The following is a 47,070-nucleotide window of genomic DNA, read 5'->3' on the forward strand; positions in this document are numbered from 1 at the left end:
CCCCAGCGGCCTCCTCGTCACCGGCGGCCTGATCGGCACCGCGGTCGTCGCCGTCGCCCTCAACGCCGTCGTCGCCGCGACGGCCCACGCCGCGGGCGCCTCGCACGATTTCCAGCCCCTGCAGCTGTCCGCCTTCGCGCCCCTCACCGTGTTCGGTGTGCTGATCGGCGCTGCCGCGTGGGCGGTCGTTCGCGCCCGTTCGGCGCGCCCCGCACGCCTGCTGCGCACCCTCGTGCCCGTCGTCGTGCTTCTCAGTCTGATCCCGGACATCATGGTCGGTGTCTCCGACAGCCAGGCCGGCACCAGTTGGGGCGCCGTCGTCGCCTTGATGGTCATGCACGTCGTGGTCGCCGCCGTCGCCGTCCCGGCGTTCCACCGACTTCTTCCGCTTCCTGCCACGCAGGAATGACGACCTGCGCCCGGAAAGGGCGCAGCTCTCACCTGGTCGTACGGCAGCCGGCAGACACCGTACGACCGTGGCCCGTGCGCCGTGTCTCGACAACGGTGCGCGGGCCCATCCCCGACCGGCCTCTCACCTCTCACCCCGGTCCTGGCCGCCGGCCCCGGCCAGGGTCTCGGAGGGCGCTACGCCGAAGCGACTGCGGTAGGCGGCGGAGAAACGGCTGAGGTGGGTGAAGCCCCACCGCCCGGCCGCCTCGGTGACTCCGGTGGCGCCCGTGAGGAGGTCGGTGTGAACGCGGTCCAGACGGACGTTGCGCAGATACGTCATCGGCGTCACGCCGAGGTGCTCCCTGAACCCTTCCTGGAGTCGGCGCGCGCTCACGCCCGCAGCCTGGGCCAGCTCCCCGAGGGTGAAGGGTGATTCGGGGTGGGCGTCGACGAGGTCGACAGCCTTTCGTACGGTCCGTGGGTAGGCGGGAGGCTGGGGCCGCAGCAGCTCCTCCGTGTAGTTGTGGGTCTGAGCCAGCAACAGGCCGCTGACGACAAGGCGCTCCAAGTGGTGCTGGACCGCGGGCCGGCCGATGAGCCCGTCGGTGCTGTCGGACTCGGCCAGCAGCAGGTCCAACGTGTTGCGCCAGCTGCGGCCGGGCGCGGACGAGAGGTCGAAGCCGAACGCGAAGTCCAACGGAGCCTGGATGGGGCGGCCCAGCAAAGCCTGGAGTTCGGCCTCGACGAGTCTCCGGTCGATCTTGATCCCCAGATGGCGGGCACCGGCACCGCAGCTCATCAGCCTGTGCTGGCGTGTCGGCGGGAAGACCATGGCATCACCGGCGGTGGCTACCAACTCCTGGTGTCCCGTTGTCGCTTCGATGGCTCCTCGCAGCACGACGTTGACGTGGTAGTGCGAGGGCGTCCGACCGGGATCGACGCGTGTGCGCTGGCCGAAGGTCATCAGGCCCATGGTGATGTGCTCGGTGCGCGCGCCACGCAACTCGCCGCCGGGGCCGTCGGCGCCCGACAGCGGGGTGACGTCCGCCGGGTAGAACAGCTCGTTGAGGCGTTCGCGGAAGTCGTCGAAGCCCGAATCACGGCACAGCACGTGGCTCGCCAAAGGTGCGCGGCCCATGCCGCCATTGTCCTCCCCGCCCAGCCCCCGCAACAAGGGGTGATCCACTGTGCCCATCGTGGGCCGTGCCCCCGGCCGGCCCGAACACGTCGCGCGATTCGGCTGTCGGTCGCGCTGCGCGGATATCGCCCTGGCCGACGCCTCCCTAGCGTTTCTCTCTGAACGCCCGCGCCAGCACTGGAGGTAGGTCATGTCCGGCACCGACGAGGCGGCGAAGGCCATCACGGCCGCCGCCGTGGACAGTTTCCGCGACACCCCGGACCCCCGGCTGCGTGAACTCCTCCAAGGGCTCGTCCGCCATCTGCACGGCTACGTCCGCGAGTTGCGCCCGACGATCCCGGAGTGGGAGTACGCCGTGGACTACCTCACCGCCGTCGGGCAGAAATGTGACCCCACCCGCCAGGAGTTCATCCTGCTCTCCGACGTGCTGGGGGTCTCCATGCTGGTGGAGACCCTGAACGAGCAGGGCGGCGGCACCGAGAGCACGGTCCTGGGGCCCTTCCACATGGTGGAGTCCCCCCAGCGCGGAAGCGGGGACAACATCGATCTGCTGGGCGGCGAAAGGCCCTGCGTCGTGTCGCTGCGGGTCACATCGGCGGACGGTACCCCTCTGACTGGCGCGAACGTCGACGTGTGGCAATGCACCGAGGACGGTTTCTACGACGTGCAGCAGCCCGACGTACAGCCGCCGGGCAACGGACGCGGTCTCTTCCGTACCGACGACGATGGGCGGGTGTGGTTCCGTACCGTGGTGCCGAGCCACTACCCCATTCCCACCGACGGTCCGGTGGGAGTGCTGCTCGACGCGACCGGGCGGCACCCGTACCGGCCGGCCCACATCCACTTCATCGTCGAGGCCGACGGACACCGGCCGCTGACGACGCACATCTTCGTCGCCGACGGCCCCTATCTGGACTCGGACGCCGTCTTCGCCGTCAAGGAGAGCCTCGTCGTCGACTTCGCGCAGGTCGACGACGCGCAGAAGGCCCGTCAGTACCGGGTCACCGCTCCGTTCCGGCTGGCCGAGGTCGACATCACCCTCGAGCCCGAGACGCCGCAGGACGCTCGGTGACCACCCCGACCGCCTTCACCTACCAGGCCCTCCCGATGCGCGTGGTGATGGGCATCGACGCCCTTGACCGGCTCGCGGACGAGATCGACCAGGCCGGACTCGAACGGGTCATGGTGCTGTGCTCGCTCGGCCGGCGGGAACTCGCCGAAGCCGTCGCCGCCCGTCTCGGCAGCCGAGCGGTGGCCCTGCACCCCCACGCCCGGATGCACGTGCCCGCCGAGTCGGCGGCCGAGGCCCAACGGCGCGCGAAGGAGGTGAACGCGGACGGCTGCGTCGCCGTCGGCGGCGGCTCGGCGATCGGCCTCGGGAAAGTCGTCGCCCTGAAGTACGGCCTGCCGGTCATCGCCGTACCGACGACCTACTCCGGGTCCGAGATGACCCCGGTATGGGGCCTGACCGAGGACGGCGTCAAACGTACCGGCAGGGATCCGCGCGCCCTGCCCGTGTCGGTGCTGTACGACCCCGCGCTCACCCTCGCCCTGCCGACGGCCGTCTCGGTGACCAGCGGCATGAACGCGATCGCGCACGCGGTGGAGGCCCTGTACGCCCCGGACGCCTCCCCCGTCATCGACCTGATGGCCGAGGAAGGCGTACGTGCGCTGGCCGCCGCGCTCCCCGACGTGGTCGCCGACGGCACCGACCTCGACGCCCGCGCCCGTGCCCAGTACGGCGCCTGGCTGTGCGGCGCCTGCCTCGGGTCCACCACCATGTCCCTGCACCACAAGCTCTGCCACTCCCTCGGCGGCACCCTCGACCTGCCGCACGCGCCCACCCACACCGTCGTACTCCCCCATGCGCTGGCCTACAACCAGGAAGCGGCGCCCAAGGCGGTGACCGCGCTCGGGCGCGCCCTCGGCACCTCGGCCGACCCCGCCACGCACCTGTGGGACCTCGCCGGCCGGCTGGGCGCACCGCGATCCCTGCGTGAACTCGGCATGGCCGAGAGCGACATCGACCGCATCGTCAAGGTCACGCTGGCCAACCCCTACGCCAACCCCCGCGAGGTCACCGCGGAAGGGCTCGGCCGGCTCCTCCACGCCGCCTGGTCCGGCCGGCCCCCCGCTTCCTGAGGGCACGTCCAGCCGGCGACGGACGCCCCCGCCACGCTCCCGCACACAGAGCGGTGACCCTGGCCGAAGTGAACCTGCCGGTCATGAACGAGCCGCACCACCTACGGTGGAGTTCTCCGCGGACACCCGGGCCGCGCAGATCGAGCAGGCGGTGACCTCCCTGAGATGGCGGCACCCGGCCCCCGACTGGATCACGGAGGCAACGGATGCCGCCCTGCCCCGCATCAGCAGCGTCGGTGTCGGGCCTGTGCGGCGACTTCGACCGCCTGGGTCACGTCAGCCTCGAGCGGTCGTCGAGCCGGTGCCAGGAGCGGGAGTGGTAGACGAGCGGGGCCGCCCCGGGTTCGGCGGCCTCCTCCGGCACGGACGCCGACACCGCGTGGACGACGAAGATGGAGGCCTCACCGGCCTCGATACGCGAGACCACCTTTCCTCGCACCCACGCGGGGGCTGCCGTGAAGACCGGTTCGCCGGTGGCCAGCCGCGTCCACGCACTCGTATCGGCGAAGCGGTCGACCCCGCTGGTGGCCCCGAGTCGCGCGAGCCAGAGCTGGTCGCTGCCCACCATGTGGATAACGGTGCTGTCGGCTTGCTGCAGGACCGAGCTGCTGGAGGCCCTCGAGGAGACGGAGAAGACGATCAGCGGTGGTTCGGCGCTGACGGAGGCCAGTGAGCTGACCGTGATCGCGACCGGCCGGCCGCCCGGGTCGGCGGTCACCACGGCGACGCCGGAGGGGTGCATACGGAACGCCGACCTGAAGGTCTCGGCCGGCAGGGACTCCGCCCGTTCCGCCGCGGTCAGGTGGATCGGGGGGTGAGCGGGCGGAGGCATGACGACTGCCGTCATGGTGGAGTTTCCTTTCGACGTGTCGAGTCGCGCCGTGGTGGCCCTCAGGGCCACGCGTGACGGATTCAGAGCGAACCGACCTCCGCCGTGTCACGGCCCACGAGGCTCTGGCCGTAGATCTCCCGGTTCAGCAGGGGGTTGTTCAGGCCGTGGCCGCTGGCGACGGTCAGATCCCGCCAGACGCGCTGGATCGGGTTGGACTGGGCGAAGCTGCTCGTGCCGACGATGTCGAGCAGGAGCGTGACTGCCTGACGGAAGTTGCGCGTGGCGATCTCTGAGTCGCCGCGGATGCGCGCCCGGGCAGCCGTGTCGAGGACCCGGCCCTCGCGGGCGGCGTCGTCCATCTCGTCGGCGGAGCGGAGCAGATGCATCCTGCCGGCATCGATCGCGACCCGCGCGTCGGCAAGGGCGAGGCGGTAGCTGGGGGCGTCCCGGCGGTCGGTGTAGGCCCAGTAGCTGATGGGCCGGCCCTTTTCGAGGTTCTCCGTCGTGAAGTCCCAGGCGGCCTCGGCCATGCCCAGCAGCGGACCGCACAGACCGAGACAGGCGAGAGAGTTCAGCGACGCCCGGTAGCTGGTCTCGTCCTCGTGCCAGACCGGGAAGACAGCCGTGCCCATGAACGTCTCCAGGTCCAGGGTGCACCGGTCCTCGACGAAGAGGTCCTCTGCCACGAGGGTGTTGCTGCCGGTCCCCGCCATCCCGACGACGTACCACGTGTCCTCGATCCGCATGTCGGCCAGCGGCATCAGCGCCCACCGCACCTCCGAGGGCCGGCCCTCCGCGTCGAGGACCAGGAACGCGTTCAGCGTCCACTGGGCCTGGTAGCAGCCCGAGGCAAAGCCCCACTTGCCGTTGATGCGGTAGCCACCGTCGACCTTCTCGGCGGAACCGCCGGGGGCGAACTGGCTGATCGCGACGTTGCGGGGGTCCGGCCCGTACACCAGTTCGCGTACATCGTCGGGGAAGAGCCCCATCCCGAACGCGGTGGTGTTGGCGATGAAGGCGACCCAGCCCGCGGAGGAGTCTCCCCGCGAGAGTTCGGCCGAGAGTTCGATGAGGGTGCGGACGTCTCCCCCGGCCCCGCCCGACTGGCGCGGTGTCAGGGCCTGGAACAGTCCGGACTCGCGCAGGGCCCGCTCCGTCTCCCCGGCGAGACGGCGGTTGCGCTCGCTTTCATCGGCATGCTCGCGCAGGAGCGGTCGCAGGTCGCGAGCGGTCCCCAGAAGGCGTTCGCGTACTTCGCTCTGCGTCTGCTGTCCGAACGTCGTGACGCCATCGAGAGTCGTCATGAGGCCTCCTTGCCTAGCCGGCTCACCTGGCGAAGCGGTGGCCGGTCGTGTCGTCCTGCCACCGATTGAAGTCCGCGTGCGACGCCCCTCCCTATGTCTGGGCGGCCAACCTTTCGACACCGGTTGCGCCCCAGGTCCAAAACGGCGGCCCGTATGCACCACCCGCGGGTCACCCGGCGCGAGAGAGGCCGATCAGTCCGGATCCCGGTGAACGACGAGGCCTGACGGCCGTGGCGCGCGCAGGATTTGTGACCAGTGCCCGTCAGTGGCCGGTCTCCCGCGGATCTGGCAGCAGCTCTGCCAGGCGCAGTGCCGCGTGCAGTTCGAGTTGGGAGTCCCTGACGGAGCGGCCGAGGAGCTCCTCGGCCCGCTTGACCCGGTAGATGACCGTGTTCTTCGCGACCTGCAGCTTCTTGGCAGCCTCCTGCGGACTGCCCTGGCAGTCGAGGTAGGTGAGCACGGTCTGGCGGAGGACGGAACCCGCATGCCCTCCCAGGGCTCCGAGCTCGTCCCGAACGAAGCGAGCGGCCTTGTCAGGGTCCGCGATCAGCAGCGACAGCAAGCGGACCTCGTCGTACCGGACGACACCCGCATACCCCATCGACTGCACGCCGAAAGCCCCCACTCGCGTCGCGTCGAGGGCTTCGTCGTGGGTGGTCCGGAAGCCGTCAACCCCTCGGTGCGGGGACGCCACACCCACGATCACGTCGGATCCGTCAGGCAGTTGCAGTTCTTCACGCGGTGGCCGCGCCCGGAATGCTCCCCACGCCCACGCCTCGGTCCTATCCACCGGCACCAGCAGCTGAGCGTTCGCACCGATGCCGCGCAGCAGGGACCGGGCCACGTGCTCCAGGTCGTCCACGGTATGTCTCGGCAAGGTCGCGGAATGCAGCACCAGCCCGATGTGATACGCGTTCGTCAGGGGGTAGGCCAGCTGTCGAGAAGCCGAGTCGACGGAGCCCTCTCCTGCGAGCAGCGCCAGAACCGTCTCGTACCTCGCGGCGGCAGTGCTTTTCATGAACCGCTCGTTCTCAGCGGCGTACGACTCGGCGGTGATGGTGGCGAACGCGTCCGCGAACTCGAAGAGCACGCGAGAGACGTGCTCCAGTGACGCTGCGAGTTCGGGAAGGGGTACCAGGGAGCGACAGCCGCCCATGAAGTGGTCGGCCAGCTGTGAGTGGATCCGGCGCTGATGGGTGAGGAGCAGGTCGAGAGGGACCCGGCGGCGAACCAGGTCCACGAGCTGTGCGTCCGCCTCAGGCGGGATGTGGGCCGGTGGATGGCCGTCGGTCTCGATGGCGAGGAGCGTCGTGATGATGATCGACTCGATGCTTGAACGCAAGACCTGCGGGCCTTGTGGGCCGGCACCGACCAGATCCGGAAAAGCGCTGCCGTGGACGATGTCGGCCGCCGCGGCGACAGCCCACGCGACCGGCTCCTCACCGACCTGGTCGATCGCACGGCGGGTCGTTTCCGGAGTGCTCGCGGGCTCCCCCGGGTCTACGGCCGGGCGCAACCGCCTCACCCACGCGCCGAGGTGCTCGCCCAACCCCGCCTCCCGTCTCGGCCCCTGCGACGATCCTGCGCCAGTCCGCGCGAGTCGGCTCGCCGGTGCTCGAATGAACATGAACATTGGACCACCTCGAGGGCCCGCGTGCAGCAGCCGATCCACCGCAATGGCCGCGGTCATCGAGCAGTTGGGCATCGAGCAGCCAGGCACCCGCGAAGCCTCGTGAGTGCCACGCCATCGGCGGCCCCTGCTCGGTACGACCGGCCGACCGGCCGCAGCCACGACATCGCTGTCGACAGGCGATCCGTGAGCGCGGTTTGGTCAGCCAGTCGGCGCCGCCCTCGACACCGTCCACGGTTCGGCGAGCCGGAGCGGCTGATTCCAGCCCTTCAGTGTCGGCAGGCAAATCCGGCGTCCTTGGCCGTGACGCCGGTCCGGTCGTGGCCGGTTGCCGGACGTCGCCGGTCGTCCTCGCGGGTGAGCGGGGGCGACCGGCGACGTCTTCGACTCAGGCAGAGATATCGGATTCCGTTCGCTTCCTCGTGCTGGTGGCGACGGGGGCGGTGATGTGGGCGGGGCGGCGCAGGGTGAGGGCGATCGCGACGCCGAGGAGGGTGAGGGCGGCGGCGGTGAATCCCGCCGCGCGCAGGCCGGGGACGAGATCCGGGCCGGTGGTGGTGTGGACGCCCGCGTTGGCGATGGCGACCAGGATCGCCAGGCCCACGGCGGAGCCGATCTGCTGGGTGGTCGAGGCCATGGCGGAGGCGATGCCCTGGTGGTGGGCGTCGACGCCGCTGGTGGCCGCGACGAACATCGCGGTCCAGGCGATGCCCTGGCCCAGGCTGAGCAGGATCACGCCTGGCAGCAGGATCGGGTAACCGCCGGTCGGGGACATTGCCGTGGCGAGGACCGCCATGCCGGCGCCACCGACCAGCAGGCCGGTGATGATCGTGGTACGGGGGCCGAGCTTGCCGAGCAGCCTTTCGCTCAGCTTGGTGCCGACCATGCCGACCAGTGCGGCGGGGATGAAGGCCAGACCGGTGGCCAGGGCGCCGTAGCCTCGGACGTTTTGCAGGTAGACGGTGAAGAAGTAGTACTGGGCGCCGAAGGTGCCCATGAAGACGAAGGTGATGCCCATCGCGGCGACCAGGCTGCGGTTGCGGAACAGGCGCAACGGCATCAACGGGTGGGCGGTGCGGGCCTCGACGAGCAGGAACACTCCGATGAACAGCGCGCCGCCGAACAGGGCGATGAGGGTCTCGGCGGAGGTCCAGCCTGCCTCGGGGCCCTGTACGACGCCGAAGACGAGCGCGGTGAAGCCGATGGTCGCGGTCAGCGCACCGGTCAGGTCGAAGCCGCGGCCGCGTTCGCGGGCAGCGTCGGCGGGGATGATGGCGAAGGCGGCCGCGGCGGCGCCCAGGGCGAGGGGGACGTTGACGTAGAAGACGGCTTCCCACCCGAGGTAGTTGGTCAGGAGTCCGCCCAGCAGGGAGCCGAGCGCCAGACCGACGGCGCCGGCGCCGCCCCAGATGGCGAGAGCCCGGTTGCGCTGGACGCCCTCGGTGAAGGTGGTGGCGATCAGGGAGAGCGTGGCGGGCAGTAGGAGCGCGCCACCCAGGCCCTGCACGGCACGTGCGGCCACCAGCAGTCCTGGGTCACCGGCGAGTCCGCCGGCCAGGGAGGCCAGGCCGTACAGGGAGAGGGCGGTGGTGAACATGCGGCGGTGGCCGAGGAGGTCGGCAGCCCGGCCGCCCAGCAGCAGGAAGCCTCCGAACGCTACGGCGTAGCCGCTGACGACCCACTGGAGGTTCTGGACGTCGAAGCCGACCTCGCGGCCGATCTCCGGAAGGGCGACGTAGACGATGTTGTAGTCGATGGCGCTGATGAACTGGGCGAACGCCAGCAGGGCCAATAGCAGCCCGGTACCGCGCCGCGGGGAGGGGGACGACATGAGGAGACTCAACCTCTCTTTTGTAAGCGGTTGACCGCTTACATAATGGGTGAAAGAAACGGGCCGCTCGGAAGCGGCCCAGTTGACGCGGTTCAGGCGCGCAGTGTGCGCGCCCAGGGAGCGTCGACGGAGGCGGCGTCGATCGCCACCATGACGTTGCTGAGCAGGCCGTCGGCGAAGTAGCGGCGGATCTGCTCGTCGGAGGCGCCGGAGACGGCGCGGACGTACTCGACCTGCTTGGCGTAGCAGGTGCGGACCGCCTCGCCGATGACCGGCTCACTCGCGCTGCACTCCGCGTGCTTGAGGATCATCAGCACGTCCCGGTCGGCGATGACCTCGCCGTACGATGCCGTCAGCGCCCGGAGGACCTCGTCCGGGTCGGTGCTCTGCACCGATGCGGCCGCTGCTGCGGCGCCCTCACGAAGGCGGTCGGAGCAGTAGTCGACCAGGGCGGCGAACAGCGTCTCCTTGTCCTTGAAGAGCCGGTACAGGTAGCCCTGCGAGATGCCGGCGGCCTTGGCCACGTCCATCGTCGAGGTCCCGTAGTATCCGCGCTCGGCGAATGTCTTGATCGCCGTGCGCATGACCGTGGCCCGGCGCTCCTCGGCGGTGGACCGCTGACGCATCCTGGTTTCCATGTAAGTAATTAACCACTCGCATAAGAGAGGTGTCAACCTCGCCGCTTCTCTGTGGTGCCCGCCGGGCGTCCCCGCGGGGTGCCCAGGATCCGGAGCCGAGGAATCCCTGTTCACTCAGCGTGCTGGAGCGGGGTGTGCCCGCGGACCGTGTCGCGGAAGGTGATCGGAGTCTGTCCGGTGCGTTGGTGAAAGTACTTGCTGAAGTGGGTCGCGCTGGAGAAGCCGAGGCGGTCGGCGATCCGGGCGGCCGTCTGATCGCTGTGCGCCAGGAGGCGCTTGGCTTCGAGGACGACGCGGCGGTCGATGAACTCCTTGGCGCCGAGTCCGGCGGAGGCGAGGGTGGCGCGCGAGAGGGTGCGGGCCGAGTAGCCCAGCGCGTCGGCGTAGTCCTCGACCCGGCGGGTACGGGCGAAGTCCCTTTCCACCGCGTCGCGGAAACGCAGGTAGGTGGCGTCGGGCTCGGGGGCTGGGCTGCCGATGGGTGCGGTGAGGTGGGCCAGGCGCAGGACGAGGACGGCCAGCAGGTGGCGCAGGGCGGCGGTGTGGAGTTCCAGGGGCAGGTCTCCGAGTGCGTGGAACTCGGCGGCCAGGTGGTCGACGGCCAGTCGCAGGGCCCGGGAGTCGTCGGAAAGGGGTCGGCGCAGGATCGGTGCGTGCGGGTCTTCCACGCGGGCTGCGGCGCTGGTGGCCGGATCGAGGAAGTCCTGGCGGAACAGAATCACCGTGCCCTCCGCATCGGTGAGGTCGCCCCACTGCTGAACCTGGCCGGGGCGAACCCACAGCCATGAGCCGGTTTCGAGGAAGTAGGGGGTGAAGTCGACCGTGTGCCGCAGGGTTCCTCCGGCGAGCGTGATCAGGTGATGGAAGTCCGGGCGCTGAGGGACCGTGAGCCGCTCGCCCGGTACGCGGTGGCAGAGGTCGGCGAGGGACAGCACCTCGACACCGGCGGGGGTGCCGACGGGCGGGGCGAAGAAGACTGTCGGGATTCCCCCGACGGCATCATGTCGGATTTTGACCATCATCAGTCGTCAGCGTATCCACTTCCGCGTGCTGCACAGCAATAGGTTTTCGGTGTCGGCACGTCCCACGTCCCACCCCGTGTCAGAAAACGGTAAGCGCGTAAGCGAGGAGCCGACTCCGTGGCGACGCATCCGTGCACAACCCGTCCCTGTGAGGAGATCCATCATGAGCAACAACAAGAACACCGTCCTCGCCGCAGCCGGAGAGCTGTTCGGCCACAAGGACCCGGGCGCGGTGGACCGCTGGGTCGCTGCCGGTTACGCACAGCACAGCGCGCTGGCCGCCGACGGCCCCGAGGCCCTGCGTCAGCTTGTCTCCGGCCTGCCGGACGGCTTCCGGTACGAGGGTGCCCGGGTCATCGCCGACGGCGAGCTGGTCGCCCTGCACGGGACGTATCACGGCTTCGGCCCCGAGCCGCTGGTCGCGTTCGACATCTTCCGCGTCGATGCCGACGGAAAGCTCGCCGAGCACTGGGACGCCCTGACCCCTCTGGTTCCGCAGACGGCGTCGGGCCGCTCGCAGACCGACGGCCCCTCCCAGGTCACCGCACCCGAGGAGACCGAGGCCAGCCGCGCCCTGGTCGCCGAGTTCGCGCAGAAGGTCCTGGTCGGCGCCGACTACTCGGTGCTCACCGACTACATCTCCACCGAGACCTACCACCAGCACAACCCGGAGGCCGCTGACGGGCTCGACGGCTTCGGCGCCGCAGCCGCGAAGTGGGCGGAACAGGGGAAGAACCTCGTCTACAAGACCGTCCACAAGGTCATCGCCGAGGGCGAGTTCGTGCTGCTCCAGTCCGAGGGCGAGTTCGGCGTCCCGGTGGCGTACTACGACCTCTTCCGCGTCCAGGGCGGCAAGATCGTCGAGCACTGGGACGTCATCACCCCGATCCCGGCCCAACTGCCCCACGACAACGGTCTGTTCTGAGGCCGACCGCACCGGCGACGCAAGACGCGCCGAGTGGCCTGACACACGCCGACGTGGCGCACGACCCGTTCACGCCCGGCTGAGCCGAAGCCCGGCATGAGTCCATCGCCCATCACACGAAGCTCGACACGCCGCCGTGCTCCTGCCCGCCCCCGGGCGAGGCCACGGCGACGTGCGCCCGCCCGGAGGTTCACCGTGTACGCCACCCCGCTGCCGCTCGCCGCCTACAGGGCCGCCATTGCTCTCGACGAGCCATTCCGGTCCGACGTCGGTCACGCCCCAGGGGATCGGCACGCCGATCTGGTCCGCGAGGCACTCGCCCTGCTGGGCCACGACCCGGTTGCCGTGCGGGCCGGGTGGCGCCCCGGTGCAGCCGACCGGCTCGACGACGCGGCCGCCCGCCAACTCCTGCGCGCCGTGCTGACAGTGCGGGAACCGGGCCCGCTGCCCACCCGGACCGCCCGGGTACTCGACGCGCTGCTCGCCGGCGAACGTCTGGCGCGCGACACCGTGGACGCGACCTCCCTGCCCACACTCCGCGACACACTTCCCCACACCACATACCGGGCCGCCGACCGGACGGCACTGTGGCGGGGAGACATCACCACCCTCGGCGCGGACGCCATCGTGAACGCCGCCAACAGCGCCCTGCTCGGCTGCTTCACCCCGATGCACCCGTGCGTCGACAACGCCATCCACGCCGCCGCCGGCCCCCGCCTGCGTGCCGACTGCCACACCGTCATGTCCCTGCAAGCCCACCCGGAGCCGACCGGCACGGCCAAGATCACCCGGGGCTACCACCTGCCCGCCCGCTACGTCCTGCACACCGTCGGCCCGATCGTCGACGGTCCCGTACTCCCGCTCCACGAGCGGGCACTGGCGTCCGCGTACCGCGCGTGCCTCGACCTCGCCGCCGAGGTGGACGCCATACGCTGCGTCGCGTTCTGCGGCATCAGCACAGGTGTCTTCGGCTACCCCGGGACACCGGCCGCCCGCATCGCCCTGAACTCCGTGGCCGACTGGCTCGACGCGCACCCGGAACGGTTCGACCGCGTGATCTTCAACGTGTACACGGATCACGACCTCGCCGCCTACCACCAAGCCCTGACCGAAGGACCGAGTCCCCGATGAACGACCCCGCCTTCGAGTTGGCAACCACCGCCGACACGATACGCACCTGGCTCACCGAGGCCGACCGTGTCCTGATCACCGCCGGGGCCGGGCTCAGCGCCGCCGCCGGATACGACTACGGAGACGAGGACCGCTTCAAGGAGCTCTTCCCTGCCCTGCACCGCCTGGGCCTGCGCTCCCGCTACCTCGTCGGCGTCCCGCTGCCGCCCGCCCTGCTGTGGGGATACTGGGCCGTCCACATCGACGACATCCGCTTCTCCTCGGGCCCCAACCCGCTCTACCGGCGTCTGCGCTCCCTCGTCGGCGACAAGGAACACTGGGTGATGACGTCCAACGTGGATGCCCTCTTCGCCCGGGGCGGCTTCGCCCCCGACCGGATCTTCACACCGCAGGGCGACTACGGCCGATACCAGTGCGCCACTCCCTGCACCTCCACCACCTGGGACAGCCGCCCCCTCGTCGCGCGGCTCCTCGCCGCATACGACCCGGCCACCGGTGCCATAGCGGACCCGAGCGCCCTTCCCCGCTGTCCGAACTGCGGCCGGGATGTCGAGATCAACGTCCGTGTCGGGCCCGAGTTCGTCGACGCCCCCTACCTCGCGGCGGGCCGTGCCCTCCGGCACTGGCTGGGAGCAGCGTCCGCCGACACCCGCCTGGTCGTCCTGGAACTCGGCGCCGGGTTCAACACGCCTGGCGTGATCCGATGGCCCGGCGAACAACTGACCCGCCACTTCCCCAACGCACACCTCATACGCGTCAATCCCACCCGTCCCGAAACCCCTGCCGACCTCGTCGGCCGGACTCTGTCCGTCCCTGTCGGGGCCGAACGTCTGCTTGACGCACTCGCCTTGCCGCACCCGACAGCCGAGCCCACCCAGGCACCTTGACCCGGGTGAGCCGAGCCGTCAGCAGGTCAGGTCTGCCTTGGAGATGCGGCCGTGGACGCCTTTGACGATGTCGACCACCTGGGAGACGTGGAAGTCCGCGGCCGCGCTGAGGTAGGCCAGGCCGACGGGCCCGGGGATGCCGAACCGCTCCGTGAGCAGCGTGAGGGCGTCACGTACGGCGTTGCGCAGGGCCTCGTCGAGGTCGCGGTCGAGGCCGAGGACGATGTGCTCGGTCGCGGTCTCCGCGAAGGGGGCGCGCAGCCGGGCGGCCAGGGAGCGGGTGGCCTCGTCGCGGTGGACGGTGAGGCGGAGGGTGGCGCGCAACGGGGCTTCGAAGGCGGTGAGGGAGACTTCGCCGTCGCCTTGGGCGAAGTGGGGGTCGCCGGCGTAGAAGAGGGCGTCGGGGACCTGGACGGGCAGGAAGAGCCGGGCGCCGGTGCCGAGGTGGCGGACATCGATGTTCCCGCCGTGCGGGCCGGGTGGGACGGAGTGGACCGGGGACTCGGTGGCCGGGGCCACCCCCATGATCCCGAGGAACGGCCGCAGCGGGAAGGCGAGTTGGCGGCCGTCGCCGACCGGCAGCCGTCCCCTGCCGTCCTCGCCGACGGTCGCGACCAGGCTCGACGGCTCGCCCGGGGGTGTGAGCGGGTACTCGCCCGGGAGGGCTCCCTTGCCGTGCCGGTTGCTGATCACTCCGTAGGGCGCCCGACGGTGCAGGGTCAGCACCTCGACCTCCAGGACGTCGCCCGGCCGTGCGCCCTGGACCGCCACGGGTCCGGTGACGACATGCGGGCCGTGCAGTGACGGCTCGTGCTCGCGTGAGGAAGCTGCCAACTCCACGGCATCGTGTAGCAAACCGTCCTGGGGGATGCCGGCTTCGCCGAAGAATGCGGCCGGGTCGCGGCCCTGGTCCTCCAGGATGCCCTCGTGGCTGACGGTGTCGAAGGTGACGGTCTCGCCCGTCCGGACGGTCAGCGCCGGTTTTGCGGTGGCGTTGGGCAGCAGGCCCCAGTGCACCCGGGAGGGATCGGCGGGCAGGTAGTGGTCACCGTCGAGCGGGCCCAGCCCGGGCTGGAGGAGGTTCACTTCAGGGCCTCCTGGAGGGCGTGCGAGGTGAGGGTGAAGCCGAAGCACTGGCGGACGTTGTAGAGCGTGGCGTCCATGCAGTACGCGGGCGAGGTGGTGGCCACCGCGTCCTCCAGCAGGAGGATGTCGTAGCCGAGGTTCGCGGCGTCCATGAGGGTGGCCAGGACGCACTGGTCGGCGTTGACGCCGGCGAAGAGCAGGGTGTCGACCCGCAGATTGCGCAGCACGCTGTCCAGTTCGGTGTCCTGGAAGCCGCTCATCCGGTACTTGGCGACGTGGAGGTCGCCGTCCGCCGGCTCGAGCCCTTCGACGATCGCGGCCGAGGGGCTGCCCTGCTCCAGGACCCGGCCGCCCGGCAGCGGGGCCCCGATACCGCCACCGGTGCCGTCGGGGTCGTAGACGTGCAGGACGCCGGGCGGGAGGTTGGCCCGGTCGGGGCGGTTGCCCCAGTTGAGCCAGATCACGGGGACGTCGGCGGCGCGCAGGAGCGGCAGCAAGTCGGCGATGACGGGGATCGGGGCGCGGGCCGGGGTCACGTCGACGCCGATGGAGGCGAGCCAGCCGTCGGGCGAGCAGAAGTCGTTCTGCATGTCGACGACGATCAGCGCGGTGGCCGCGAGGTCGGTGGTCACGCTCTGCGGCAGCGCCTCGACGGTGACCGGGTGCGGGGCGCGGTGCGGGCGGGCCAGGGTGACCACTCCCCCGTCCACACGCCAGGCGTTGCGGGAGTTGGGCCCGATGAGACCGTGAACCTCAGACATGCGCGGGGCTCCTCCATTCGGTGATGAAGTCCAGCAGGGCACGGTCGCTGCCGCGGGCGCCCAGCGTGCACAGGCCCACGGGCAGGGAGCGCACCCGCAGCAGCGGGGCGACGACCGCCGGAAGGCCGGCCAGTGAGGCGAGGCAGGTCAGGCGCAGGGTGGCGGCGCGCACTGCCTCCAGGTCGGCGGGCGGTGCGTCGGTGAGCGGGGCGGGGCCGCTCGTGGCGGGCAGCAACAGGGCGGTGCCCGGCGGGATGACGGCGTCCAGCAGCTTCCGCGCGTCCGTCAACTCCTGTTCTGCCTGTGCGCGTTGGGCCGGGGTGACCCGGCGTCCGTTGTCGAAGCGCGCCGCCACGTCCGGGGCGAGCGCGTCCGGGTGCGCGGTGATCCAGGCACCGTGTCCCTCCCATGCCTCCGCCGCCTGCACGGTCCGGAAGGCGGCGAACCAGCCCTCCAATTGCTCGGAGATCCCGGTGGACGCACGGGTCACCGGCAGGGCCGACACACGGCGTGCCGCCTCGAAGGAGGACCGCACCTCGGGTTCGGCGAGGGCCACCATGTCGTTGTCGACCAGGAGTTGGGTCACTGGTGTGGAGGGCTCGTCGGTGGTCAGCAGCGCCTGGGCCGCGGTGCGCAGGAGGTGCGGATCGCGGGCCAGGAGGCCGGCGGTGTCGAAGGAGGGCGCAAGCGCCAGCAGGCCGCTGGTGGGTGTGGCCGCGTGCGTGGGCCGCCAGCCGTACAGGCCGCAGTAGGAGGCGGGGACGCGGATCGAGCCGGCGGTGTCGGTGGCCAGCCCCAGGTCGGCCCAGCCGCGGGCGACGGCGGCGGCCGGGCCGCTGCTGGAGCCGCCGGTGATCCGGCCGGGGGCGGCGGGGTTCACGGGGGTGCCGTAGTGCGCGTTGGTCCCGGCGAGGCTGAAGGCCAGTTCGTCGGTCTGGGCGATGCCGGTGAGTTCGGCGCCCGCGTCGAGTAGGCGTCGTACCGCGTCCGCGTGCGCCTCTTCGGTGCGGGCTTCGGCCAGCCAGGCCGGGTTTCCCGCACCGATGCGCTGTCCCGCCACGGCGAACAGGTCCTTCACGGCGGTGCGGACGTGTGCCAGCGGACCCTGGCCGCTCGACTCGACCAGCGGACCGGCCACGCGCCACACCGCCGGATCGGGGCGGTCGTCCGGCCGGGGTGCGGCTGCGGCGCTGACGTGCGCGGCGGCGATCCGCCACCCGGCGTCGGTGTGCTGCCACACCTGGGTCTGCAGCCCGCGCGTGCCGTCCTGCCGCCGGGTCTCGGCGGTGACGACCGCGACCCGCGGCGCCGGGCGCACGACGTGCACCCGCTCGACCACTCGTGCCGGGGCCCCGCCCCGCCCGCGCCGGAAGTCGGCGATCGCGGCGTGGCCCACCAAGACGGTGTCCCCTTCGGCGCGCAGGGTGTCCGGCGCGTCGAGGAACCAGCGGTCCAGGCCCGCCAGGTCGTTGGCCATCAGGGCCCGTTCGTACGCCCAGAAGGCGGCGAGAAGATCATCCATGTCACGATGTTCCCGCGCGCAGCACGGCGAGGTCCTGCTCATCCAGCGTGGCGGCGGGTCCGCTTTCGATGAGGTCGGCGAAGCCCTCGTCGGGGGACATGACCGTGACCGTGTAGAGGCGTTCGGTGGCGGACGTGTTGACGATGCGGTGCTTGGAGCCGGCGGGCAGGACCAGGACGTCGCCCGGAGCGAGGTCGCGCTCGTGCTCGTCGCTGGCGGCACGGCCGTGGCCGGCGAGGACCAGAAAGGTCTCGACCGACTCCGGGTGCCAGTTGAGGGGCTGGGCGCCACCGGGTTCCCACACCTCGAAGACGACCGTGGTGGGCGAGCCGTCCCGGGGGCCGGTGAGGACGGCGAGCTTGACGGTGTCGCCCGCGGTGATGTGGTGGGCGGTGATGTCGCGCAGGGGAGTGTGCAGCGGGGGGTTGGCCATGGCGGGTTTCCCTAGCGGGTGGTCGGGCGGTCGGGGCGGAAGCGGGCGCATTCGCGCAGGGCGGCGGCTGCCGCGGCGACGGAGGAGTCCACGAGTTTGCCGCCGAGTTCGGGCGTGGCCCCGGTGGGGTCGCCGATCACCCCGTCGGAGGTGGCGAAGTCGTCGCTGGTCCAGCCGAAGGAGACCGGCTTGCCGAAGCCGATGTGCTCGTACTCGGTGAGGTGTTCGGGGACGCTGCGGCGGGCTCGCGTCATGTCGACCAGGTCGGGGTGGAGGTGGAGCATGGCGGCGGTCTCCTTGATGCCGCCGTGCACGCCCATGCCCAGTTCGCCCGCCGGGGAGGTGCCGCCCTGATCGGCGGGGAGCGAGGCGTGCAGCAGGAAGGTGCGCAGGCCGTGCCGGGTGCGCAGTTCGCGCAGGGCGACGCCGAGCAGGGCGCTGTTGCCGCCGTGGGCGTTGAGGAAGGCGAGACGGCGGACGGGGCCCGCGGCCAGCGAGCGGCCGATGTCGTCGAGGACGGACAACAGGGTGCGGGCGGTGAGCCACAACGTGCCCGCGGACCAGGCGTGTTCGTCGGACTTGGTGTAGGCGAGTCCGGGCAGCAGCGTGATGTCGCAGCTCTCCCCCGCGAGCCGTGCGGCGCCTTCGGCGACGGCCTCGGCCATGTAGTAGTCGGTGGCCACGGGCAGATGGGGGCCGTGCTGTTCGATCGCGCCGACCGGCAGCACCGCGACGGTGTCCTCGCCGAAGCCCGCGATCTCCGGTCCGCTCAGGTCGATGAACCTGGTGAAGGTCATGCGCCCTCCTCCGAACCGGCGGGAATCTTGCCCGGGTTGAGCAGGCCGAGCGGATCGGCGGTACGCGCCGTGTCCCGGACGAGGTCGAGGCGGCGGTCGACGTACCAGTTGTGCGGGCTGTGCACGCCGACGCCCAGGTCATTCAGGGCGGCGATGCCGTCGTAGACGGTCGTCTCGTCCTGGTAGCGGGCCATGAGCATGCCGACCGTGCCGGAACGCATCCCCTCCAGGTGGAGCACGGTGTCGGGGAAGACCTGCTTGATCTCCGTGGTGTCACCGAGCAGGACGTCGCCGGCGATCTCCAGGTGGAACCAGCCGTCCTCGGCCTTCATCAGGTGGTAGGTGGGGTGGTTGAAGGACATGGAGCTGATCAGGGCGGGACCGTCCGGTGCGGGCCGGACCTCGCGGACCTCCCCGCCGTACGACGCGACGATCGCCCGTGCCGCGTGGACGGCGTCCTCCTCGATGATCGCGCGCAGGCTCAGGGCCGTGGGGTCGAGGGCGGGGTCGGGCTGGTAGACCCGCACGAGGCGGGCCTCGTCCAGCGACGCCAGGCGCGGTGCCGGTTCGAGGTGTACGAGTGCGGAGAGCGCGGCGGTGGCGGAGTGCCAGTCGGTGAGGGCGGCGAACAACCCCGTCCAGGTGCGGGCCGGTTGGAGGCGCACGGTGGCGGTGGTGATGATGCCGGTGGTGCCGTAGGCGTGGATGTAGGGCAGGGTGTCCGCGTCCCGGACGGTGAAGGGGGTGGCGTCGGCCGTGCAGGGCGCGACGGTCAACTCGGTGACGAAACCGTCGCTGTTGGTCTTGTGCACCAGGGAGCCGGTGCCGCCGCTGCCGCCGGAGAGGAAGCCGCCGAGCGTGGTGCCGAAGGTGGAGGGGAACATCCACAGCTCCTGGCCGAGCGTGCGGGCGTGGGCCTCCAGGTCGGACATCTTCGCCCCGGCCTCGGCGCGGATCCAGCCGTCGCCCGCGTCGAGGATGCGGCCGCAGCCGGTGAGGTCGAGCACGGCGCCGTCGGACAGCGGGATCGCCTGGCCGTAGTTGCCGGTGCCCTTGCCGCGGGGGGTGAGGGGGATGCGGTGGCGGTGGGCCAGGGCGAGGAGGCCGGGGATCTGTTCGTGCGCGGTGGGGCGCAGGACGACCTCGGCGTGGCCCGCGGGGAGTTTGGCCGAGAGGATGGGCGACATGTGGGCCCAGTCGCAGGAGGCCTTTTCCCGTGCGTCCGGGTCCCGGATCACCCCGTCGCCGCCGAGGAGTTCGGCGGCCTCGGCACAGAACTCCTCGATACCGGGGGTCGCCTGACGCTGCGTCGGATCGGGGGTGGCTGCCGCGCCTTCGTCGGCGACGAGTTCGGTGAGTGCGGTCAGGTTCGCGGTCGTCATCACTTCAGTCCGATCGAGGGGTCGATGAACTCGTCGGTCGCCAGATCGCGGGCCGTCAGCCCCGGCTTGACCTTGGCGCCGCTCTGCTCGACGAGGGGCGTGAAGGTCTTCAGGGCGGAGGCGACGCGCTTCATGTCGAAGCTGCCGAGGCTGCCGTCGGCCTCGTTGCCGAGGATGCCCAGCTTGACCATCTGCTTCGCGGCGAAGGTGCCGGTGCCCTCGGAGTAGACCCAGCCGGTGTTGTACTGCTGGACCAGGTCGCTGATGAGCTTGACGGTCGCCGAGGGCTTGGCCGCGAAATCGGCGGCCGACTGCTGCAGGACGGGGACGAGTTTCTTCAGGCAGGGGCTGAGCGAGGCCAGTTCGCCGCTGCGCACGGACAGGGACTCGGGGTAGACGTTGAAACCGACGTCGGAGAGCAGCTGGTACTTGATCGGCTTCTTCCAGGCCGCCACCTCGTGCTGGTAGATGTACGGCTCGGCGGTGGCGAAGCCCTGCTGTGCGATGCCGGGGTTGGCGACGAAGCGGGCGGGTGCGCCGTCGTAACTTCCGTCCAGCTGGCTCTTCTTGATCAGGCCCTTGGAGACCAGCAGCGAGGCGTAGGTGCTGCCGTTGACGTAGACGACCTTCTCGTTCGACTTGCCGATGTCGGCGATCGTCTTCCAGTCGGGGTGGGTGGCCGGGTCCCACATCAGGACCTGCGGGCTCTTCTTCATCAGTGCCGCGACGGCCGTGACCGGCTGCTTGACGGACGCCGAGATGGCCACGTCGGTGGTGACCGTGCCGAGGGTGATGCTCTTGTCGACGTACATCTGCGAGGGGACGCTCTGGTAGCCGATAGCGGAGCCGCCGGCCCTGACCTGGATGTCGACGCCGGTGTCCTTGCCGCCGATGACCAGCGGTCCGGTGACCCGCTTCTTATCGCTGTCGACGGTGTAGCCGGGGCCGACGAGGTTGTAGAGCGGGCCGTGTTCGGCCTCAGGCTCCCAGTCGACCTGGACGACGACCGTCTTGGGGCAGACGCCGGCCAGGCGCTGCGCGGCCGGGGCGGCCTGGATCTTGGTGGCGGAGCCGGTCGCGGCCGTGGAGCCGCCGCCGCAGGCGGTGGCGGATACCAGGATGATTGCGGAGGAAACGCCCGCGACGGCGACGCGTCTGGTGGAAGTGGGCATGGCTGAGCTCCCTGAGGGACGGGACGGGGGAAGGAGAGCGGGGGGTTTACGGCCGGTCGGCCGAGGCGTGCCAGGAGCCGACGGCGAGCCGGGCGACCAGGGTGAAGAGGGCGAAGACCGCCACGCCGAACAGCGAGGCAAGGATGATCGCGGCGAACAGGTCCTCGGACTGCAGCCGGGAGCGGTAGACGTCGAGCAGGGTGCCGATGCCGGGCTCGCCCTGCTTGAAGAACATGTCCCCGACGATCGCGCCGATCACGGAAAGACCGGAGGATGTGCGCAGACCGGTGAAGATCGACGGGAGCGCGGCCGGCAGTTCCAGCTTGCGCAGGCGGGACCAGCGGCTCGCGCGCTGGAGGGTGAACAGGTCGTGGTGGGTGTGGTCGACCGACTGGATGCCGAACAGGGTGTTGGCGATCATCGGGAAGAGGGCGATCAGGACGCAGACGACCACCCGGCTGGTGAAGCCGAAGCCGAACCAGAGGCCGATCAGCGGCACGATCGCGAGGATCGGCACGGTCTGCAGGATCACCGCGTACGGATACAGCGAGCGTTCCAGCCAGCGCGCCCTGCTCATCAGCACCGCCACCGTAACGCCCAGCGCGGATGCGATGAGCAGGCCGACGAGCGCGACCTGGGCGGTCAGCCACAGCGCCTGGAGCATCGGCTGCAGATGGGACCAGTCGAGGAACGACACGGTGAGGACCTGGTCGGGCGGCGGGACGAGGAACCGCCGTGCGGGGCTGAGCAGCAGATAGGTCACGGCGTACCAGACACCGACGGCCGCAGCGAGGGATCCCAGCGGAGTGAGCAGTGCGGCGGGTCGGATCCGGCGGCGCGGGGCGGTCGTCGCCGACCCGGCTTTCGACGGCGGGTCCGCCACGGGAACGGCCACGTCGGCACGGGTGGTGATGTCGGCGCTCACTGGGATCCTCCTCGCAGAGCCGCCGAGACCTCGCCGGCGATCCGGCCGAACTCGGGGTCGTAGCGCAGCTCGGCCGGACGGGGGTGGGGGAAGGGGACGTCGAAGGAGGCGGTGACACGGCCGGGACGGGCCGACATCACCACGATCCGGCTCGCCAGGAAGACGGCCTCGGTCACCGAGTGGGTGATGAACAGGGCGGCGAAGCCGGTCTCGGCGTAGATGCGCTGGAGTTCTTCCTGCATGCGCAGGCGGGTCATCTCGTCGAGGGCGCCGAAGGGCTCGTCGAGCAGGAAGAGCGAGGGCCGGGTCATGAGCGCGCGGGCCAAGGACACGCGCATCCGCATACCGCCGGACAACTGCCTGGGCAGCTGCTTCTCGAAGCCCTCCAGCCCGACCAGCCGGAGGGCTTCCAGGGCTCGTTCACGGCGTTCGGCCTTCGCCGTCCCGGCGAGTTCGGCGGGGAGTTCGACGTTGGCCAGGACGGTGCGCCAGGGCAGCAGGGTCGGGTCCTGGAAGACGTAGCCGACGGAGTCGACAGGGGCGTGGACCGTGCCTCCGGTGGCGGCGTCCAGGCCGGAGGCGAGGCGGAGCAGGGTGGACTTGCCGCAGCCCGAGGGGCCGACGACGGCGACGAACTCACCGGGCGCGACGCGCAGTTCGACGCCGGTGAGGGCGGTGGTCCCGTCGGTGAAGTGCTTGTCGACGCCCTCGAATCGCAGCGTCGCGTCGAGCGTCTTCTCGGCGGTGGTCGGCACATCAGCTCCCTTCAGTGCCACAGTCAGGAATGTTGATAGCATGAACATTGATTGTTTCCGGCCAGTGTCCTGGCCGTATCTGTTCGCCTTCGTGATCCGGGGCGTTCGTTGGGATACAGGGCGTTCGTTGCGATCCAGGCCGTTCGTCGAGTCCCGGTCAGAAGAACTCGCGGTGCACCGACGTACGGCTGACCAGCCGTCCGCCGGCGAAGACGAGCCGGTCGGGGCTGGACGCACCGAGGAGTTCCGACACCGAGTCCGCCCGCACCGCCAGAAGGTCGGCCACAGCGCCCTCGTACGGCCCCGCCGCAGGCAGCCCGAGCACCGCGCGGGCGCCCGCCGTGACCGCGTGCAGTGCCTCGTCCGGCGTGAGATGACCTGCGGTGACCAGCAGGGATGCGGTCTCCAGGGGGTCGGCTCGGCCCACGGGGTTGAAGGGGTCCCGGATGTTGTCGCCCCCGGCAGCGACCTCGACGCCCGCGTCCAGCAGCGCCCGGACGGCGGTCAGCCCGCGCGGTGTACCGGACGGGTGTCCACGGCCCTGGAGGTAGAGGTTCGTCAGCGGCAGGGCGACCACACCGATCCCCGCCGCCGCGACCTCCTTGGCCGTGCGCATCGCCTCGTCCGGTTCCATCATGCCGAGACTCACGCAGTGGCTGGCGGTGACACCGGTGGCGAGACTCCGCTCCCGCACGCTCCGGGCGAGCAGGCACAGGTCGCCCGCGTCCGGGTCGAGGGTCTCGTCGGCGTGCAGGTCGACGCCGACGTGGTGTTCGGCGGCGATGCGCAGGGTGCGTGCCAGGGACGCGGCGGGGTCGGCGGACAGGTGCGGGCAGTCGCCCAGCAGGTCCGCGCCGAGGTCGAGGGCCTCGTGCAGCAACTCCTCCGGAGCGTCGACGTGGAGCACGGCGATCTGCAGCCGTACGCGTCCCCGCAGTTGCTTCCGCAGCCGGAGCAGGGCCCGCAGACCGCGCAGCGGATCGCCGCCCGCGGTCAGGAGGTCCACATGGGACCTCACCGCCGTCACCCCGTTCGCGCACAGATCGTCGACCGTCTTCGCGGCCCGCCGGAAGACGTCCTCCTCGGTGACCTGCAGGGTGTAGGCGCGCCAGGCCTCGACGGCGGCGAGCAGGTCTCCAGCCGGTGCGCCCACGCGATCCCAGGTCAGAGCCTTGTCCAGGTGGGCGTGGGGTTCGGCGGCCGCGGTCGTGAGCAGGTAGCCCGTCAGGTCGAGTTCGTCCGGAACGGACGGCAGCAGACCGGCCGGCGCCACCCGGGCCACGAGCCCGCTGTCCGGGTCGAGCAGGACGTCACGGATGTCCCCCGCGGGCAGCCGTGCGCCGCGCAATAGCAGTGGTGGCATGTCAGTGGTCCATTCCGTGCGGCGCGGTGAGCACCGCGAACCCGTCGAAGTCATGCCGTCGTACGGCGGCGCCGAACATGTCGGTCGAGGCGTACGGGCGGGTCCGGCCGTCCCGTACGGCCGCGAAGGCGTCGGCGACCCGGCCCACGAAGTCCGCCGACTCCCGGTGGCGCAGGTTGTGGCCGAGCAGCGCGGTGGTGACGGGCAGTTCGGCGAGGCGGCGCGTGGAGCCCGCGAAGGCGCTCACGTCGGCGCCGGGCACGTGGGCGAAGAAGGTTCCGCTGATGAGGGTGTCGCCGGCCAGCAGCAGCCCGGTGGCCTGCTCCCACAGGCAGATGCCGTCCGGTGAGTGCCCGGGGGTGTGCAGGACGTTCAGGCTCCGACCGCCCAGGTCCAGTACGTCCCCTTCGCGCAGCAGCCGGGTGGGGCGTACGGCCTCGATCCGCCAGTCGGCCAGGTCGGGGACCGGCCGCACCTCGACGCGGGAGTCGGTCAGGAAGAACCCGCCGGCGTCCATGGCGTGGAACTCCTCGTAGCGTTTGCGGAGGTCGTGCGCGATGTGCGCGTACGTCTCCAGCCACTCGTGCGGGGCCGGAGCCGTGTGCAGCGCGGCTCCGTCGGCGTGTACGGCGATGTCCTCGGCGTGCGCGGCCAGGGAGGCGTTGCCGCCGCGGTGGTCGAAGTGGTGGTGGGAGTTGACGACGAGGAGCGGCAGCCGGGTCAACTGCCGGACCTGCTCGCCGATGTCGGCGATGCCCATGCCTGTGTCGTAGAGGAGGGCCAGTTCGTCGCCGAGCAGGAGGTAGCTGTTGACGTGCCCGGGCTCGGCGATGACGAAGGCTCCCGGGCCGGTCTCGGCAACCTGGAACCAGCCTGGGCGGCTCACGCGGCACCGAGCGCGTGGTACCTGCGGTCGTGGTGCACGAGCGCGGTCGGTCCGCCGGTACCGGTCACCACGTCGTCGACGGCCGCCACGATCAGATGGTGGTCGCCGGCTCGAAGGTCGCGTACGACGCTGCACAGCACCGTGTACGAGCTGTGGGCGAGCAGCATCGGCAGCCCGCTCCCCTCCTCGGCCGACCACTCAAGACCCGCGAACCGGTCCACGGTGCGGTCGGCGAAGCGCCGGGAGACGTGTTCGCCGCCGGAGTGCAGGATGTTCAGGGCGAACCTGCGGCCGTCGAGCAACGCGGGCAGTGAACGGACGCCGCTGCCTACGCCGATGGCGAGCAGTTGCGGTTGCCGGCTCAGACTCATGACGGCGGTGCTCGTGAAGCCGACCGGGCGCCCCTCCCCGGTCAGAGCGGTGACGACACAGACGCCTCCGGCCAGGGCCGCCATGGCGTCGAGGAAGGCGGAGTCGGGCGGGGAGACGACGGAACGGTCGGGTATGGCCGCGGCCATGAGGGCTCCCTGGAAGCGAGGAATGTTCATACCATCAACATTCAGGGTAGGACCCTCGTGTTTCACCGGCGTAAAACCCTCCGCCACCGTCCCTCGCACCCCAGCGGCGCACCCACCACCACCCTTTAGGATTCCTGCCATGCCGGCCCGAACCGCCAACACCACGCCTCCCGCCTCCGGAGAGACGGACGCATTGCTGCGCGCCGAACTCGGCGGCGCGATCCGGAAATTGCGCAAGGAACGCGGCCTGACCCTCGTCCAGCTCGCCGAGCGCGCCGAGCTCTCCCACCCGTTCCTCAGCCAGTTGGAGCGGGGGTTGACCCGGCCCAGCATGCCCTCCCTGCACCGGATCGCCCGCGCCCTCGGCACCACCCAGCAGGCGCTCATGGCCACGGCGTCCGTCCCGCACAGCGACGGCCCGACGGGCACCGCCCACCTGGTGCGCGCGGGCGCGGGCCTGCCCGTGACCAACACCGGCGGTACGGCACGGATGCTCGGCACGCCCGCCTACTCCTTCCATCCCGTGGAGTACACCGGCGTAGGGGAGGTGTTCGCCGACTTCTACGACCACCCCGGTGACGAGTTCGTCTACGTCATCGCCGGCGAGATCGAGATCGAACTCCGGACGGACGACGCGGGCGGCCTGCACCGGCTCGGCCCCGGGGACAGCATTCACTACCCCGGCGGCACCTCCCACCGCTGGCGCGCCGTCGGCGACGGCTCACAGGTCCGGCTGCTCACCGTCCAGAACGCGACGGGCGAGGCCGATCACCACGGCTGAGCACACCGCACGCCGGATCACCCGGCTCACCTGGCCGAGCAAGCCGTTGTGACGCCGCGCCCATGCCGACGCCCATCGCGCTGCCTCAGATCAACGAGACAGCCTTGAACTGCCCCACCGTATGGACTCCAGTCTTGGTGAGTGCTGTAACCGGCAGCCGGGATGGTGTCGTTCTCGCTATCGGCCACAGGCCGTTTGTGGGTGCCGAATCTCAGCTCTTCAAGTTCCAATAGCCGACGGGGTCCATGTCGGCATCAAGGTCGAGCTCGCACCAGGGCACTTCCGACCATGCCTGGTTGGCGCCCACCCTATGGGCCCGCTGCGGTTGGCGGACCGCACAGGTCTCGACACCATCTTCGCTGTGGCGGAGTCCTTGAGGCGGAGTTCCGTGAGCAGCATCTGGCACCGTTGCTGTCACGCATGGTCCAGGCCGGCCACCACGTCCGGAAGAGCGGCGTCGGCTTCTACACGTACTCCACCGCCGCTGCCGCATAGGCAGAGAATTTCGGTGGAATTGCCGTCGGTCGGGTCGGAGCTCACGACACCGCGGCAAGCCGTCCGAACTGGCCGCGATGGAAGAGCAACGGCTCGACATCGTGAGCTGCTTCAAGGGCTCGCACGTCACCGAGCACGATGAGATGATCTCCGCCGGTGCGCACTGAGTTGATCTCACACTCGATCCACGCGCAAGCGCCCGTCAGGCACGGCGCGCCCAGTACGCCGCGCGACCACTGGACTCCCGCGAACTTGTCAACGCCGGAGAGGGCGAACTGCCGCGCGAGAGCCTCCTGGTCCGCAGACAGGATATTGACGCAGAACCGTCCGGTCGCTTGGATGCGTGGCCAACTGGTCGACGACCGTCCGGGCAGGATCAGCACCATCGGCGGATTGAGGGACAGCGAGGAAAAGGACTGACAGCTGAACCCGGCAGGGCCGTCCGAGTCCGATCCGGTGACCACGGTGACTCCGCTGGCGAAGTGGCCGAGTACGCGGCGGAACCGCACCGCCTGCGCATCGGAGGGGGACGTGTTACCCGAGTCCGTGCCCACCCGCTGGAGACGGGTGCGGACGAACCGGCGCTCGGCGTCGGTCCAACCCTTGTGCTGCGCGTCGTTGAGCATGGCATCCCACCGGGGCAGAATGTCCGGGTCGGCCACAGTGGACACCATCCGATAGAGGGCCCCCACTTCGAGCATGACGGCACCGTCGTCCGTCAGGTAACCGAGGCCGGCGATCCTCAACTGTTCGGAGTCGGCAGCAGCGTGCGGATTCGTCGATTCGACGTGCAGTCGTGTGAGATCCCCTCCCTCACGTACGGCCACCCCGATCGGGCTGATGTCGATGATCACAGTGTGCTCTCCTCACATCCGGACTCGGGGCGCGTCGCACCGGGCAGTATTCGCCCGTACGCTCCGAGGGACTCCAGCCGATCGTCACTGTCACGAGAACGTCCACGATCACTTGGTCCTGCTCGACACGGCACACCTGATGGATCTCGCCGGGCCCTCGATCCTGCCGACGACGACGTCTCCATCGGCGAGAGATGCGGAGGCTTGCGGACGAGCCCGCCCCCAGGGCGGACGCGCAGGAGTCAGCAAGCTCCTCGAGCGTCGTCAGCCATGCCTCGACCGGCCCGTACCCCGGGTAGTACTTGCAGCGACAGAACTGCGGTGCCGGCCCGCCCATCCGCACGACGCGCACGGAGTGGTCCTGGCCGAGTGCCAAGCAGGCGCTATGGGACCGTGCGTCCACCGCGACGCTCGCCTCCCGCCCGATGCCGACGACCCGCTCGATCTCCCAGCCCACCGAGCGGCCTTCCAAGCACCGGTTTTGCGCACGTCCAAGCCCCTGCCGCCCCGTCCGGCCCGGTCTCGGTCAGGGACGCGTGTCCTACCACCGAGGCGAGTCGCATCGGCAATCCCTTGTCTAGTGGTTAGGGACGATCCAAACATCACCGGAGAGAGCCAGTCAATAGAATATCGAGATTTTTAAAGACCTGCGATATCTACCCTCTTGCTGGCGAGGGGTCTCGTGACCCACTTCCGCCAGGCGGGCGTCGCCCGTCGACAGTGCGGGACCAAAGCCGGCTGCTCGCGGGCTCGGCCGCGGTTTGTTCACCAGCAACGTGAAGTGCCAGGACTCCGATGCCACAAAGGCAATGCCGGAGCGGGACGCCTCCGATGACGCCCGGAACGTGGCCCGAGAGCCGAGGTGCAGATCACTCCCCTGCCGGTGGCGGCCTGGCCCTTCACGATGATCCGGCTGAGGCTTGGGATCTTCGCGGATACCGGTACACGATGCAGGTCATCACCGCGCAGTTCTGACCCTCGATCACCTTTGGGTCGACCACCGCCTCCCGACGAGTAGACCTTCGGCATGCGCACGCTGTACGCCGGTACACACACGTCGGCCGTCGGGGTTCTACCGCCTTCTGCCCCGACCGCGCCGCACCAGGGCGAACCTGATGGCGGGCGGCCGCCCTCTCGATCTTTGCCGGGAAGGCCCCTAGACATCCGGGGGGAGATCCCTCCCGCGAGGATCGCAGCCTTGGCGGCTGCGGGAAACATGCTCTACGAACGTGCCACAGGCCCGTAGGGCACACGCAGTCGGCCGATGGCCGGTGCGCCGGCCTGTACGGCCAGTCGAACAAATATCGATATTTCGACCCGACTTGCCGTCCCACCCGAAGGGTCCAAGACTTCATGCGAGACGCCAAAAATATCGCGAGTTTCTTGACATCTCGATGTCACGGGTGTTTCGGTGTTGCCTGATACGCCGGTCTACCGGCCGTGAAGAAAGGGGCGTGGCGGGCATGGCAACGGTGCCGACTCGGCGCAAGACATGGGGGACAAACCCGGACAATGCGGTGATCGTGGAAGTGGCGATCAACGGCGGAAGGCCCAAGGCGGCCAATCCCCGTGTTCCACGCACCCCGGAGGAGATCAGCCTCGACACGCTGGCCTGCCTGGAAGCAGGGGCGTCGATCGTGCACAACCACAACGACGACCCGAACTTCGGGGGTACCGGGCGGCACGACGCGGAACCCTATCTGGCGGCGTGGCGGCCGGTACTGGCGCAGCGGCCGGATGCGATCCTCTACCCCACGATGGAAGGCGGCGGGACCCACACCACCATCAAGACACGTACAGCACACCTGGAAGAACTGGCAGCCGCAGGGGTGCTGAAGATGGCCATCGTGGACATGGGTACCACCAACATGGGGGGCCTGGACGAACGCGGTGTGCCCACCGCCTCGGATGATCTGTTCATCAACACCAACGGCGACGCCCACTACATGTTCGACCTGTGCCGTCGCCACCAACTCGGCCCCAGTATCGGCATCATCGAACCCGGCTCGATCAGGGTTTTGCTCGCCTTCTGGCGCAACGGGCTGCTGCCCCAGGGTGCCATGGTCCGGCTCATGTTCGGCGGCGAGAACGCCCTGTGCGGCCTGCCCCCCACACCTGCCGCGCTCGACCTCTACCTCGAGCTCCTCGAACCCACTGGCCTGCCCTGGAGCGTGGCCATCATCGGCGGCAATCCTCTGGACCTCCCTCTCGCCGCCTACGCCCTGGAGCGCGGCGGTCACCTACGTATCGGACTCGAGGACAACCCGACGCCGACCGGCTCCAACAGCACCCTTGTCCAGCAGGCTCTCGACCTCATCAACACGACTTCTCGGCCACTCGCCACCACCGCCGTGACGAAGACCGTCCTTGGCCTCCCGGAGACACGATGACCACTGCGAAGGATCACTACTCGGCCGAGCAGCGCGCACTGGAGGAACAGCTCGCACACGAGTGGGCAGGTTGGCCGGACGAGTACCGCGCGTTCCTGGAAGCCCATTTCCTGGCCGTGCTCTCCACCGGCCGACGAGATGGCTCGCCCCAGGCGTCAGTAACCGGATACCTGCTTGATGACGACGGCGACCTGATCATCAGCACGAAGTCCTACACCGCCAAATACCGCAATGTCCTCCGCCAGCCGCGGGTCAGTCTGGTCGTGCTCGACGGCCGGACGTCCCTGGTGGTCTACGGCACCGCCACGGTGGTGGAACAGGATCCCGAGCGGAACGAACTGACGGCCAAGATCTTCGCCCGCGCTGGCGCCCCTGTCCCCGAAGACCCCAGCCGCGTGGTACTCCGTGTACGGCCACGGTCGTTCGCGTTCCACACCTGAGTCCAGCGGTTCCTGATCGAGGGTACGCACGTCGCTTGCCTGAATGGGCGATGCCCCGGCCCGCGGGCACGGCTCGCCGGAACATCGTCGTGCGGATGTCCACGGTCGTACCCAAGCGGCGCGGAAGGGCTCTGCAGAGGAGGGGAAGCGCCCCTTGAGGAGGTCGGCGGCACCGCGAGGGTGACGCGCCCCCGGAGTTCGCGCGGCGCGTCGTCCACCACATCCTCCTCGGCCCGAGGGCTCCGGCGATCTTGTGTCCGCGCGACCGGATCAACGAGGGCAAACCATCGGAGCTTGCACTGCCGGGCCCCCGGTCCCGTCGCTCGTCGCCTCGGTGATCGCGGGGCGATCGGAGTGGCACTGTGACATGGAGTGCCCCTGCCAGGGGAGTCAGCTGGCTGTGTGAGCCCCGACCACCAGGCTGGCGTCAAAATATCGATATCCTATTGACCTATCGATAGGCGCTGATAGTCTCGCAAGCGGAGTGAATGGCTCAGTTCGAAGTCATGACGCCGGACGACGAAGAACGAATCAATCCCGAAACCCAATCAATTGACGGAGGTCTGTGATGTCTCAGGTTCGCGAAAAAGTTCACAGCCGAGGTGCAGGGACCACCGCGGATCCCGAGCTGGTGGCTCGGGCCTCGAACCTGGTTCCGCTGATCCGTGAACACGCCGAAGAATCGTCAAAGCAACGGCGGATCGTTCCCGAAGTGGTCGATGCGATTCAAGTCGCGGGGTTGTTCGGACTGCTGGTGCCCGAGCGTTTGGGCGGACTCGAATCGAACATGACCACGCTCCTGGAGTGCGTCGCTGAGATCGCCCGCGGAGACGGTTCCACTGGGTGGGCCTATGCGATCGCGACTGCCGCCAGTTGGAGTTTCACGACTTTCTCTGACATGGCTCAGCAAGAAGTCTTCACGGACACACCCGTAAGGGGATGTGGCGTCCTCGGGCCTGCGACCAAGGCCGAGCGGGTCGAAGGCGGTTACGTGGTCAGCGGTCGCTGGCCTTACGCATCGTCTTCCTTCGCGGCAAGCTGGGGTCAGTTCGGGCTCATGCTCGAAGACGGTGATTCAGTAACTCTCGGCCAGGCGCTCGTGCCGTCCTCCGCATGGCGGATCGAACCGACGTGGATCGTCGCCGGCATGGAGGGTACGGGCAGCGACACTGTCGTGGTAGAGGACTATTTCGTTCCGGACCACCGGATCCAAAGCCTGCGGGACATGAATGACGGGAATTTCGCCACGTCGCATCGGGCGGACGAACAGAACTCCCGAATCCTCTGGGGTGCGGGCGCCTCGCTGCCACTCGCGTGCGCACACCTCGGCCTTGCCCGGCACGCGCTGGAGGTCACGCTCGAGCGACTGCCGAACAAGACCGTCCCGTACTCCATCCACGGCCAGGCCAAGAACTCTCCGGTACACCAGCTCGCGGTGGCGGAAGCGGCTTGCCGTTTCGACCAGGCCGAGTTGCTTTTGCGGCGAGCGGCCACGTCGACCGACCAGTCGGCCGCCGACGGCATCACGCCGACCGCCCTCGAGCGACAGCGCACCTGGGTCGACATGGCAGTGGCCGCCCAACTGGTCAGGGAGGGGTTGGACGAACTGATGACCGCCAACGGGTCATCGGCGTTCGCCCAGTCCAACGTGCTCAATCGCATCTGGCGCGACTCCGCCGTCGGCTCCCGCCACATCATCATGACGCCCGGAGGACAGAAGGCGGCTTACGGCGCCTTGCTGCTGGGCGCCGACCTTCCGCAGCCTTTCTGACCCTGATGCATGCGGGGTGGTGACGCTCGCCGAGCAGGCCGACCACCGCGAAACGATGGGCCGACCGCTACCAGTTGCTGGGATGAGCCGATACGGTACGACCGCTCCAGCCGCCTCGCCTCCACCGCTCACCGCATTCTGCGGGATCACCGCTTGCCTCCGCCGGCAAGCCTGGACCGGGTCACCGGCCGACCGGTCCGCCGTTACGAGCGCACACGCCCCGGCGAGCTGGTCCACATCGCCGTCAAGAAGCTCGGCCGCATCCCCGACGGCGGCGGGCACAAGGCACTCGGCCGGGCCGCCGGCCGCGCCAACCAGGCCCGCGCGAGCCATGGTTACCTCTACCCGCATACCGCCATCGACGACCCCTCCCGCCTTGCCCACACCCAGCATCTCACCGACGAAACGGCCCCGGCATGCGCTGCCTTCCCGGGGCCCGGGCCACCGCCCACGGGATCGGGACCACGACCGTGGCGGACGCGAGCTGGTGCAAGAACCCGCACGCAAAGGCCCGACGACGGCCACCAGCCGGCCCGCGGTCGGCTGCGTGGTCTCGTGGTGGACCCCGGCCGCTCCCCCGCGCTTGTTCTGTCTCAACCGCAGCACACAGTCAGGGGTGAGTGGCGGATGGCTCTCCCTCGCGGAGCCGACCCGTGTCGTGACACGTGACCAGGCATGCGGACCGTGGGTCGAAGACAATGCGGCTGCGCCACACCGACGGAATGGAACCGCTTCCTCAGACCGACGCCGCCTTGCCTTCACCCGTGCCGCCGCGGGACACGAAGGACCGGACATGCACCTCGGCCTCGGCTCCCCTCATCGCCTCGGCGATCACACGGGCCTCCTCACGGCCGGTCTGCTCTCGGGTCAACTGCCAAGACCGCAGGAGCCGCTTGGTCTGACCCAGGGCATGTGCGGGACCCGCCGCGAACCGCTCTGCGAGCTGCACCGCCCTCGCGTCCACCATCGCCTCGTCCGCCGTCTCGGTGATCAACCCCCACTCCCTGGCCTCCGCCGCGGAGAGCACTCGGCCGGTCAGAGCCAGTTCAAGTGCACGTTGCTGCCCTATCGCCCGGGGCAGGAGGTACGACACGCCGCAGTCGGGCGTCAACCCCACGTCGGCGTACGCCATGAGGAACCTCGTGGAGCGGGCAGACACGACCACGTCACAGCTCAGCATCAGTGCCAGGCCCGCACCAGCCACGGCCCCCCGGACCGCGGCGACCACAGGTTTCGACAGCCCCGCCAGCCTTTGGAAGACGTCGTCGAGCGTGGTGGCGAGCTCGTGGACGTACGCTGCCCGGTCAGGCACGGAGGCCATCGCCGCAACGTCTCCGCCGGCGCAGAAACGCCTTCCCTCGCCGAGCATGACGACCGCTCGCACATCGGACGCGTTCGCCCTGTCGACGGCTGCCCCGAGGGCGTGCGCGGTCGGCAGATCGATGGCGTTCGCTCTGGTCGGCCTGGCAAGAACGATCCGGGCCACGCCCCCCTCGCATGCGCAGTGAACCAGGTCCGTCATGTGATGTCCCTTTCTCGGGCGCCTGGGGGGCCATCGAGAAGATGAACGCCGCGCCACCCGCTCGCCCCCTTGTCAGTTCCGGGTGCATCGCGGTTGCCGCAGTGCCCAGTGCCCAGTGCCACCGCGACACCGTCGGACACCACCGTCAGGACTTCGGCGAGGGCACCTCCGAAGTCACGGAGGGAGGGACGTCCGATCACCGTCACCGAACCGTGAAACCTCGCACGGGCGAGCGCGTGGAGATGTCCCGAGCGCTCGCTTCGTCGCCGCGTGCTTCGCACCGCGACGGAGCGGGCACGTGTCATCCGACATCCACCCTGGCCACGCGTACGGACGACGGATTCGCAGGGCATTGCACGCACGTCGAGCCCAGCTGTCCGGGCGGCACCCCGTGCGAGGATCAACGCGGCTCGCCACTGTCATCAGGCATGACAACGCTCGCCGGACCGACGAACGGTGCGTGAGCACCCAGCAGGGACTTTCGGCGCTCCCGGTAGTGCGCGAACCATGCCAGCAGGCCGGGATCGTCGACCGACCCGTGATCCGCCACGGAGTCCGGCTCAGCACCCTGCAGCACGCGTTTGACGGGGACCTCCAGCTTCTTGCCGGTGCGCGTGTGCGGGATCCCTGACACCGAGACGATGTCGTCGGGTACGTGCAACGGTGACAGCCCGACCCGAATCGCGGATCGGATCCGATCCCGCAGCGGGTCGTCGAGCGATACACCCGAAGAGGTACGCACGAACATCGGCATCCAGTAGTCACCGTCGGGCTGCTCGGCCCCGATGACGAGTGCTTCGGCGACCTCGGGCAGGCTCTCGACCACTTGGTAGATGTCACCGCTGCCCATGCGGACGCCGTTGCGGTTGAGGGTCGCGTCCGAACGGCCGTGCACGATCACCGAACCGCGATCCGTGATCGTGATCCAGTCGCCGTGCCGCCACACGCCACGGTAGGTGCTGAAGTAGCTGTCCCGGTATCGGCGGTCGCCAGGGTCGTTCCAGAAGTGGACGGGCATCGACGGCATCGGCCGCGTGACCACGAGTTCGCCCGGCCGGTCCCGGACCGGCTTGCCGTCGTGGTCCCACGCGTCCAGCGCGACGCCCAGACAGGGCGCGGACAGTTCCCCCGGCCATACCGGCAGCGTGGGGGCGGAGCCGGCGAAAGCGCTCACGATGTCCGTGCCTCCGCTGATGGACATCACCTGGACATCCGGACGGACATGCTCGGCCACCCAGGCGTTCGCGGCTGCCGGGAGCGGCGAGCCGGACGAGCCGATCGCTCGCAGGACCCCCAGATCGTGGGTCCGGCCGGGGCGCAGCCGTGCCTTCGCACTGGCGGCCAGGTGCCCAGGGCTGGTGCCGAAGAAGGTGGCTCCTGTCCGGGCGGCGAGTCCCCAGAGAACGTCCGGTCCGGGATGTGTGGTGCTGCCGTCGTAGCAGACGATGGTGCATCCCGTCAGGAGCCCCGAAACCAGGTAGTTCCACACCATCCACGACGGCGTCGTGTACCACAGGAAAACCTCGCCCGGCTTCAGTCCGTTGTGAAGGGCCAGCGCCTTGCTGTGCTCGAGCAGGATCCCGCCGTGACCGTGCACGATGCCCTTCGGCTGCCCGGTCGTGCCGGAGGAGAACAGCACCCACAGCGGATGGCTGAACTCGACCACGGCGGGGGCGAGTTGGTGGTTCCCGGAGAGCACCTGATCCCACGTGATGACGCGCCAGGAGGGCGGACGGATGCCCAGCCGGGAGATCTGCACGCTGTACCGCACGGTGGGCAGAAGGCCACGAAGCTCCTCGGCCTCGTCGTGCCGGGGATGTTCACGTCCGCCGAACCGGTACCCGTCTGCGGTCACCAGGACCACGGGTTCCAGCTGGCCGAAGCGGTTCGCCGCCGCCTGCGGCGAGTATTCCTGACCGCAACTCGCCCAGACAGCACCGATGCTCGCGGTGCCGAGAAAGGCCACGACCGTCTCGGCGATGTTGGGCAGGTAGCCCACCACGCGATCACCCGGCCGGACCCCGAAGGACCGGAGTGCCGCCGCGAAGGCCGCTACCTCGCCTCGCAGCCGGGACCAGGTGAACCGCCGCACAGGGAACGCCGCGCCGGCCTGGGGTTCTGCGACATCGATGAGGGCGATGTCGTCGGTGGCGCGGTCCCTGAAGAGACGTTCGACGTAGTTGACGGTCACGCCGGGGAACCACCGGGTGCCCGGCATCGGGTCGCTCGTGTGCACGGTGGGCCGCTGCAGACCGGAGACGATGCCGAAGTAGTCCGCGATCGCGGACCAGAAGGCGGACGGCTGAGCGACCGACCATTCCCACAGCTCCCGGTAGTCCTGTTCGACCGCTGCCGGGGCCGCGCGGTGGGCCGCACACCAGCGTGCGAACTCAGTGATCGCCGCGTCGTGTGTGGTGGGCGTCCAACTCGGCAAGGGTGTGGTCATCTCGGTTCCTGGTACCCGTTTCCGGCTACGAGGCGGTTGCGCAGTTCTCCGATGCCCTCGATGGCCGTGAGCAGGGTGGTGCCGGGTTTGAGGTAACGCTGCGGGGTCCGGGCCATGCCGACGCCGGGCGGGGTGCCGGTGAAGATGAGATCGCCGGGCAGCAGGGGACAGACCGCCGACAACCGCGCGACCAGTTGTGGTACGGAGAACACCATGTCGCTGGTTCGCCCCTTCTGCAACACCTCGTCGTCCAACGAGCAGCTCACTTCGAGATCGCCGGGATCGTCGAACTCGTCGGGGGTGACGAGGACCGGGCCCAACGGGGCGAACCCGGGATAGGACTTGCCCAGCGAGAACTGGGGAACCGGGCCGGCCAGTTGCACGGCGCGTTCGGACAGGTCCTGGCCCGCGGTCAGTCCAGCGACATAGGACCAGGCCTCCTCTTCCGGAACTCTCTCGGCACGCCTGCCGATCACCGCCACCAGCTCGGCCTCCCAGTCCACACCCGCAGTCGGCAGGACCACCGGCTCATACGGCCCGGTCAGAGAGGTGCGGAACTTGGTGAACACCGTCGGGGCGTCCGGCGTGTCGACTCCGGATTCCGCCGCGTGAGCGCGGTAGTTCAGCCCGATGGCGAACACCTGTGCCGGCCGCAGCACGGGAGAACCGAGTTCTCCGGGCTCGAACTTGCGCGCCTTGGCGGCATCTGTGCCCTCCGCCCACTCGACGAACTCGTTCCAGCGCTCGAACACCTCATCGGGATCGGCGGGGAACCGGCCGCTGCTGGCGCGCTCGACGTCGATGGCGTGATCGCCGATCAGAATGGACAGTCGGCCGGAAAGCCTGCCGATACGCATGCTCAACGCTCCTTTGGTGGACTACGGGGACGGTTCCGCTCAGGCGGTGGGCGCGTGTGAACCGGTCATCAGGCCCGCGAGGTCCTCCGGAGCGAGGAACGACGGCGGCGGAGGCGGGCCCCAGTTGTAGAGACCGCGGGCTCCACCGATGTCTTCGGGCTTCCAGAGAGCGTCCTCGATGATGCAGTCGAGATCGCTGTAGTACTCGGAGAAGTTGCCCGCCGGATCCTTGAGGTACCAGAAGAAGTTCGAGCCGAGATGATGCCGGCCCAGCCCCCACACATGCCGTTCCGGGTGGTCCTGGAGCATGCTGGACGCCCCCCGGCCGACTTCGTCGACGTCGTCGACCTCCCACGCGGTGTGATGCAGGAAGTTCAGGGGCGCCTGCTGGACGAGGACGTTGTGGTGGTCCGTCGAGCAACGCATGAAGCTTGCGATGCCGGTGATGTGGTCGCTCATCTTGAAGCCGAGTCCGTCGATGAAGAACCGCGTGGTCGCCTCCCGGTCGACCGATCCGATCACCACATGACCCAGCTTCCGCGGCCGGATCCGGTCGTTGCGGTCGACGCCGGGGGCGCGCACGTTCGCCCGGTCCGCTCGGCCGGGGGCGTTCATGGGCTCCCGCACCGCGGGTTCCTGGCGCAGTTCCGGAGCAACCTCGACCAGCACCTCGAGCGCGGAGTTCGGATCGTGGACGAGGAGCGAATCGCCGTCCCGGACACTGTCGATGTCCAGTCGGCCGAGGCTGTGGGTGATGCGGTCCAGGTCGTCCGGGTCCTGCGCTCCTACGCCGATGCGGAGCAGACGCCGGGTCGAGGACTGGGCGATCGTCAACTGCTCACCTCCGTCGCGGGTGGTGAACTGCTGCTCATGGGCACCGGGACGCGATACGGGCGTGAGCCCGAACTCCGCGTAGTACTGCGCCGTCTCGGCCACGTTCGGCACGCCGATGGTGATTGAGGTCAACCGATGCAAGGACATAGAAACCTCCGGACACTCACGACGTTGCTTCGTGTCACGAGTATCTAGGCCTACTACTGAGAACTCAAGGGATTATCGATAAAATCGCGACCCCTCGACGATACCCTGGATCGACAGCTCCAGCGCTCCCAAAGGTGCGATACAAATGGGACTTCTCGATATTTTCTGTTTTTGTTGCTGTCAGCGGCTAGACTGGTGCACGTGACTGCGAAACCCACATCCTCCAGCCGTACCGAAGAGGTGTTCGAGGAACTGCGGGCCGACCTGCTCGGCGGCCTGATGGAGCCCGGACAGCGCTTGAAGCTGACCGTACTGAGCAGCCGGTTCGGCGTCAGTCAGTCCGTGGTACGGGAGGCGCTGACTCGCCTTGCCGAGCAGGGCTTGGCCGTGTCAAGTCCACAGCGCGGGTTCAGTGTGCGACCGCTGTCCGTAGCCGATCTCTCCGACCTGACCAGGGTGCGGGTGCAGATCGAGTCGCTGGCCCTGCGCCAGTCCTTCGAGCTGGGTGACCTGGCCTGGGAGACGCAGGTACTTGCCACTCACCACACACTCCAGCGCACCCCGGTGACACGGCCCGACGGCAGCGTCCACGACGCATGGTCCACCGCACACCGCGAGTTCCACCGCGCACTGCTGGCCGGCTGCGGAAGCCCGCACCTCGAGAACATCGCGACATCGCTCCGCGACGGTGCCGAACTGTACCGGCGGTGGTCCTGGATGCTTACCGACGACCACCTGCGCGACCTCGCCGCCGAGCACCGACTGCTCAAGGATCTCGCCCTGGACCGCGATGCGGACCGCGGGGTCGAGGCCCTCGCCGAGCACATCGAGCGGTCTACGCGCGACCTGATCGCCTACGCCACGGAACACGGGCTGGACAGTGATTCCCCCGACCCCGTCGGCACCGGCCCGGTCGCGCGTCACGGACGTCCGCGCGAAGAACCCGGTTCACCGTCCTCCGCCTGACCGTTCATCAGCTGCGCGACCTTCCGGCCGGGACCCAGATCCCGGCCGCCGCGCACATTGACACGAACCGGGCACGGAGCTTGCCGACAGGGACGCCGCAGACGAGCTGACGGAACCTCCTGCGTCGGCCGTACCTTTCCGGCGTTCTGGAGTGGGGACGTCGAGGTCTTCGATCGCGATGGCCTGCACGCCCGTGGCCATGGGCCGGTGGAGGAGGCGTTGGTGTCAGTGCCCTGTCACACCAGTAGCGAGCAGTCCGTTCACCACGATCGCTGCCAGCGACTCCGCCGTGGCCGTGAGCTGCTCCGGCGAGGTGGGCACGGGCCTGCCCATGCGCTGCGCCAGCGCCCCCTGGATGACTCCTGACATGGGAGGGATAACGGTGAAGAACAGCACGTCAAGCGGAATGGGCGCCATGCGTCCGGCGGCGACGAGCCGCTCGATGCTCGGCGTCATGAGGTCCAAGGTCGGAGCGATGTAGCGCTCGTACAGGTAGTCCAGCCGCTCGGTGTCCCGGGACAGCTCCTCCAGCATGATTCGATCCATCAGCGGGGTGCCCACGGCGGTGAGATAGAAACCGGTGATGAAGCGCCGCAGACATTCAGCGTCGTCGAGCGAGGGGTCCGGCTGCGGCAGGCGTGCCAGCTGAGCCTCCATCGCGGAGTCCACCACCGCGCGCCAGAAGGCCGCCTTGGACCCGTAACGGTCGTTGATGAAGTTGTGACTGACACCCAGTCGGCGGGCCAGCTCGCGCGCGGAAGCACCCTCGTAGCCCAGTTCCGCGAAGGCCTCCAGCCCGCGTCGCAGGATCTTCTCCTCCTCGGGCACCGCGGGGGTGCCCGCACCGGGACGCCCCGGCCGTCGAACGGATTCGGCTCGTGCTCGCACTGTGGCCTCCAAGACTGTGTGCTCGTTCCTGCCTGCCTGCGTGCCTCCCGACACGGCCGGCCCGGGATCACCTGGTGAACCCGAGAACATCTTACTTGACAGGTGTCAGAATCTCGCTAGTCTGACATGTGTCAGAAATCGGGGACCTGCTCTTGAGCAGCCACTTCCCTGGAACTGATTCCGCGGACCCCGCACGAGCCCCTCTCCCCCACCTCGCGGCCGGACGCCGCACCTGCTCGAAAGCGAGAACCCCATGGACGCGAAGCGCACACACCCGAAGGCTTCCCAACATGCGGTCGACCTGGACGCCGCATGCCGTCAGCGGCGCGCCAAGGCCGACCACGTGGTGACCCTGCTCACCGCCGGGGATCCGCTCGCCGATGCCGTCATCGCCGAGCTTGACCTTTACGGCCCGCAGGCCCGAAACGCCCTCGATGCCGGCCTCAGGCACGGATTGACGAGTGTGGACCGGCCGCTCCCCGCGGCCGTCACCGCGCTGCTGCGGGAAGTGGAGGCCACCCCTGCATGGGTGGACCCGTTGCTGCTCCACCGGGGCGATGTCGTGAGCCAGTCCGTGCCCCCCATGTGGTTCGCGCTCTGCTCGATCACCTGCGCGCTCGCGTACGGCTACGCCTCCCCGGCCACGGCGCGCGTGCTGGCCGGAACAGGCAGGCCGGAGGACACGGCCGCACGCCGGCTCGCGGAGACCGGGGTGTGGGTGCGCCAGACCATTCGGCCGGGAGGACTGCTGCGCGGACGTCCGGGGTACGTGGCCACGGTCGAGGCGCGGTTGGCCCATGCCCGCACGCGGGCCACGTCCCTCACGGAGTGGGACCGGGGTGCCCGGGGCCTGCCGGTGGGGCAGCTCGACATGGCCCGCACCTGGCTCGGCTTCACCCTCGTCGCCTTCCAGGCGCTCACGGCCGTGGGCATTGACATCAGCCCCGAGGAGGAGCGGTCCCTCTACCGGTACTGGTCGTATGTCGCCCATCTGCTGGGGCTCGACGAACGCCTGCACCAGGACGTGGTCGACCACGCCGGCGCCCGCCGACTGCGGCACCTGCTGGACAGTCTGACCGCCGCACCCGACGAGAATTCGACGACCATGACCGCCGCGATGGCCGGTGCGCAGGCCCACTCGATGGCGGAGGCGCCGGGCGCAGTCCTGTCGGAGGAGCAGCTGCGCCATCTCATCGACAGTGTGCTCCGACAGGCCTGCGGGGAGGAATGGGCAGTCCGCCTGGGCATCCACGGCACTCCCGCCGACCTCGATCTCATGCCGCTGATCAAGCAACTCAATCGGCAGGCCCGCCACTGGCAGACCTATTCCTCCGCCTCCGCCCAAGAAGCCCGTCGTCGGTCGCTGGAGGGATCCCGGCCCGAACTGAGGGCGGCCGCCCTTGCCTGCGACACCTCCTGCCGGCGTAACGCGGGAGCCGTTCGTCCGGAAGCCTGGGCGGCCTGATTCCCCCGCGCCGAAAAGTACCTGTCGGTGCACCAAGCACCGACCGCAGAACGTGACGAGCTCCGACGACGCAGCCGTCCGGCACCACACCACCGCGCGCTACGCCCCTCTGTCCCACCACTCCTGGAGTTTCGGCATGCCGAAAACCGCCCGAGACACGGCCGGCACGGCCACCGTGTCCTCCCTCCCGTCCGCCGACGCACCGCCCCGCCACCGCTGGTGGATCCTCGCCGTCATCGGCGTTGCCCAGCTCATGGTCGTCCTGGACGCGACGATCGTGAACATCGCCCTGCCCTCCGCGCAGAAGGACCTGGGCTTCTCCGACGGTGACCGGCAGTGGGTCGTCACCGCCTACGCCCTTGCCTTCGGCAGCCTGCTGCTGCTAGGCGGCCGTATAGGCGACCTGTTCGGCCGCAAGATGACCTTCCTGGTCGGCCTCGTCGGCTTCGCCGGTGCCTCCGCCGTCGGAGGTGCCGCGACCAGCTTCGAGATGCTGGTTGTCGCGCGTGCCGCGCAGGGCGTGTTCGGCGCGCTGCTCGCCCCGGCCGCCCTGGCCCTGCTGACCACGACGTTCACCGACGCCAAGGAACGGGCCAAGGCCTTCGCCGTCTACGGCGCCATCGCCGGTGCCGGCGGCGCCATCGGACTCCTCCTCGGCGGCCTGCTAACGGAGTACCTCGACTGGCGCTGGACCCTCTACGTCAACCTCGCCTTCGCCGTCGTCGCCTTCACCGGTGGTGCCCTCCTGCTCCGGCGCACGACCCGCGACAAGAGCGTCACCATCGACATTCCCGGCGCTCTCCTCGTCTCCGGCGGACTGTTCTGCATCGTCTACGGCTTCTCCAACGCCGAGAGCCACGACTGGAGCTCCGTGGCGACCTGGGGCCTGCTGCTCGCCGGAGCCGTCCTGCTCGCCGCGTTCACCTGGTGGCAGACCCGGTCCACCCACCCCCTGCTGCCTCTGCGCGTCCTGCTCGACCGCAACCGCGGCGCCTCCTTCATCTCCATCCTCATCACCGGCGCCGGCATGTTCGGTGTGTTCCTCTTCCTCACCTACTACCTGCAGCAGAGCCTGGGCTACACCCCCGTCAAGACAGGGCTCGCCTTCCTGCCCATGACCGCCGCGCTCATGATCGGCAGTACGGTCGCCACCAGCGTGCTGATACCCCGGATCGGCCCCAAGCCCGTGGTACCGCTCGGCATGGGCCTGGCGGCGGCAGCGATGGTCTGGCTGACCGGCCTCGACCTCGGCAGCAGCTACACCACCGATGTCCTGCCGCCGCTGCTGGTGGCGGGATTCGGACTCGGCCTGGTGATGTCCCCGGCCATGAGCCTGGCCACGGCCGGCGTGGACGCCGAGCACTCCGGTGTCGCCTCCGCCACCGTCAACGCCATGCAGCAGGTCGGCGGCTCCATCGGAACGGCCCTGCTCAACACCCTCGCCACCAGCGCCGCCACCGACTACCTCGACGGCCGCAATCCCAAGGACCCCGCCGTCCAGGCCCAGGCCGGCCTGGAGGCCTACTCCACCGCCTACGGGTGGTCGGCCGTCTTCTTCGCCGTCGGCCTCGTCGTCAGCGTCATCCTCTACCGCCGCGGCGTACCCGCCACCGATCCCGACGCGGCGCCCGTCGTCCACATGTGATCCGCGCACTGTCCCTCGAGAAGTCCCTACAGCGCCCGATCTTCAAGGAGGAGTCCTGTGAGAGCCACCACGCGAACGCGCCTCGCCGTCGTCGTCGCCGGTGCCACCGCCACCGCACTGCTGGGTGCGGCCGTCCTGCCCATCGCGCAAGCAGCGGAGCAGGACAAGGAAAGCCGCACCCCCCACGTTGTCAACGAGGGGATCCCGAGCACGCTGGACCCGGCCACCGACCTCGGCGCCCACACGCTGAGCTCCGACCCCTCGGACAGCGAGTCGATCTTCGCCACCAGCTGGGTGAAGGGCGGCGGCCACGAGTTCGGGATCACGCTGAGTACCGCGACCCTCCCCAACGTGGGCCAGAACGTCATCAGCGTCAGCGTCACCGATGTCACCACCGGCTGGTACAAGGGCTACCAGGTCCCTGTCGACACAAAGGACCTGTACTGGGGCAAGACCGGACTCGACATCAAGACGCCCGACATCACCTGGAAGGGCACCGCGCAGAACATGACGGTGAAGGCGAGCACGCCGTGGGGCTCCGTCGACGTCAACCTCAAAGCCGCGGGACCGGCCTTGAAGGCGGCCGGCACCGGGTCCTTCCCGCTGTACGGCAAGACGAACTACGAGTACGCCCTGCCGTCCATGCGGACCACCGGCACCCTCTCCGTCCAAGCCAAGGACTACCAGGTGTCCGGGCAGACCTGGGTGGACCGGCAGTGGGGCCCTTACGACATCACCGACACCTCCTCGCGCTGGACCTGGATGCCCATTCGCCTCCCGGGCGGCGACAAGCTCCTCGTGTGGGACTCCGTCAGCGACAAGAAGGGGGAGAACGCCTGGGCCACGGTCATGCACAGGGACGGCTCCTACGAGCTGGCGACGGTCGAGCCGGTCGCCAAGGGTGCCCACCGGATCTGGACCAGCCCCGCCACAGGCAACGCCTACCCCACTCGCTGGAGCATCGACATCCCCGCGCTCAGGACCCACCTCGCCGTGCGCGTCACCGGCACCGACGCCCAGGAATTCACCGGCGGTGCGGGCGCCCGCTACGACGGCACGGCCGCCTATTCCGGCACCTTCGAGGGCAAGAAGGTCGACGGAGTGACCTACGCCGAGATGGTCGGCCACTGGCCCGCATCCTGACACCGTCATCCGCCCGGCACCAGAAGGCGCCGAGCCCGCACCGCGGCCGGCCTGACATCCCCAGGCCGGCCGCGGTGCGCCACGACCGGCCATCGGCCTCAGCCGAAGTCCTCCCGCAGCCGCGCCGGGACGGCGGCCCGGTTGCCGTGGCGATCAGCTGCTCGGCGCGGGCGACGAACGCCGACAGGCCGCCCGCGTACCGGTTGATGTACGTACGGTGAAATCGGAGCCACCGCCTGCTGCGGCAGCCACCAGGCCCTGTTCCACTCCCCACACACTGGCAACTTCGTCACTGGACGCGCCGATGCGACCGGCCCCAGCCGTTGGCGTCTCTTCCAGTGACCGCCGACCAGGCTTATCGCCGCACGAGTCGGTGTCGCGAATGACGTGCCAGCCCAGGCCAGTTCGCTTCAGCGCGGTTTGAGAGGAGGTTTGAGTCAGCTCTGAGTGTGGAGTCGACTGCCTCAGCAGTCAGTCAGGCGTCGGCGAGCCGTGCAGGTGCCTGGTCCGGCGGTCAGTTCCGTACCGTCGGGGAAGACAACGGTGGCGGAGGCAGTGGGCGGAACGTCGACGGTGATGTCCAGTTCGTCATCCGCCACGCGCCACTCCACCGCGATGGTGCCGCGCGGGCTGTCGAAGGTGCCGCGCGCCCAGTCGACCGACGCGTGGGGCACGGGGGCGACGACGAACCGTTCCCAGGCCACCGAGTTCGCCGCCTGTCGCAGGCCGAGGGTGTGGGTGTGCAGGAACTGGATGACGGCGCCCTTGCTGTAGTGGTTGAGCGAGGCGTGCGCGTTGCCGTCCTCGTCGACGCCGTCCCACTCCTCCCACACCGTGGTGGCACCGCGGTCGAGCATGCCGAGCCAGGAGGGCGAGGTGCGCTGGAGGAGCACCCGGTAGGCGAGGTCGGCGTGGCCGGTGTCGGCGAGGACCGGCAGGAGGTGGGCGGTGGAGAGGAACCCGGTGCCCAGGTGGGTGCCGGCCTTCTCGATGAGCTCGGTCAGCCGCGCGGCGACGGCGTCGCGCAGCTTCTCGGGCGCGAGTCCGTAGGCGAGGGCGCGGACGTAACTCGCCTGGGTGTCGACGGTCGTACGGCCGGTGTCGTCGAGGAACTCCGTCCGCCACGCCTCCTTGATCCGCTCCGCCAGTACGGTGTAGCGGGCGGCCGCGGCCTCGCGGCCCAGGATTCGGGCGATCCCGGCGAGCGTGACGGTCGAGCGGTACAGGAACGCGGTGCCGACCTCGCCCTTGTCGGTCTTCATCCAGGCTTCGGGGTCGTCGTCCGTCGATGCGACGGGCGAGCCGTCCTCGGTGCGGGGTTTCGGCTCGGCCCACTCGCCCCAGTGGAAGGAGCCGTCCCAGATGAACTCCTCGTGCGGCAGGGGCACTTCGGAGCGGGCCACGCGGGAGGGGTGGCGGGCGGTGCGGGCGGTGGCGAGCGCCCAGTCCACCCAGCGGACCATCGCGTCCCAGTTCTCGGCGAGTACCTGCCGGTCGCCGTAGGTCCGATACAGCTCCCACGGCACCAGCACGATGGCGTCGCCCCAGCCGGCAGAACCCGTCATCATGTCGAGGCGCTTGTCGCCGCGGAGCTTGATGCGCCGTCCGTCCGGGGAGAAGTTGGCGATGCGCCCGTCGTCGAGCTGGTCGTCGCGGACCGAACGCAGCCACTTGCGGCTGAACCCGGAGACGTCGTAGAGGCGGGCGGCGCTGGGGAGGAAGACCTGGTAGTCGCCGGTCCAGCCGATGCGCTCGCGGGTGGGGCAGTCGGTGGGGACGTCGACGGCGTTGCCGCGGAAGCTCCAACGGGCCACCTCGTGCAGGTGGTTGAGGTCCTGCTGGGAGCAGGTGAAGGTGCCGGTGGGGCGCAGGTCGGTGTGGACCACCCGCATGGTCAGGCTTGACGCGTCCAGCGGCACCTCGCCGCGCCGAATGCGGGCGTGGCGGAAGCCGTGCACGGTGTGGCGGGGCTCGAAGCGCTCGCCGGCGGCACCGGAGGAGACGGCCTCGTCGTGCTGGACGAAGACGGTCACGGGGTCGCCCGGGCGCTGGATGTCGAGGTGGGTGGTGGTGAGGTCGCCGGTGACGGGGTCGAGGTGCTCGCCGTGGTCGATGACGGTGCGGGTGCCGGCGGGGCCGAGGTCGGTGAGGGCGATCCAGCCGGAGGCGTTCTGCCCGAAGTCGGCGATCCACGCGCCGTCCGGCAGCCGGGTGAGCGAGGCGACGGGGCGGTCCTCGATACGGCGCACGGGCGGGGCCGGGGACCAGTCGATCGGTGGCGCGGTCACGGCGTCGACGAGGACCGGCCGTTCGGGGCCGCGGGCCGCGAGGAAGTCGGTGATCTGACCGTCCATCAGGTCTGCCCGGGTGATGGGGCTGGGGGCGGACGTCCAGCGCTCGTCGGTACGTATGGTCTGACGCGAGCCGTCGGCGAGTTCCAGGTGCAACTCCAGGCGGGCTGCGAGGAGTTCGCCCCACCCGGCGGGTTTGCGGAAGGCTCCCACCTGGCCGCGGTACCAGCCGTCGGACAGCACGATCTCGACCGCGTTGACGCCGGGGAGGAGGGACGAGGTGACGTCGGCTGCCTGGGCGTACAGGGTGCGGTCGTACGAGGTCGAGCCCGGGGCGAGTTCGACGGTGCCCGCGCGTTCGCCGTTGAGGAAGACCTCGTACACGCCCAGGGCCGTGGAGTACACGCGGGCGCGGACGACCTCGGCCGCGGTGAAGGTGGTGCGCAGGACGTGCGCGGGGCGGGTACCGAAGGGCAGGCGCGCGGTGTCCGGGTCGCCGGCCGGTGTGATCCAGTGTGCCGTCCAGTCCTCGTCGAGCAGGCCGGCCTCGAAGGCGTGCCAGGCGCTCCACGGTGAGATCACCGCGTCGCCGCGGGAGCGGACGCGCCAGCGGACGCGCTCGCCGCTGCGCAGGGGCGGGGCGGGCCAGGTGACGTACAGGTGGT

40 protein-coding genes and 1 pseudogene are annotated in these 47,070 nt (G+C 69.7%); 15 read left to right on the top strand and 26 right to left on the bottom strand.

Features of this window, described 5'->3' with window-relative positions:
* The coding region (locus GRC12_RS09195) for a DUF6069 family protein (protein ID WP_208778693.1) at positions 1-409 on the top strand (409 nt) is incomplete at its 5' end.
* Between the two features lie 123 nt (positions 410-532).
* Here the strand turns inward: GRC12_RS09195 and GRC12_RS09200 are convergent.
* Entirely contained in the window at positions 533-1,528 is a 996-nt protein-coding gene (locus GRC12_RS09200; protein WP_208778694.1) for an AraC family transcriptional regulator, read from the bottom strand.
* Positions 1,529-1,718: 190 nt separating this feature from the next.
* On the opposite strand from GRC12_RS09200, the gene GRC12_RS09205 reads away from it, so the two are divergent.
* Both GRC12_RS09205 and GRC12_RS09210 read left to right on the top strand, forming a co-directional pair.
* Positions 1,719-2,600, top strand: a complete 882-nt coding sequence (locus GRC12_RS09205; RefSeq protein WP_208778695.1) for a dioxygenase family protein — start codon at positions 1,719-1,721, stop codon at positions 2,598-2,600.
* Positions 2,597-3,670, top strand: coding sequence for a maleylacetate reductase (locus tag GRC12_RS09210; protein WP_439959875.1), 1,074 nt, complete (start codon positions 2,597-2,599; stop codon positions 3,668-3,670). The genes GRC12_RS09205 and GRC12_RS09210 overlap by 4 nt, the downstream gene beginning before the upstream one ends.
* A gap of 271 nt (positions 3,671-3,941) precedes the next feature.
* Here the strand turns inward: GRC12_RS09210 and GRC12_RS09215 are convergent, their stop codons facing one another.
* From GRC12_RS09215 to GRC12_RS09240, 6 genes are all read right to left on the bottom strand, one after another.
* Positions 3,942-4,517, bottom strand: a complete 576-nt coding sequence (locus GRC12_RS09215) for a flavin reductase family protein (protein ID WP_208778696.1) — start codon at positions 4,515-4,517, stop codon at positions 3,942-3,944.
* A gap of 65 nt (positions 4,518-4,582) precedes the next feature.
* Positions 4,583-5,806: an acyl-CoA dehydrogenase family protein gene (locus GRC12_RS09220; RefSeq protein ID WP_208778697.1), complete on the bottom strand. Its 1,224-nt coding sequence runs from the start codon at positions 5,804-5,806 to the stop codon at positions 4,583-4,585.
* A 262-nt stretch (positions 5,807-6,068) separates the two neighbouring features.
* Positions 6,069-7,496: a PucR family transcriptional regulator gene (locus GRC12_RS09225; protein WP_208778698.1), complete on the bottom strand. Its 1,428-nt coding sequence runs from the start codon at positions 7,494-7,496 to the stop codon at positions 6,069-6,071.
* Positions 7,497-7,824: 328 nt separating this feature from the next.
* Positions 7,825-9,267: an MFS transporter gene (locus GRC12_RS09230; RefSeq protein ID WP_208778699.1), complete on the bottom strand. Its 1,443-nt coding sequence runs from the start codon at positions 9,265-9,267 to the stop codon at positions 7,825-7,827.
* A 92-nt stretch (positions 9,268-9,359) separates the two neighbouring features.
* Complete coding sequence (locus GRC12_RS09235; protein WP_244372485.1) at positions 9,360-9,893, bottom strand: TetR/AcrR family transcriptional regulator; 534 nt, start codon at positions 9,891-9,893, stop codon at positions 9,360-9,362.
* Positions 9,894-10,015: 122 nt separating this feature from the next.
* Entirely contained in the window at positions 10,016-10,924 is a 909-nt protein-coding gene (locus tag GRC12_RS09240) for a helix-turn-helix transcriptional regulator (protein ID WP_208778728.1), read from the bottom strand.
* A 166-nt stretch (positions 10,925-11,090) separates the two neighbouring features.
* Between GRC12_RS09240 and GRC12_RS09245 the strand changes: the two genes are divergently transcribed.
* From GRC12_RS09245 to GRC12_RS09255, 3 genes are all read left to right on the top strand, one after another.
* Positions 11,091-11,852, top strand: coding sequence for a nuclear transport factor 2 family protein (locus GRC12_RS09245; protein WP_208778701.1), 762 nt, complete (start codon positions 11,091-11,093; stop codon positions 11,850-11,852).
* A 195-nt stretch (positions 11,853-12,047) separates the two neighbouring features.
* Entirely contained in the window at positions 12,048-12,983 is a 936-nt protein-coding gene (locus GRC12_RS09250) for a protein-ADP-ribose hydrolase (RefSeq protein ID WP_208778702.1), read from the top strand.
* Complete coding sequence (locus tag GRC12_RS09255; protein ID WP_208778703.1) at positions 12,980-13,870, top strand: NAD-dependent protein deacetylase of SIR2 family; 891 nt, start codon at positions 12,980-12,982, stop codon at positions 13,868-13,870. Before GRC12_RS09250 ends, GRC12_RS09255 begins: the two co-directional genes overlap by 4 nt.
* 18 nt (positions 13,871-13,888) lie before the next feature.
* Here GRC12_RS09255 and GRC12_RS09260 read toward each other — a convergent pair whose 3' ends face one another.
* The 12 genes from GRC12_RS09260 to GRC12_RS09315 all read right to left on the bottom strand — a co-directional run bounded on the left by GRC12_RS09260 (position 13,889) and on the right by GRC12_RS09315 (position 25,470).
* Complete coding sequence (locus GRC12_RS09260; protein WP_208778704.1) at positions 13,889-14,956, bottom strand: acetamidase/formamidase family protein; 1,068 nt, start codon at positions 14,954-14,956, stop codon at positions 13,889-13,891.
* A complete protein-coding gene (locus tag GRC12_RS09265; RefSeq protein ID WP_208778705.1) occupies positions 14,953-15,717 on the bottom strand; it encodes a cysteine hydrolase family protein in 765 nt (254 codons plus the stop codon). Before GRC12_RS09265 ends, GRC12_RS09260 begins: the two co-directional genes overlap by 4 nt.
* A complete protein-coding gene (locus GRC12_RS09270; RefSeq protein WP_208778706.1) occupies positions 15,710-17,239 on the bottom strand; it encodes an amidase in 1,530 nt (509 codons plus the stop codon). The genes GRC12_RS09265 and GRC12_RS09270 overlap by 8 nt, the downstream gene beginning before the upstream one ends.
* A 1-nt stretch (position 17,240) precedes the next feature.
* Entirely contained in the window at positions 17,241-17,672 is a 432-nt protein-coding gene (locus GRC12_RS09275; RefSeq protein ID WP_208778707.1) for a cupin domain-containing protein, read from the bottom strand.
* Between the two features lie 11 nt (positions 17,673-17,683).
* Positions 17,684-18,469: a creatininase family protein gene (locus GRC12_RS09280; protein ID WP_208778708.1), complete on the bottom strand. Its 786-nt coding sequence runs from the start codon at positions 18,467-18,469 to the stop codon at positions 17,684-17,686.
* A complete protein-coding gene (locus GRC12_RS09285) occupies positions 18,466-19,851 on the bottom strand; it encodes an FAD-binding oxidoreductase (RefSeq protein ID WP_208778709.1) in 1,386 nt (461 codons plus the stop codon). The genes GRC12_RS09280 and GRC12_RS09285 overlap by 4 nt, the downstream gene beginning before the upstream one ends.
* Complete coding sequence (locus tag GRC12_RS09290) at positions 19,851-21,023, bottom strand: hypothetical protein (RefSeq protein WP_208778710.1); 1,173 nt, start codon at positions 21,021-21,023, stop codon at positions 19,851-19,853. The genes GRC12_RS09285 and GRC12_RS09290 overlap by 1 nt, the downstream gene beginning before the upstream one ends.
* A gap of 46 nt (positions 21,024-21,069) precedes the next feature.
* The gene (locus tag GRC12_RS09295) at positions 21,070-21,948 is read right to left on the bottom strand and encodes an ABC transporter permease (RefSeq protein WP_308286509.1); all 879 of its coding nucleotides are present in this window, start codon (positions 21,946-21,948) and stop codon (positions 21,070-21,072) included.
* Positions 21,945-22,703: an ABC transporter ATP-binding protein gene (locus tag GRC12_RS09300; protein ID WP_308286510.1), complete on the bottom strand. Its 759-nt coding sequence runs from the start codon at positions 22,701-22,703 to the stop codon at positions 21,945-21,947. The genes GRC12_RS09295 and GRC12_RS09300 overlap by 4 nt, the downstream gene beginning before the upstream one ends.
* A 157-nt stretch (positions 22,704-22,860) precedes the next feature.
* Complete coding sequence (locus tag GRC12_RS09305; protein ID WP_208778712.1) at positions 22,861-24,066, bottom strand: amidohydrolase family protein; 1,206 nt, start codon at positions 24,064-24,066, stop codon at positions 22,861-22,863.
* A 1-nt stretch (position 24,067) separates the two neighbouring features.
* Positions 24,068-24,952: an MBL fold metallo-hydrolase gene (locus GRC12_RS09310; protein WP_208778713.1), complete on the bottom strand. Its 885-nt coding sequence runs from the start codon at positions 24,950-24,952 to the stop codon at positions 24,068-24,070.
* Complete coding sequence (locus GRC12_RS09315) at positions 24,949-25,470, bottom strand: flavin reductase family protein (protein ID WP_208778714.1); 522 nt, start codon at positions 25,468-25,470, stop codon at positions 24,949-24,951. Before GRC12_RS09315 ends, GRC12_RS09310 begins: the two co-directional genes overlap by 4 nt.
* A gap of 139 nt (positions 25,471-25,609) precedes the next feature.
* On the opposite strand from GRC12_RS09315, the gene GRC12_RS09320 reads away from it, so the two are divergent.
* Both GRC12_RS09320 and GRC12_RS45430 read left to right on the top strand, forming a co-directional pair.
* Entirely contained in the window at positions 25,610-26,251 is a 642-nt protein-coding gene (locus tag GRC12_RS09320) for a helix-turn-helix domain-containing protein (protein WP_208778715.1), read from the top strand.
* A 301-nt stretch (positions 26,252-26,552) separates the two neighbouring features.
* Positions 26,553-26,746 (top strand): annotated as a pseudogene (locus GRC12_RS45430) (3-hydroxyacyl-CoA dehydrogenase family protein); the annotation flags it as partial.
* 41 nt (positions 26,747-26,787) lie between these two features.
* Here GRC12_RS45430 and GRC12_RS47105 read toward each other — a convergent pair.
* Positions 26,788-27,600, bottom strand: a complete 813-nt coding sequence (locus tag GRC12_RS47105; protein WP_439959876.1) for a flavin reductase family protein — start codon at positions 27,598-27,600, stop codon at positions 26,788-26,790.
* Positions 27,601-29,063: 1,463 nt separating this feature from the next.
* On the opposite strand from GRC12_RS47105, the gene GRC12_RS09330 reads away from it, so the two are divergent.
* The 3 genes from GRC12_RS09330 to GRC12_RS09340 all read left to right on the top strand — a co-directional run bounded on the left by GRC12_RS09330 (position 29,064) and on the right by GRC12_RS09340 (position 32,201).
* Positions 29,064-29,990: a 3-keto-5-aminohexanoate cleavage protein gene (locus GRC12_RS09330; RefSeq protein ID WP_208778716.1), complete on the top strand. Its 927-nt coding sequence runs from the start codon at positions 29,064-29,066 to the stop codon at positions 29,988-29,990.
* The gene (locus GRC12_RS09335) at positions 29,987-30,430 is read left to right on the top strand and encodes a TIGR03618 family F420-dependent PPOX class oxidoreductase (protein WP_208778717.1); all 444 of its coding nucleotides are present in this window, start codon (positions 29,987-29,989) and stop codon (positions 30,428-30,430) included. Before GRC12_RS09330 ends, GRC12_RS09335 begins: the two co-directional genes overlap by 4 nt.
* Positions 30,431-30,998: 568 nt before the next feature.
* Positions 30,999-32,201 (top strand): acyl-CoA dehydrogenase family protein, encoded by a 1,203-nt coding sequence (locus GRC12_RS09340; RefSeq protein WP_208778718.1) that lies wholly within the window; start codon positions 30,999-31,001, stop codon positions 32,199-32,201.
* A gap of 736 nt (positions 32,202-32,937) precedes the next feature.
* On the opposite strand, the gene GRC12_RS09345 is transcribed toward GRC12_RS09340, so the two are convergent.
* The 4 genes from GRC12_RS09345 to GRC12_RS09360 all read right to left on the bottom strand — a co-directional run bounded on the left by GRC12_RS09345 (position 32,938) and on the right by GRC12_RS09360 (position 38,007).
* Complete coding sequence (locus GRC12_RS09345; RefSeq protein WP_208778719.1) at positions 32,938-33,723, bottom strand: enoyl-CoA hydratase/isomerase family protein; 786 nt, start codon at positions 33,721-33,723, stop codon at positions 32,938-32,940.
* Between the two features lie 400 nt (positions 33,724-34,123).
* Complete coding sequence (locus GRC12_RS09350) at positions 34,124-36,169, bottom strand: acetoacetate--CoA ligase (RefSeq protein WP_208778720.1); 2,046 nt, start codon at positions 36,167-36,169, stop codon at positions 34,124-34,126.
* Entirely contained in the window at positions 36,166-37,026 is an 861-nt protein-coding gene (locus GRC12_RS09355) for a fumarylacetoacetate hydrolase family protein (RefSeq protein ID WP_208778721.1), read from the bottom strand. Before GRC12_RS09355 ends, GRC12_RS09350 begins: the two co-directional genes overlap by 4 nt.
* Positions 37,027-37,065: 39 nt before the next feature.
* Positions 37,066-38,007, bottom strand: coding sequence for a VOC family protein (locus tag GRC12_RS09360; protein ID WP_208778722.1), 942 nt, complete (start codon positions 38,005-38,007; stop codon positions 37,066-37,068).
* Positions 38,008-38,208: 201 nt separating this feature from the next.
* Between GRC12_RS09360 and GRC12_RS09365 the strand changes: the two genes are divergently transcribed.
* A complete protein-coding gene (locus tag GRC12_RS09365) occupies positions 38,209-38,973 on the top strand; it encodes a GntR family transcriptional regulator (protein ID WP_308286511.1) in 765 nt (254 codons plus the stop codon).
* Positions 38,974-39,198: 225 nt separating this feature from the next.
* Here GRC12_RS09365 and GRC12_RS09370 read toward each other — a convergent pair whose 3' ends face one another.
* Positions 39,199-39,801, bottom strand: a complete 603-nt coding sequence (locus tag GRC12_RS09370) for a TetR/AcrR family transcriptional regulator (protein WP_308286512.1) — start codon at positions 39,799-39,801, stop codon at positions 39,199-39,201.
* Between the two features lie 313 nt (positions 39,802-40,114).
* On the opposite strand from GRC12_RS09370, the gene GRC12_RS09375 reads away from it, so the two are divergent.
* From GRC12_RS09375 to GRC12_RS09385, 3 genes are all read left to right on the top strand, one after another.
* A complete protein-coding gene (locus GRC12_RS09375; protein WP_208778724.1) occupies positions 40,115-41,326 on the top strand; it encodes an oxygenase MpaB family protein in 1,212 nt (403 codons plus the stop codon).
* A gap of 136 nt (positions 41,327-41,462) precedes the next feature.
* Positions 41,463-42,971 (top strand): MFS transporter, encoded by a 1,509-nt coding sequence (locus GRC12_RS09380; protein WP_208778731.1) that lies wholly within the window; start codon positions 41,463-41,465, stop codon positions 42,969-42,971.
* Positions 42,972-43,028: 57 nt separating this feature from the next.
* Entirely contained in the window at positions 43,029-44,114 is a 1,086-nt protein-coding gene (locus tag GRC12_RS09385) for a lipocalin family protein (protein ID WP_208778725.1), read from the top strand.
* A gap of 464 nt (positions 44,115-44,578) precedes the next feature.
* On the opposite strand, the gene GRC12_RS09390 is transcribed toward GRC12_RS09385, so the two are convergent.
* A partial coding sequence (locus GRC12_RS09390; protein WP_208778726.1) for a family 78 glycoside hydrolase catalytic domain occupies positions 44,579-47,070 on the bottom strand: 2,492 nt, incomplete at its 5' end.

The sequence above is a fragment of the Streptomyces griseorubiginosus genome, from assembly GCF_017614965.1.
Taxonomy (GTDB): domain Bacteria; phylum Actinomycetota; class Actinomycetes; order Streptomycetales; family Streptomycetaceae; genus Streptomyces; species Streptomyces griseorubiginosus_B.

Coding starts and splice junctions, on each gene's coding strand:
- GRC12_RS09215 (WP_208778696.1), bottom strand. CDS start 4,517: ATGACGGCAGTCGTCATGCCTCCGCCCGCTCACCCCCCGATCCACCTG.
- GRC12_RS09270 (WP_208778706.1), bottom strand. CDS start 17,239: ATGGATGATCTTCTCGCCGCCTTCTGGGCGTACGAACGGGCCCTGATG.
- GRC12_RS09320 (WP_208778715.1), top strand. CDS start 25,610: ATGCCGGCCCGAACCGCCAACACCACGCCTCCCGCCTCCGGAGAGACG.
- GRC12_RS09205 (WP_208778695.1), top strand. CDS start 1,719: ATGTCCGGCACCGACGAGGCGGCGAAGGCCATCACGGCCGCCGCCGTG.
- GRC12_RS09280 (WP_208778708.1), bottom strand. CDS start 18,469: ATGACCTTCACCAGGTTCATCGACCTGAGCGGACCGGAGATCGCGGGC.
- GRC12_RS09275 (WP_208778707.1), bottom strand. CDS start 17,672: ATGGCCAACCCCCCGCTGCACACTCCCCTGCGCGACATCACCGCCCAC.
- GRC12_RS09245 (WP_208778701.1), top strand. CDS start 11,091: ATGAGCAACAACAAGAACACCGTCCTCGCCGCAGCCGGAGAGCTGTTC.
- GRC12_RS09235 (WP_244372485.1), bottom strand. CDS start 9,893: ATGCGTCAGCGGTCCACCGCCGAGGAGCGCCGGGCCACGGTCATGCGC.
- GRC12_RS09200 (WP_208778694.1), bottom strand. CDS start 1,528: ATGGGCCGCGCACCTTTGGCGAGCCACGTGCTGTGCCGTGATTCGGGC.
- GRC12_RS09230 (WP_208778699.1), bottom strand. CDS start 9,267: ATGTCGTCCCCCTCCCCGCGGCGCGGTACCGGGCTGCTATTGGCCCTG.
- GRC12_RS09380 (WP_208778731.1), top strand. CDS start 41,463: ATGCCGAAAACCGCCCGAGACACGGCCGGCACGGCCACCGTGTCCTCC.
- GRC12_RS09345 (WP_208778719.1), bottom strand. CDS start 33,723: ATGACGGACCTGGTTCACTGCGCATGCGAGGGGGGCGTGGCCCGGATC.
- GRC12_RS09375 (WP_208778724.1), top strand. CDS start 40,115: ATGGACGCGAAGCGCACACACCCGAAGGCTTCCCAACATGCGGTCGAC.
- GRC12_RS09340 (WP_208778718.1), top strand. CDS start 30,999: ATGTCTCAGGTTCGCGAAAAAGTTCACAGCCGAGGTGCAGGGACCACC.
- GRC12_RS09290 (WP_208778710.1), bottom strand. CDS start 21,023: ATGCCCACTTCCACCAGACGCGTCGCCGTCGCGGGCGTTTCCTCCGCA.
- GRC12_RS09255 (WP_208778703.1), top strand. CDS start 12,980: ATGAACGACCCCGCCTTCGAGTTGGCAACCACCGCCGACACGATACGC.
- GRC12_RS09285 (WP_208778709.1), bottom strand. CDS start 19,851: ATGACGACCGCGAACCTGACCGCACTCACCGAACTCGTCGCCGACGAA.
- GRC12_RS09360 (WP_208778722.1), bottom strand. CDS start 38,007: ATGTCCTTGCATCGGTTGACCTCAATCACCATCGGCGTGCCGAACGTG.
- GRC12_RS09225 (WP_208778698.1), bottom strand. CDS start 7,496: ATGACCGCGGCCATTGCGGTGGATCGGCTGCTGCACGCGGGCCCTCGA.
- GRC12_RS09350 (WP_208778720.1), bottom strand. CDS start 36,169: ATGACCACACCCTTGCCGAGTTGGACGCCCACCACACACGACGCGGCG.
- GRC12_RS09240 (WP_208778728.1), bottom strand. CDS start 10,924: ATGGTCAAAATCCGACATGATGCCGTCGGGGGAATCCCGACAGTCTTC.
- GRC12_RS09220 (WP_208778697.1), bottom strand. CDS start 5,806: ATGACGACTCTCGATGGCGTCACGACGTTCGGACAGCAGACGCAGAGC.
- GRC12_RS09315 (WP_208778714.1), bottom strand. CDS start 25,470: ATGGCCGCGGCCATACCCGACCGTTCCGTCGTCTCCCCGCCCGACTCC.
- GRC12_RS09335 (WP_208778717.1), top strand. CDS start 29,987: ATGACCACTGCGAAGGATCACTACTCGGCCGAGCAGCGCGCACTGGAG.
- GRC12_RS09355 (WP_208778721.1), bottom strand. CDS start 37,026: ATGCGTATCGGCAGGCTTTCCGGCCGACTGTCCATTCTGATCGGCGAT.
- GRC12_RS09330 (WP_208778716.1), top strand. CDS start 29,064: ATGGCAACGGTGCCGACTCGGCGCAAGACATGGGGGACAAACCCGGAC.
- GRC12_RS09265 (WP_208778705.1), bottom strand. CDS start 15,717: ATGTCTGAGGTTCACGGTCTCATCGGGCCCAACTCCCGCAACGCCTGG.
- GRC12_RS09305 (WP_208778712.1), bottom strand. CDS start 24,066: ATGCCACCACTGCTATTGCGCGGCGCACGGCTGCCCGCGGGGGACATC.